57 protein-coding genes and 1 pseudogene (2 of these 58 only partly in view) are annotated in these 55851 nt (G+C 68.7%); 29 read left to right on the top strand and 29 right to left on the bottom strand.

What is annotated here, in order from left to right; genetic code table 11:
• From ACFQV6_RS31580 to ACFQV6_RS31610, 7 genes are all read right to left on the bottom strand, one after another.
• Positions 1–671 carry the 5' end (the start) of an NACHT domain-containing protein gene (locus ACFQV6_RS31580; protein WP_378031287.1) on the bottom strand. Its footprint begins 2332 nt before the window's first position, so 671 of the gene's 3003 nt are visible here — the first part of the coding sequence; the start codon lies at positions 669–671; its stop codon lies off the left edge, out of view.
• On the bottom strand, positions 668–1537 hold the full coding sequence (locus tag ACFQV6_RS31585; RefSeq protein WP_378031288.1) for a hypothetical protein: 870 nt from the start codon (positions 1535–1537) through the stop codon (positions 668–670). Before ACFQV6_RS31585 ends, ACFQV6_RS31580 begins: the two co-directional genes overlap by 4 nt.
• A 150-nt stretch (positions 1538–1687) precedes the next feature.
• Positions 1688–2308 (bottom strand): dihydrofolate reductase family protein, encoded by a 621-nt coding sequence (locus ACFQV6_RS31590; RefSeq protein ID WP_378031289.1) that lies wholly within the window; start codon positions 2306–2308, stop codon positions 1688–1690.
• The gene (locus ACFQV6_RS31595; RefSeq protein WP_378031290.1) at positions 2308–2835 is read right to left on the bottom strand and encodes an SRPBCC family protein; all 528 of its coding nucleotides are present in this window, start codon (positions 2833–2835) and stop codon (positions 2308–2310) included. The genes ACFQV6_RS31590 and ACFQV6_RS31595 overlap by 1 nt, the downstream gene beginning before the upstream one ends.
• 3 nt (positions 2836–2838) lie before the next feature.
• Positions 2839–3180 carry an ArsR/SmtB family transcription factor gene (locus ACFQV6_RS31600; RefSeq protein ID WP_378031291.1) on the bottom strand — a complete coding sequence of 114 codons (342 nt, stop codon included), beginning with the start codon at positions 3178–3180 and terminating at the stop codon, positions 2839–2841.
• A 426-nt stretch (positions 3181–3606) separates the two neighbouring features.
• Positions 3607–4002 (bottom strand): hypothetical protein, encoded by a 396-nt coding sequence (locus tag ACFQV6_RS31605; RefSeq protein ID WP_378031292.1) that lies wholly within the window; start codon positions 4000–4002, stop codon positions 3607–3609.
• 30 nt (positions 4003–4032) lie between these two features.
• Positions 4033–4425 (bottom strand): hypothetical protein, encoded by a 393-nt coding sequence (locus ACFQV6_RS31610; RefSeq protein WP_378031293.1) that lies wholly within the window; start codon positions 4423–4425, stop codon positions 4033–4035.
• Between the two features lie 224 nt (positions 4426–4649).
• Between ACFQV6_RS31610 and ACFQV6_RS31615 the strand changes: the two genes are divergently transcribed.
• Entirely contained in the window at positions 4650–5465 is an 816-nt protein-coding gene (locus ACFQV6_RS31615) for a DUF427 domain-containing protein (protein WP_378031294.1), read from the top strand.
• 104 nt (positions 5466–5569) lie between these two features.
• On the opposite strand, the gene ACFQV6_RS31620 is transcribed toward ACFQV6_RS31615, so the two are convergent.
• Positions 5570–6787, bottom strand: a complete 1218-nt coding sequence (locus tag ACFQV6_RS31620) for a chitosanase (protein WP_378031295.1) — start codon at positions 6785–6787, stop codon at positions 5570–5572.
• 176 nt (positions 6788–6963) lie between these two features.
• Here ACFQV6_RS31620 and ACFQV6_RS31625 point away from each other — a divergent pair, with 176 nt between their 5' ends.
• Positions 6964–8130, top strand: coding sequence for an ROK family protein (locus ACFQV6_RS31625; protein WP_378031296.1), 1167 nt, complete (start codon positions 6964–6966; stop codon positions 8128–8130).
• A 78-nt stretch (positions 8131–8208) separates the two neighbouring features.
• On the opposite strand, the gene ACFQV6_RS31630 is transcribed toward ACFQV6_RS31625, so the two are convergent.
• Entirely contained in the window at positions 8209–10197 is a 1989-nt protein-coding gene (locus tag ACFQV6_RS31630) for a cellulase family glycosylhydrolase (protein WP_378031297.1), read from the bottom strand.
• A 148-nt stretch (positions 10198–10345) separates the two neighbouring features.
• Between ACFQV6_RS31630 and ACFQV6_RS31635 the strand changes: the two genes are divergently transcribed.
• Together ACFQV6_RS31635 and ACFQV6_RS31640 are read left to right on the top strand one after the other, a co-directional pair.
• Positions 10346–10489 (top strand): hypothetical protein, encoded by a 144-nt coding sequence (locus ACFQV6_RS31635; RefSeq protein WP_378031298.1) that lies wholly within the window; start codon positions 10346–10348, stop codon positions 10487–10489.
• A gap of 244 nt (positions 10490–10733) precedes the next feature.
• The gene (locus ACFQV6_RS31640) at positions 10734–13814 is read left to right on the top strand and encodes a PAS domain S-box protein (RefSeq protein ID WP_378031299.1); all 3081 of its coding nucleotides are present in this window, start codon (positions 10734–10736) and stop codon (positions 13812–13814) included.
• A gap of 163 nt (positions 13815–13977) precedes the next feature.
• On the opposite strand, the gene ACFQV6_RS31645 is transcribed toward ACFQV6_RS31640, so the two are convergent.
• From ACFQV6_RS31645 to ACFQV6_RS31670, 6 genes and pseudogenes are all read right to left on the bottom strand, one after another.
• Positions 13978–14904, bottom strand: a complete 927-nt coding sequence (locus ACFQV6_RS31645; RefSeq protein WP_378031360.1) for a DUF5667 domain-containing protein — start codon at positions 14902–14904, stop codon at positions 13978–13980.
• Positions 14887–15366, bottom strand: a pseudogene (locus ACFQV6_RS31650) (sigma factor); the annotation flags it as partial. The gene ACFQV6_RS31645 and the pseudogene ACFQV6_RS31650, both read right to left, overlap by 18 nt.
• Before the next feature lie 242 nt (positions 15367–15608).
• Positions 15609–16232, bottom strand: a complete 624-nt coding sequence (locus ACFQV6_RS31655; protein ID WP_378031300.1) for an RNA polymerase sigma factor — start codon at positions 16230–16232, stop codon at positions 15609–15611.
• 96 nt (positions 16233–16328) lie between these two features.
• Positions 16329–16562, bottom strand: a complete 234-nt coding sequence (locus ACFQV6_RS31660) for a hypothetical protein (RefSeq protein ID WP_378031301.1) — start codon at positions 16560–16562, stop codon at positions 16329–16331.
• Positions 16563–16717: 155 nt separating this feature from the next.
• Positions 16718–17956, bottom strand: coding sequence for a PIG-L family deacetylase (locus ACFQV6_RS31665; RefSeq protein WP_378031302.1), 1239 nt, complete (start codon positions 17954–17956; stop codon positions 16718–16720).
• 82 nt (positions 17957–18038) lie between these two features.
• Positions 18039–18701 carry a GyrI-like domain-containing protein gene (locus tag ACFQV6_RS31670; RefSeq protein ID WP_378031303.1) on the bottom strand — a complete coding sequence of 221 codons (663 nt, stop codon included), beginning with the start codon at positions 18699–18701 and terminating at the stop codon, positions 18039–18041.
• A 344-nt stretch (positions 18702–19045) separates the two neighbouring features.
• On the opposite strand from ACFQV6_RS31670, the gene ACFQV6_RS31675 reads away from it, so the two are divergent.
• From ACFQV6_RS31675 to ACFQV6_RS31685, 3 genes are all read left to right on the top strand, one after another.
• Positions 19046–19450 carry a RidA family protein gene (locus tag ACFQV6_RS31675; protein WP_378031304.1) on the top strand — a complete coding sequence of 135 codons (405 nt, stop codon included), beginning with the start codon at positions 19046–19048 and terminating at the stop codon, positions 19448–19450.
• A gap of 244 nt (positions 19451–19694) precedes the next feature.
• Positions 19695–19874 (top strand): hypothetical protein, encoded by a 180-nt coding sequence (locus ACFQV6_RS31680; RefSeq protein WP_378031305.1) that lies wholly within the window; start codon positions 19695–19697, stop codon positions 19872–19874.
• A 214-nt stretch (positions 19875–20088) separates the two neighbouring features.
• Entirely contained in the window at positions 20089–20493 is a 405-nt protein-coding gene (locus ACFQV6_RS31685) for a hypothetical protein (protein WP_378031306.1), read from the top strand.
• A 341-nt stretch (positions 20494–20834) separates the two neighbouring features.
• Here the strand turns inward: ACFQV6_RS31685 and nudC are convergent, their stop codons facing one another.
• The 3 genes from nudC to ACFQV6_RS31700 all read right to left on the bottom strand — a co-directional run bounded on the left by nudC (position 20835) and on the right by ACFQV6_RS31700 (position 23083).
• The gene (nudC, locus tag ACFQV6_RS31690) at positions 20835–21833 is read right to left on the bottom strand and encodes an NAD(+) diphosphatase (RefSeq protein WP_378031307.1); all 999 of its coding nucleotides are present in this window, start codon (positions 21831–21833) and stop codon (positions 20835–20837) included.
• Positions 21830–22090, bottom strand: a complete 261-nt coding sequence (locus ACFQV6_RS31695) for a hypothetical protein (protein WP_378031308.1) — start codon at positions 22088–22090, stop codon at positions 21830–21832. Before ACFQV6_RS31695 ends, nudC begins: the two co-directional genes overlap by 4 nt.
• A gap of 213 nt (positions 22091–22303) precedes the next feature.
• Positions 22304–23083: a maleylpyruvate isomerase family mycothiol-dependent enzyme gene (locus ACFQV6_RS31700; RefSeq protein ID WP_378031309.1), complete on the bottom strand. Its 780-nt coding sequence runs from the start codon at positions 23081–23083 to the stop codon at positions 22304–22306.
• A 374-nt stretch (positions 23084–23457) separates the two neighbouring features.
• Here ACFQV6_RS31700 and ACFQV6_RS31705 point away from each other — a divergent pair, with 374 nt between their 5' ends.
• From ACFQV6_RS31705 to ACFQV6_RS31720, 4 genes are all read left to right on the top strand, one after another.
• Positions 23458–24120, top strand: a complete 663-nt coding sequence (locus ACFQV6_RS31705; protein WP_378031310.1) for a DUF1062 domain-containing protein — start codon at positions 23458–23460, stop codon at positions 24118–24120.
• 209 nt (positions 24121–24329) lie between these two features.
• On the top strand, positions 24330–25157 hold the full coding sequence (locus ACFQV6_RS31710) for a basic amino acid ABC transporter substrate-binding protein (RefSeq protein ID WP_378031311.1): 828 nt from the start codon (positions 24330–24332) through the stop codon (positions 25155–25157).
• Positions 25158–25177: 20 nt separating this feature from the next.
• Positions 25178–25972 carry an amino acid ABC transporter permease gene (locus ACFQV6_RS31715; protein WP_378031312.1) on the top strand — a complete coding sequence of 265 codons (795 nt, stop codon included), beginning with the start codon at positions 25178–25180 and terminating at the stop codon, positions 25970–25972.
• Positions 25973–25977: 5 nt separating this feature from the next.
• Positions 25978–26760, top strand: coding sequence for an amino acid ABC transporter ATP-binding protein (locus ACFQV6_RS31720; protein WP_378031313.1), 783 nt, complete (start codon positions 25978–25980; stop codon positions 26758–26760).
• On the opposite strand, the gene ACFQV6_RS31725 is transcribed toward ACFQV6_RS31720, so the two are convergent.
• On the bottom strand, positions 26728–27774 hold the full coding sequence (locus ACFQV6_RS31725) for an acyltransferase (RefSeq protein ID WP_378031314.1): 1047 nt from the start codon (positions 27772–27774) through the stop codon (positions 26728–26730). The two genes, ACFQV6_RS31720 and ACFQV6_RS31725, sit on opposite strands and share 33 nt — an antisense overlap.
• A 420-nt stretch (positions 27775–28194) precedes the next feature.
• Between ACFQV6_RS31725 and ACFQV6_RS31730 the strand changes: the two genes are divergently transcribed.
• The 5 genes from ACFQV6_RS31730 to ACFQV6_RS31750 all read left to right on the top strand — a co-directional run bounded on the left by ACFQV6_RS31730 (position 28195) and on the right by ACFQV6_RS31750 (position 31851).
• Complete coding sequence (locus ACFQV6_RS31730; RefSeq protein WP_378031315.1) at positions 28195–29805, top strand: methyl-accepting chemotaxis protein; 1611 nt, start codon at positions 28195–28197, stop codon at positions 29803–29805.
• Between the two features lie 90 nt (positions 29806–29895).
• Positions 29896–30621, top strand: a complete 726-nt coding sequence (locus ACFQV6_RS31735) for a glycosyltransferase family 2 protein (RefSeq protein ID WP_378031316.1) — start codon at positions 29896–29898, stop codon at positions 30619–30621.
• Between the two features lie 171 nt (positions 30622–30792).
• Complete coding sequence (locus ACFQV6_RS31740; RefSeq protein WP_378031317.1) at positions 30793–31164, top strand: phage holin family protein; 372 nt, start codon at positions 30793–30795, stop codon at positions 31162–31164.
• Entirely contained in the window at positions 31161–31424 is a 264-nt protein-coding gene (locus tag ACFQV6_RS31745; protein ID WP_378031318.1) for a DUF3618 domain-containing protein, read from the top strand. Before ACFQV6_RS31740 ends, ACFQV6_RS31745 begins: the two co-directional genes overlap by 4 nt.
• A 43-nt stretch (positions 31425–31467) precedes the next feature.
• A complete protein-coding gene (locus ACFQV6_RS31750) occupies positions 31468–31851 on the top strand; it encodes a hypothetical protein (RefSeq protein ID WP_378031319.1) in 384 nt (127 codons plus the stop codon).
• A 60-nt stretch (positions 31852–31911) separates the two neighbouring features.
• Here ACFQV6_RS31750 and ACFQV6_RS31755 read toward each other — a convergent pair whose 3' ends face one another.
• From ACFQV6_RS31755 to ACFQV6_RS31765, 3 genes are read right to left on the bottom strand one after another with little or no spacing between them, the layout of a single operon-like run.
• A complete protein-coding gene (locus tag ACFQV6_RS31755) occupies positions 31912–33294 on the bottom strand; it encodes a low temperature requirement protein A (protein ID WP_378031320.1) in 1383 nt (460 codons plus the stop codon).
• Between the two features lie 28 nt (positions 33295–33322).
• Positions 33323–33811: a hypothetical protein gene (locus tag ACFQV6_RS31760; protein WP_378031321.1), complete on the bottom strand. Its 489-nt coding sequence runs from the start codon at positions 33809–33811 to the stop codon at positions 33323–33325.
• A gap of 24 nt (positions 33812–33835) precedes the next feature.
• The gene (locus tag ACFQV6_RS31765) at positions 33836–34951 is read right to left on the bottom strand and encodes a M15 family metallopeptidase (protein WP_378031322.1); all 1116 of its coding nucleotides are present in this window, start codon (positions 34949–34951) and stop codon (positions 33836–33838) included.
• Between the two features lie 278 nt (positions 34952–35229).
• On the opposite strand from ACFQV6_RS31765, the gene ACFQV6_RS31770 reads away from it, so the two are divergent.
• The 4 genes from ACFQV6_RS31770 (at position 35230) to ACFQV6_RS31785 (ending at position 39054) form a co-directional block, all read left to right on the top strand.
• The gene (locus ACFQV6_RS31770; protein ID WP_378031323.1) at positions 35230–35766 is read left to right on the top strand and encodes a hypothetical protein; all 537 of its coding nucleotides are present in this window, start codon (positions 35230–35232) and stop codon (positions 35764–35766) included.
• Between the two features lie 268 nt (positions 35767–36034).
• Positions 36035–36880 carry a DUF4097 domain-containing protein gene (locus ACFQV6_RS31775; protein WP_378031324.1) on the top strand — a complete coding sequence of 282 codons (846 nt, stop codon included), beginning with the start codon at positions 36035–36037 and terminating at the stop codon, positions 36878–36880.
• Positions 36881–37300: 420 nt separating this feature from the next.
• A complete protein-coding gene (locus ACFQV6_RS31780; protein WP_378031325.1) occupies positions 37301–38272 on the top strand; it encodes an ATP-binding cassette domain-containing protein in 972 nt (323 codons plus the stop codon).
• Entirely contained in the window at positions 38272–39054 is a 783-nt protein-coding gene (locus tag ACFQV6_RS31785; RefSeq protein WP_378031326.1) for an ABC transporter permease, read from the top strand. The genes ACFQV6_RS31780 and ACFQV6_RS31785 overlap by 1 nt, the downstream gene beginning before the upstream one ends.
• Before the next feature lie 221 nt (positions 39055–39275).
• Here the strand turns inward: ACFQV6_RS31785 and ACFQV6_RS31790 are convergent, their stop codons facing one another.
• Positions 39276–40031, bottom strand: a complete 756-nt coding sequence (locus ACFQV6_RS31790; protein WP_378031327.1) for a class I SAM-dependent DNA methyltransferase — start codon at positions 40029–40031, stop codon at positions 39276–39278.
• Positions 40032–40143: 112 nt separating this feature from the next.
• Here ACFQV6_RS31790 and ACFQV6_RS31795 point away from each other — a divergent pair, with 112 nt between their 5' ends.
• The 3 genes from ACFQV6_RS31795 (at position 40144) to rraA (ending at position 42742) form a co-directional block, all read left to right on the top strand.
• Positions 40144–40440, top strand: coding sequence for a hypothetical protein (locus ACFQV6_RS31795; protein WP_378031328.1), 297 nt, complete (start codon positions 40144–40146; stop codon positions 40438–40440).
• Between the two features lie 32 nt (positions 40441–40472).
• Positions 40473–41870, top strand: a complete 1398-nt coding sequence (locus ACFQV6_RS31800) for a hypothetical protein (protein WP_378031329.1) — start codon at positions 40473–40475, stop codon at positions 41868–41870.
• 398 nt (positions 41871–42268) lie between these two features.
• On the top strand, positions 42269–42742 hold the full coding sequence (gene rraA, locus ACFQV6_RS31805) for a ribonuclease E activity regulator RraA (RefSeq protein WP_378031330.1): 474 nt from the start codon (positions 42269–42271) through the stop codon (positions 42740–42742).
• A 191-nt stretch (positions 42743–42933) separates the two neighbouring features.
• On the opposite strand, the gene ACFQV6_RS31810 is transcribed toward rraA, so the two are convergent.
• Positions 42934–43608, bottom strand: a complete 675-nt coding sequence (locus ACFQV6_RS31810) for a ZIP family metal transporter (RefSeq protein WP_378031331.1) — start codon at positions 43606–43608, stop codon at positions 42934–42936.
• A gap of 187 nt (positions 43609–43795) precedes the next feature.
• Positions 43796–43951: a hypothetical protein gene (locus ACFQV6_RS31815; RefSeq protein ID WP_378031332.1), complete on the bottom strand. Its 156-nt coding sequence runs from the start codon at positions 43949–43951 to the stop codon at positions 43796–43798.
• Positions 43952–44211: 260 nt separating this feature from the next.
• Between ACFQV6_RS31815 and ACFQV6_RS31820 the strand changes: the two genes are divergently transcribed.
• The 4 genes from ACFQV6_RS31820 (at position 44212) to ACFQV6_RS31835 (ending at position 48106) form a co-directional block, all read left to right on the top strand.
• On the top strand, positions 44212–44685 hold the full coding sequence (locus ACFQV6_RS31820; protein ID WP_378031333.1) for a hypothetical protein: 474 nt from the start codon (positions 44212–44214) through the stop codon (positions 44683–44685).
• 259 nt (positions 44686–44944) lie between these two features.
• The gene (rox, locus tag ACFQV6_RS31825) at positions 44945–46402 is read left to right on the top strand and encodes a rifampin monooxygenase (protein ID WP_378031334.1); all 1458 of its coding nucleotides are present in this window, start codon (positions 44945–44947) and stop codon (positions 46400–46402) included.
• A gap of 49 nt (positions 46403–46451) precedes the next feature.
• A complete protein-coding gene (locus tag ACFQV6_RS31830) occupies positions 46452–47261 on the top strand; it encodes a GNAT family N-acetyltransferase (protein ID WP_378031335.1) in 810 nt (269 codons plus the stop codon).
• Positions 47258–48106 (top strand): RCC1 domain-containing protein, encoded by an 849-nt coding sequence (locus ACFQV6_RS31835; RefSeq protein ID WP_378031336.1) that lies wholly within the window; start codon positions 47258–47260, stop codon positions 48104–48106. Before ACFQV6_RS31830 ends, ACFQV6_RS31835 begins: the two co-directional genes overlap by 4 nt.
• A gap of 11 nt (positions 48107–48117) precedes the next feature.
• Here the strand turns inward: ACFQV6_RS31835 and ACFQV6_RS31840 are convergent, their stop codons facing one another.
• From ACFQV6_RS31840 to ACFQV6_RS31850, 3 genes are all read right to left on the bottom strand, one after another.
• Entirely contained in the window at positions 48118–50742 is a 2625-nt protein-coding gene (locus tag ACFQV6_RS31840; RefSeq protein ID WP_378031337.1) for an Hsp70 family protein, read from the bottom strand.
• Complete coding sequence (locus tag ACFQV6_RS31845; protein WP_378031338.1) at positions 50743–51117, bottom strand: hypothetical protein; 375 nt, start codon at positions 51115–51117, stop codon at positions 50743–50745.
• A gap of 215 nt (positions 51118–51332) precedes the next feature.
• The gene (locus ACFQV6_RS31850) at positions 51333–52802 is read right to left on the bottom strand and encodes a methyl-accepting chemotaxis protein (RefSeq protein WP_378031339.1); all 1470 of its coding nucleotides are present in this window, start codon (positions 52800–52802) and stop codon (positions 51333–51335) included.
• Positions 52803–53093: 291 nt separating this feature from the next.
• Here ACFQV6_RS31850 and ACFQV6_RS31855 point away from each other — a divergent pair, with 291 nt between their 5' ends.
• The gene (locus ACFQV6_RS31855) at positions 53094–53711 is read left to right on the top strand and encodes an STAS domain-containing protein (protein WP_378031340.1); all 618 of its coding nucleotides are present in this window, start codon (positions 53094–53096) and stop codon (positions 53709–53711) included.
• A 97-nt stretch (positions 53712–53808) separates the two neighbouring features.
• On the opposite strand, the gene ACFQV6_RS31860 is transcribed toward ACFQV6_RS31855, so the two are convergent.
• A complete protein-coding gene (locus tag ACFQV6_RS31860; RefSeq protein WP_378031341.1) occupies positions 53809–54849 on the bottom strand; it encodes a LacI family DNA-binding transcriptional regulator in 1041 nt (346 codons plus the stop codon).
• 270 nt (positions 54850–55119) lie between these two features.
• On the opposite strand from ACFQV6_RS31860, the gene ACFQV6_RS31865 reads away from it, so the two are divergent.
• A protein-coding gene (locus ACFQV6_RS31865) for a carbohydrate ABC transporter permease (RefSeq protein WP_378031342.1) crosses the window boundary here: on the top strand, positions 55120–55851 show its 5' portion. It continues 198 nt past the right edge of the window; the window shows 732 of its 930 coding nt (coding positions 1–732); it begins with the start codon at positions 55120–55122; its stop codon lies beyond the right edge, outside the window.

The following is a 55851-nucleotide window of genomic DNA, read 5'->3' on the forward strand; positions in this document are numbered from 1 at the left end:
GCGAGAGCCAGCAGTTCGTCGCGATACAAGCGCACTTGTTGACGACGCACCTCATCGCGAAACGGTCCCCGACTGCCTCGAGGCAGCCGACCGTGAAGGTGCCGCATGGGGCCCGGATGTGTCTCGCCACTGAGTTCCAGTTCTTCCCCGAACAGCGACGCCAGAAGCTCGAAGGCCTGGCTGAGATACGCCCCCACAGCGGCGAAGAAGTCACTCCGGGTCTGGTCGGGGCGCGGCCGCGGCACGGGTAATGTCAACAATGCCTGCACAATCGTGTGCTCGTAGTCAGCAACGGACGTTTCCGCGCCCCTGGTCAGGTACCTCGTGTCAGACGGCAGTACCAGGAGCACCTGCGCCGGCTTCACGGCGTTGAAGGCGGTGAACGCGGCGATCAGCGGGCTCACTGTGCAATGAGCGTCAAGCCACGGGATCAGATGCTCTTCCGTCGGTGGATCAGCACACGCACTGCCCAGCCGGCGCAGCAGGTTGCTGAGGTGGTTCGCCGGCCGTATCAACAAGAACGCGGGCCAGGTGGTGTCCACCCAGCGCGGATCGGTGAGGTGGCCGTCGGCGACGACGTTGACCAGAGGCAGCAGCGCGGGCTCCGTGATCGCCGCCAAGCTTCGCGCGCCATCCAGAAAGGCGGCTCCCCACGGGTCGTGTGTGGTCATGAAGTCTCGTCGCTCGTGACAGGTGGAACGTTGCCGACGGCGAACTGGGCGTGTCTCGGCAGCCGCCGGTTCAGCTCGGTCAACAGAGAGAGGATCGCGGTGGATACCTCGATCGCCGCAGCACGGCATGTGTCCGGCGTCAGCAATGTACCGGCCGCCAGCGGCGCCGCCTCCGCGACCAGCTGCACCGAGTTGCCCTGCCGAATCCTGAAAACGGCATGCGGTGCGGACACCGCGCGATGGACGTCCGCCATGGCTGTGGCCGAGTAGGCACCGGGCAGGTGCGAATCGACCTCAAGGATCGCGCGACCGAGCTCGGCAAGGTGAGCCTCGGACGGCCAATTGTCAAGTTTGACCACGTTGAGGTCATCCTCCAGCGAGACGACTTGTTGTCGAATCGTCTGCGGTTCGTCGACGGTCCGGCGCAGGCGCTCCTCCAGGCGAGTGAAACGACCGGCGACGGCGTTCAGGTGAAGCTCTGGCCGTCTGAACACAGTGCGCGTAGCGTCGTTTGCGAGCATCGCCGGTGCCGGTGGTTTGCACACTGCCGACTCGATGGCTGTGAACACGTCATCGATGTGACGGCCGACCTTCCGCAACGCTGGAGCAGCGGCGGCCAGACGGCGCTGACCGGCAAGCCGCCGGGCGATGACGTCGGTCAGCAGAAGACCCGGTCCCAGTAGGGTGAGCGCGGCGAGGATGTTGACGGCGAAGTCGTCCGCCGCGATCCGGGCGATGACACACGCCGACTTCTCGTCCCGCGTGACCGCCAGCCCCGCGGAGATTGCGCTGATCGGCACCGCCAGGAGGATCCATTCGCGGGGGAGGGCTTCATCTCCGTCCTCGTCGAAGAGGCGCTTCCACACTCGCCGAACGAGGCGAAGCGGCGACGATCTCGTCATCAAGACAAAGTAGCTTCTCGCGGAGACTCCAACACACGTGGTCCACCGTCCGGTGTCAACGCGGCAAGTCTGTGTGCGCTACCGGGCCGGCCGTCTCCGGGAGGGGTGGCGCGGCTAACGCTGGTGCGCGGCGTAGGTCAGGTGTGTCGCCCGTGGCGACGGCTCGGAACGGATCAGCTCGAGGGCGACCCGGGACGCGTCCACGCCATCGAACAGGCGCGTGCCGGCGCCGAACAGCACGGGCGAGAGCGCGATCGAGAACTCGTCGACCAGGCCGGCGTTCAGGTACTGCAGGATCGTCGCGGCGCCGCCGGCGATGCGGACGTCGCGGTCGCCGGCGGCCTCGCGGGCCCGGTCGAGCGCGCTCTGGATGCCGTCGTTGACGAAGTGGAACGTGGTGCCGCCGGCCCGCTCCCAGGGGTCACGCTTCTCGTGCGTCACCACGAAGACCGGGGTGTGGAACGGTGCGTTCTCCGGCCACGACCGCTCACCGGCGTCGAACATGCGCTTGCCCATGACGCTCGCACCGGTGCGCTCGAACGTCTCCCGCACGATGTCGTTGTCGCGCCCCTCCTCACCGCCCTCGCCGATTCCCAGGTTCTCCCGCATGAACCGCTGCGGGAAGACCCATGCCTGCAACTCCATCCACTGCTTCCCCATCAGGTGCTCGGGGGGCGCGGGCGCGATGAACCCGTCCAGTGACATCGACACGCTGAAGAACACTTTCCCGGCCATCAGCCCTGCGCTCCCTTCCGGACGCTCCCGGCTTCCTTTCGGACGATCTCGGTTACGTAGGCAGCCAGGTTGCTCAGGGTTTGCCGGCCGCCCTCGATCGCGTGGTACTTCTCGACCGCGTCGTCGCGCAGTTCCTTGGTGGGGAACACCGTGCGCATCACGATCCGGGTCGCCGCACCGTCGGGTTCGAACGTCAGCACCGACGTGAAGGCGTTCGGGTCGTCGCGGGACTCACCGTGCAGCATCGCGATCCGCTCCGGCGGGACGATCCCGGTCCAGGTGATCCACTCCTGGTAGTCGGTCCCGTCCGGCCCGTGCATCACGAAATCCCAGATCCCGCCGACCTGGAACGCGAAGGACCGCGTGGTGGTGGTGAAACCCTCTGGACCCCACCACTGCGCCAGGTGCCGCACCTCGGTGAACGCCCGGAACACCAGCTCCCGCGGTGCGTCGACGACCCGCGAGATCACGATCTCCCGGTCGGCCGTGGCCGGCTCCGCCGCCGTTTCCTGCCCTGTCCCTGCCATCGGTCATTCCTCCTGCTGTGTCTGCTTCAGGTCCTGCACGTAGGCGTCCAGCCGGTCGAAGCTCTCGTTCCAGAATTGTTCGAACCCGCCGGTCCACTCGTGGATCGGCCGCAGCCCGCGGGCGTCCAGTCCGTAGAGGCGCTGCTTGCCCGCCTCGCGGACCCGGACCAGCCCCACCTCCCGCAGCACCCGCAGGTGCTTGGACGCACCGGGCTGGCTCATCCCCAGCTCCCGGGCCAGGTCGGTCACCGGCCACTCACCAGCCCGCAGCAGCGCCAGGATGTCCCGGCGCTGCGGCTCGGCGATCGCGTTGAACACGTCTGACGTCGTCGCTGCTCGTGCCACGACAGCCACCATATTCCAATAACGGTATGCGTCAAGCCGGCGACCGTTGACGCCCCTTCTGTCGAATCAAGGACGGCGTGGCCGCGGTCGCTGCCGGACACTCGGGCGAGCCGTTGCCGTGGGTTTCGGCGAAGCGAAGGGCGGGACAGCGCACGCCCGGGACAGAGGCCTCGTCGGGATCGGCGGCACGGAGATCGGCCGGGCCACGGGCACGCTGCGGCAGGGAGGCAAGGCAGTGCTTCGCGAACATGTCCGCTTCGACGCCGTCCTGGCCCTGGTCGCCGCCGTCACCCTGTGCGGGGCGATCGGGCTGATATATGCGGATCATGACTGGGCGGCGGCGGGCGCTGGGCGGTGCCGGGTGGTGCCGGGTGGTGGCCGGGCCGTCAGGCTGACGGACGCCGGGTGCTGCCGCCGGCGAACCATTCACCAGTCGCGCCAGGTGTCCGTCAACTCGGCCCGGCCGAGTTGACGGCGCGCGGTCAGCGCCGACACATCCACTCCGGCGGCGGTCAGCACGGCGTCGACATACTCGGCGAGTTCCTCGCGCTCCCCGGTCTCGATCGCCCCATGCGGCTCATCAGCGGCATTAAGGCCCTTCACGACGGTCTCGACCGCTGCCCAGATCGCCTCGTCGGACGTCGGGTCGACGGCCGCGACGTCCCGCTCGTAGTCGGCGAGGACGGTGTCGACCGCCACGGTGAACGCCGGCGGCCACAGGTGAATCGCATACGCCTTGTCCGGCGCCAGGGTGCCGCCGGTGACGGCAGCTTCCTGCGCCGCGACCTGGTCTCGCCAGCGCACGGTGGGTCTCTGCATCATGGCCGCAGAATACGAGTCGGCTACGACATTTCAGGTGCAGTTGCGGGTGCCCCGCTTGACCGCGCCGGGCCAGGCCGCCCGCACGCCCCCCGGCCCCGGGTACTTCGTGAACTTGATCTGCAGGCAGTCGCCCTGCTCGTAGTAGCGTGCGGCGGCGAGAGCGAGCAGGCCGGCGGCGGGTGCGACGGCTCCGCCGCAGACCACGGCGAGGGTTCCGGCCGAGAAGACGCCGCAGGCGCCGGCCGCGATGCCGATGACGGCGCCGGCGTCGCGTGCGTTCCGCGTCTGGGCGCGGTCGATGCGCACCGTGCAGGTCAGATGGCCGCAATCACCCTGAAACGGTGGCGACGCCTGGGCGGCCGGCGGCGAGATCACCACCATCGCACCGGTCGTCATCAGCGTGGTGATCGCTGAGGCCGCCATTCGCCGTAAGGAAAAGTTACGCATACCGCTGTCCCCCTCGATATTCCTTGCCCTACGGAAACAAACTGTGCTCTCCAGCGCATCCGAAGGAAAGGTCTCGATAAGGGGTCACCCGGCAAGGTGATTTCGGGCTGGCCCGGCCGCGCATCGATGCGTCATTGCGACAAGTCGAGAATCTGATGAAGAGGGTCCGAGCCCGGGTGGGGGCGGTAAGACTTGCCGGTATGAGTGTGAACGTCGGTGACGAGATGACGAGGCTGCTGGGCGTGCTTCGGCACGAGCCGACGGACAAATGGGTCCGTGGCAGGCTCGGCGGCCGGCTGGTGGCCGACAGCCGTGCCGCATTGCTGCTGTGGGAACCGCGCCGCATCGTGCCCACGTACGCCGTGCCGGAAAAGGATGTCCGGGCCGAACTCGTACCCTGTGTGCCCTCTCCGGACGTTGACGTGCCGGTGCTGCATCCCGGCATTCCGTTCGCTGTGCACTCGACACCCGGGCAGGCGTATGACGTGCGCCTGGGGGACGAGGTCCGCGAGCGCGCCGCGTTCCGCCCGGACGACGCTGACCTCGCCGGTCACGTCGTGTTCGATTTTGATGCGTTCGACTGGACGGAGGAGGACGAGCCCGTGTTCGCCCACCCACGGGACCCGTTCTCCCGCGTCGACGCGCGGCGCAGCAGCCGGCACGTGCGCATCGAGCGGGACGGTGTGCTGCTCGCCGAGTCGCACAGCCCGACACTCGTCTTCGAGACGAAGCTGCACCCGCGCTTCTACCTGCCTCGCAAGGACGTCAGAGCGGAGGTTCTGCCCAGCGAGATGGTGACGGCCTGTCCGTACAAGGGCCGCGCCACGTACCTGTCGTTTCCGGTCGGCGAGAATCTGGCCTGGACCTACCCGGACCCGCTGCCTGAGGCCTCGCCGCTCGCCGGTCTGGTCGCGTTCTTCGACGAGGTTGTCGACGTGACCGTCGACGGCGTGCCCCGGGAGCGGCCCGATTCGCCGGTCGCCAAGGTCATGAAGGACGAGTTCGGCCTCTCCTGAAGGCGCGGGAAGGGAGCCAGGAAGCTGCGACGGCGCCGGCGCGGCTGCCGGGCAGGGCCGCTCATCCTGATGGGGCCGGGCGGGTGAGCCCGGCCCCGTGAGGATCAGCCGATGTGGAACGAGTCGCCGTAGACCTTGAAGTCCAGCGGCGTGTTCAGGTTGAAGTTGCCGTTGTTCAGGAAGACCCGCTGGGCGGTGTCGATCCGGGTGACGTCCGAGTGGGCCGGCTCCTTCTTCATCTCGATGACCCGCTCGTCGAGGAACGCGTTCAGCCAGGTGCGCTCGTCGCCGCCCTGCGCCGGGGGCTTGGCCTTGGCCAGGGCCCGGCTGCGGATCGACCGCATGCCGCTGTAGCCGTGCACGACGGCGGCGTCGTAGTAAGCGAACTGCCCGAGGGCGCGGACGCCGTCGGACTTGCCGTCGCGGACCGACGGGTTGAAGTACACCCGGTCCCGCTCCGCCTCCTGTGCGGCCTGGAACACCGAGTCGGCAGCCGCGGTCTTCCAGTCCCTGGTGAAGTTCGGGTCGAGACCGGCGTGCGACGCGGTGCCGTTCACGTTGCGCAGCGCCGGGAGGTATTTCGCCAGCACGTTCGAGGGCTTGGTGGCGGTGTACGCCTCGACGAGCTCGAGCATGTCGCCGGTGCCCGAGCAGAAGCCGATGATGCCGGCGGTGTAACCGCGGCCGTCGTTGATGTCCTCGATGTAGGCGAACTGCGCCCGCCAGTTCAGTGACGAGTTCTCGGCCGCCGAGACGATCTGCATGGCGACGTCCTTCTTCGCCGGGTTGTCGAGGTTGGTGCCGGTTGTTGGCGGAGTGCTGGTGGGCGGTGTCGTCGGGGCCGAACCGCCGGGCAGTGTCCAGGTCTGGTTGGCCGTGGCGGAGCACGTCCAGATCTGCAGCCGGGTGCCGTTGGCGGTGCTCTTGTCCGTGACGTCGAGACACTTGCCGGACCCGGCGTTGACCAGTGCGCCGTTACTGGCGGTCCACTTCTGGGCGCCGGAGGCGTTGCAGTCGTACAGCTGGACCTTGGTGCCGTTGGCCGTGGCGGCGGCGGCCACGTCCAGGCACTTGCCCAGGGCGCGCAGGGTGCCGTCGCTGTTGCCGGTGGTCCAGTGCTGTGCGGCGGAGTTGTTGCAGTCGTAGAGCTGGATGGCGGTGCCGTTGGCGGTCGCCGCGGCGGCGACGTCGATGCATTTGCCACCCAGGCCGGTGATCGGGCCGGCCGCGGCGGCACTGGCCGGAAGCAATCCGTAGATCGCGGCCGTACCGGCGATGACCAGGCCTGAGGTGGCATACGCGACCGTCTTCACGCGAATCATGGCGCTCCTGGAGAGGGGGATGGTGGGGGGCTAGCGCGTACTGGGGGCGGACTCTACGACTGTTAAGTAGCTTTATCAATACCCGTCGATCAGGGGAGCGCGCCCTTGACGAAGGTCGATGAGATGCCTGAGGATGACGAACTGTTAAGCACTCTGCCCATGAGTCAGGAGCCCCGATGGCGCGTGTGGCCGGCTCCTCCAAGCTGCTGCGCGCGATCAACGAGAGTGCGGTGCTCGAGCTTCTGCTCGACCCCGGCCTGCTGACCCGGGCCGACCTGCGCAAGGTGACGGCACTGTCCACGCCGACGATCTCCGATACGCTGCGCCGCCTGACCGGGGCCGGCCTGATCAACGTCGTGGGGTATGCCAGCGGCCGGCCGGGGCCGAACGCCGAGATCTACGCGGCCAACCCGGATGCGGCCTTCGCCGTTGCCGTCTCCGTCCGCGACGTCGGTACGAGCGGGGCCCCGTCAGTGGCCGCCGCGCTCTGCGATCTGACCGGTAAGGTTCGCGCACGATTCGAGTCGCGCATCGACTTCCTCAGCGCCGACCCGGTGTCCACCGTGGCCGGTGTGGTCTCCCGGCTGCGCCACCAGGGTGGCATCCCGGGCGAGCGGATCCGGCACGTGCAGCTCGGCGTGCCGGGGTCGTACGACGCGAGGACGGAGGCGATTCGCCTTGTCGACGTGCCCGGCTTCGCGCGTCCCGGTCTGGTGCCGGAGATCGCCGCGGCACTCGGCACGCGCGTCGGCGTCGACAACGACGTCAACCTGGCCGCGGTGGCCGAGCGGCGGCGTGGCGCCGGCCACGGCGCGGAGAACTTCGCCCTGCTCTGGATCGGCGAGGACGGCCTCGGCCTGGCGATCGACATCAACGGGACGCTGCTGCGCGGCACCCGTGGCGGCGCCGGCGAGATCGGCTACGTGCCGCTCTACTCGCCGGACTCACCGCACCGCAAGCTGGACCTGCAGAACCTGTTCGGCGGCGCCGCGATCATGGAACTGGCCCGGGACAACGGCATCGCCGGTGACACCCCTGCCGCGGTGGTCGCCGCGGCCGGCTCCGGCGAGTTCCTCGCCACCCTGGCCGACCGCATCGTGATCGGCGTGGCCGCGGTGACCGCGGTCCTCGACCCCTACCTCGTGGTGCTCGCCGGCCCGATCGCCCAGGCCGGCGGCGACACCCTGCTGGCCGCGGTGACCAGCGCCTTCCAGCGCGCCGCGCCGCTGGAGAGCTCGATCACCATCACCGCTGTCGACGACGACGCGGTGCTGCTCGGTGCTCTCGACGCCGGCCTCGCCGCGATCCGGGAGGTCCTGATCACCGCGGCGCGCGACGGCTGAGAGCCGTCGGTTGTCACCGATGCGGCCGGCGGCCGGCTTCCACGCGTACCGGAAGAAGTCTTGTGGTGTGGTCTGAGGTCATTCGGCTCGCACGGTGTCGATGTCGACGACACCCGGGTTGATGTAGATCCACAGGATGCGGACGTCGGCGAGCGCGGCACTGTCGCACGACATCGCGGACAACAGGTCGATGGTCGCGGTGGTCGTCGAGTCCTGGTTGATCCAGGTGAAGTTCGACTGGCACCACGCCTGACCGGCGCCGGTCTGTACCGCGATCGCCGCGTTGGTGCCCGCCGCCGGGCTGGTCCGCAGGTCGTACTTCAGCGTCGCGTGGGTGGACAGATCGACCGGCTCGGCGAAGGTGACACCGAACCAGCCGCCGTCGGCCGCGGTGACGCGCAGGCCGTGGGAGCCCCCGGTGGCGAACTCCGTGGTCTGCTCGACCGTGCCGCCGTTGGCCTGCCAGGGCGCTGACGCCCAGCCCTCGGTGCCGGTCTCGAAGGAGGCGAGCACCGCCGCCGCGGCCGGGTCCGGCTTCACGGTGACTGTCACGGTGGCCACATTCGACAGCCGGCCGGCCTGATCCTTGACCGTGTAGGAGGCGACGGCGTGGCCGGTGAAGCCGCTGACCGGTGCGAAGGTGAGTGCGCCGGAGGCGGCCGCGGTGAAGGTGCCGCCGCTGACGGTCAGCGTCCGTTGCCGCTGCGGCGCGACCGGATCGAGGTCCAGGCCGGCCGGCTGAATCCTGCTGCGGTAGCCGATGTCGTTCGCGGTCGGCTGCAGGGTGACCGCGGTGTCGAACTCGGTCACCGCGGTGTCATGGTCGGCGACCGGCGGCAGTGAGCGCTGTCCTGACTCGATCTCGTGGGTGGCGTTGGTGATGGTCGTGCACACGGGGCTGGGGCAGTAGACGGTGAAGCCGTCGTAGTCCGGGTAGAGGGTGCCGTCGTCCTGCGATCCGGAGAGGATCCAGTAGAGGAAGCCGTTGCCGCCGGTGCGGGTGAACTCATCGAGCCACTGCTGGTAGACCGGGTTGCGGGTGTTCTTGTTCTTCCACCCGAACTCGCCCAGCATCACGGCCTTGCCGAGCTCCTTGGCCACCCGGTTGTGCCGGGCGATGTACTCCGCGCCCCACTGCGGGGTGCGGTTGCCCCAGCCGTCCGGGTAGAGGTGGTACGACATCACGTCGATCGCCGGCAGCTTGGCCAGGGCGATGCTGTCGACGCCTTCGCCGCAGTTGTCGATCCAGTCCGGTGCGTCCGGGCCGTCGCAGAAGAAGCCCTCGTCACCGACACTGACCAGGTGCTTGGCGTCGACGGACTTGATGTGCTGCGACATCTCGCCGGCCCACGCGGTGAGCGTCCCGGTGGTGCAGTTCGTGCTCTGCGGGTAGACGCCCGAGCCCTTGCACCGCGGCTCGTTGCCCAGCTCCCAGGTCATGATCGTGGGGTCGTCCTTGTACTTCACCCCGGTGATCGTGTTGGTGCGGTTCAGCATGTGGTCGATGTACTCCCGGTACCAGCCCTTGATCACCGGGTCGGTGTAGAAGTCGTCGTGGTACGCGCCGCCGCGCCAGCGTACGTATTGATCGATGCCGCCGAAGTCGGACCAGTTGTTGGTGAGCGGAAGCACGAGCTTCTGGCCGTGCCGCCGGGCCGAGTCGATGACGTAGTCGAGCCGCTCGAGACCGTTGGGGCCGTCGTTGAAAGCGGGCTTCTCGCCGTCCCAGTACTGGAAGTAGACGCCGTCGGGGGCCGGTGCCACCGAGTTCGTGCCGTCGGCGTTGCCGATCGCGCCGAACGCCCAGGTGCGCATCACGGTGAAGTCCGCGGCCTGGGCGTCGGCGAACACGTCGTCGACCATGGCCCGGCTCTTGTAGAACAGGTAGTAGTTGTTGGTTCCGCCGAAGCGGAACGTCTTCCCATTCAGCTTGAGCCGATGGCCGTCGCGCGTCACGAAGCCGGCCTGCGGGCTGTCCGGCGGTGTCCCCGGTGCCGCGGCGGCTGGTGCGGTTGCGGCGAACGAAGCGATCACGGCCGCCAGGACTGCGGCGATGCGACTCCTCATCCGAGGTCTCCTCGACGTCAACGGCATGCCGTATCGACTTTGGCCGATGTCAAGGTAGGCCCCGGCTGAGCGCCGGGTCAACGACCCGGGTACAGAAAGTTAGCGAATTTAAGATAGGGCACTCTCTGCGGCAGCAACCTCGTGGAGCGTGCTGAGCACACCCGGCCGCGGCACGATCGCCAACGAGGTGAACGGCAGCGCCGCACTGTCCGCCACCTCCGCGTGGGCGGTCGGCGCCCAGCAGGACGCCACCAGTGGGCGATCGACCTTCATCGCCTTCCAGGTGGTTTGACTCCAGCCGTCCGGCGGTCCGGTGGCGTGAAGCGGCCGGACCGCCGGAGGGGCACTGTTTCGAGCGGGGCGGCGATTGATTCCGGTGGTGTGGCGGCGCGGGCGTGCCGGTCCGGTGGCATCGCTGGCCCGGAACGCTCTCGTACGTCATTCGCGTTTCCGAACGAGCTCGCACGTTTGGGCATAGCCTGATCGGGATTGTAGCTGATTGCCGGACTCATCTGCCCGGCGGGACAGAGGATCCCATGGCGCTGATCTTGGTCACGTCACTGTTCGCCCTGGTCCTGTTGTGGGTGTCGTGGCGATACCTGCGACGCCGGGACCCGCTGCTGCGCGACGTGATGTGGATGTTCGCGTCGGTGGCCATGCTGTTCGTTCTGGGTGTGACCCGGGCGTTCGTCGGTTCGCTGTCGCGCGGGGTGATGGTCGTGGCGATAGCGATGTTGCTGGCGAAGCCGTTGTTGACGCTCCGGGTGGTGAGCCGGTTGCGCCCGGTGCCGTCGCGGTGGTGGCTGCTGGCGGTGGGTGCCTGGCTGATCACCACGCTGCCGGTCCTGGCGTCGTCACAGGGGCCGGTGTCGCGGCCCCAGGTGTGGCCGGCGGTGATCGTGTTCTTCACTGTGGAACTGCTGGCGGCGTGGCTGCTGGCCGGGCACGCGCGCCATCATGGCGGCGCCGCGCGGGTCCGGTTGTGGTGCGCGGCGGCGGCCACCGGCCTGTTCGGTGTCGCGTTGCTGCTGTCCACCGGCGGCGATGTGACCCGGCTGCAATCGCGCGGGCTGGCCATGATCTCCGGGGTGCTGTATCTACTGGCGTTCGTACCGCCTGGCTGGCTGCGTCACCGGTGGGCGCGGGAGGCCGCGTACACGGTGACGCGCCGGTTGCTGGCCACACCACCCGACGAGCCGGCCGCTCGCACGTGGCGGCGGTACTGCGACGGTGCCACCGAAGTGCTCGGGGCCGACGCCGTGGTGGTGGTGATGCCGGCCGGCGGGGAGGCGGTGCGGGTGGCCGGCAGCGGCAACGCGTCCTTCAGCGGTCTGGAATGCACCCGTGCCGGTCTCGACGAGGTGCTGGCCGTTCCGGACACCATCGACGCCCTGGCGGGATGGACCCATCCGCCGGCGGTGGCGGTCATGTTCGCGCAGGCCAGCGACACCCGGTATGTGACCGTCGCGCCGGTGCCGGGCGCGGACGGGCGCGGCGCGGTGCTGTTGCTCAGCCGCTATCGCAGCCTGTTCGCCGAGGACGACGTCGCGGCGTTCACCGAGCTGGCGGTACAGGCCGCGGCGCTGGCCGGACGGGCGCACGCCCTCGCGGAGCGCGAACGGCTGGCGGTGATCGTGGAGTCCTCACACGACGCGATCATCGGCAAGACCTTCGACGGTGTGATCACCAGCTGGAACGGCGGTGCCCAGCGGCTCTACGGCTACCACGCCGACGAGGTGGTCGGCCGGCACGCGTCCCTGCTGTTCCCGCCGGGGCAGCAGGACACCGAAGCGCGGTTCATGGCCCGCATCGCAGGCGGGGAGCGTATCGACCAGCTGCGGGTGAAACGCCGCCGCAAGGACGGCGCCGTGATCACCGTGTCGCTGACCCTGTCACCGATCACCGACGATGACGGGCGGGTCGCGGGCGTGGCGTCGGTGTCGCGGGACATCAGCGAACGCCAGCGCGCGGAGGCTATGTTCGAAGGCCTGCTGGAAGCCGCCCCGGACGCGATCATCGGGGTGACCCACGACGGCACCATCACGCTGATCAACGCCCAGGCCGAACGGCTGTTCGGCTATAAGCGCGAGGAACTCGTGGGCCAGAGCGTCGACATCCTCGTCCCCGAGCGGCTGCGCGGCGGGCATCCGCACCAGCGTGACGGCTACTTCGCCCATCCCCGCCGCCGGCCGATGGGCGCCGGCGCCGCACTGGCCGCCGTGCGTAAGGACGGCAGCGAGTTCCCCGCCGAGATCAGCCTCTCCTCGGTGACCACCGACCGGGGCATGATCGTGACCACGGCGATCCGCGACGTCACCGACCGGCTGATCGCCCAGGCCGAACGCGAACGCCTCATCACCCAGGCCGAACGCGACGCCGCCGAGCACCGCCTGCAGCACACCCGCCGATTGGAGAGCCTCGGCCAGCTCGCCGGCGGCGTGGCACACGACTTCAACAACATCCTCGCCGTGATCAGCAACTACGCCGAGATGATCTCCGAAACTCTCGACATGCCGGCTCCGGCTCCGGACGACCTGGCCGACGCGCGGAGAGACTGCGGTCAGATCAGCCGGGCGGCCGAGCGCGCCACCCGGCTGACCAAACAGTTGCTCGCCTTCGGCCGCCGCGACATCACCCAGGCCGAGGTCCTGAACCTCAACCACGTCATCGGTGACGTCGAACCCATGCTGCGGCGCAGCATCGGCGAACACATCCACCTGATCACCGCCCTGGACCGGGATCTGTGGCCGGTACACGCCGACCCCGGCCAGGTCGAGCAGATCCTGGTCAACCTCGCTGTCAACGCCCGCGACGCGATGCCCGGCGGCGGCACTCTGTCCATCGACACCAGCAACGCCGAGATCGGCGACGACGACCTGACCAGCTCGCCCCTGGCCGTGGGCCGCTACGTGCGCGTCCGGATCAGCGACACCGGCAGCGGCATGCCACCGGAAGTGATCGACCGCGCCTTCGAGCCGTTCTACACCACCAAGCCCAAAGGCTCCGGCACCGGCCTGGGCCTGGCCACCGTGTACGGCATCGCCACCGCCGCCGGCGGCGACGTGCACCTGTACTCCGAGAACGGCATCGGCACCACGGTCACTGTCATCCTGCCCGCCGTCGACGCCGACCTCGACCCCGCCGTCGACGCCGACGTCGTGACCGCCGCCCCGGTCGTCAGGGAAGCACCGCACGAGACGATCCTGATGGTCGAGGACGAGGACGATCTGCGCGTGATCACCGGCCGGATCCTGACCCGCGCCGGCTACCACGTTCTGGCCGCCAGCGGCGGCGAGCAGGCCCTGCACCTCGCCCAAACCCACCCGGACCGCATCCACCTGCTGCTCACCGACGTGATCATGCCGAAGATGACCGGCAACGAGGTCGCCGCTCGCATCCGCGCCATCCGGCCCGGCATCCCGGTGCTGTACATGTCCGGCTACGCCGAACCCGTCCTCACCGAGAACGGCACTCTGCCCGAAGGCATCACCATCGTCGAGAAACCCTTCACCAGCCGTGAGCTACTCAACCGGGTCCACGCTTTTGTGCACCCGCCGGCCGTCGCCACGCACACCACCGCCCAGCCCGCGCCGAAACAGAACACCCACACGAGTTGATCGAGCACACCGGTGGAATCCCGACGTCCACGATCGGGGCGCGAAGCAGATGCCGTGACGGTCCTACGGCCGGGTACACGTCGACTTACTCCGTGGACCCGGCCGTGGCGACACCCGTTACGGCCGCTATCGGATCGGCGCCGATTGCCGGGGCGCCGGCCGGTCAATCTCCAGGCGTACCCGGCGATGCGGCGGGCCGGGATTTCGTCTCGGCTGTGCAGTCGCCCAGCTTGGCTCCGAGTTCATCGGGCTCGGTGGGGGCGGCGGATTTGCAGGACAAGCCGGACTCCAGGTTCTCGATACGTTCTCTAATGGTGGTCAGCAGCTTCAGCGAGGTCGCTGCCCGGTGGCGATTGGTCTGCGCCAGGTCGGGGAGCGCGGGCTCCAGCTGCTGCTCCTGCGCCGTGACGAAGCTGTCGAGGGTGCCGAGCGGACGCGGGTCCCGCTTTTCGGCGACACTGCTGGTCAGCAGCCGTACACCCCTGCGGGTGTCGGCGTCCATGTCGTCGAGCACGGTGCCGAAACTGGAATCGGCGCCGTCCATGGCGACGGCCTCGGCCAGCCGGTTCTTCGCGAAGTCCAGTGACAGCTGGCCCCGGCTGACGTCGGATCCGGCGATCGCCAGCTGGGCTCGCTCGGTGGAACGCTTGACGCTGTACAGGGCGTCGCCGGGTGAGGCGTTCTCGCTTGCCGCGGAAATTCCGGAGACGGCCATCGCGCCGGCGGCGACGCCGATCACGATCGCTCCCCGGGCGCGGATCCGGCGGCCGAAGATCGGGCGCGGAGTTTTACCGTCCGCGGGATCCACGACCGGCTCGAGCCCGCCGCCGCCGTCGGCGGTCCGGCCGATGCCGTCTCGTTCGGCTGTAGCCGCCAGCATGGCGCGGAGTCCGTTCTTGAACTCCGCGTCGATGGAGATCGCGGGCGCTGAAGTGGCCAGATCGCGGGTGACTTCGACCAGTTGTTCGAGGTGGGGATCGTCGCCGTCAACCGAGTGGAGCAGGGGCGCGTCGCGGTCGGTCAAGGCCGCGAATCGGGTCGCCCGGCGACCCCTTCTGTGCCCGGAGAAGTTCGGCAGCTGGGGAGCCATCGCGACCACGGCCCGGTATTGCAGGGCCCTGATGGTGCCCTCACTCTTGCCCATGGTGTGTGCGGTCTCGGCAACCGAGAAGCCCTGCAGGAACCGGAGCACGACGCATTCCTGCTGCTCAGGGTTGAGCTGCTTCACCGCGGCGAGGAGGGCACCATCGGCGCCCGGGACGTCGCCGGTGGTGACCTCGAGGCGGTACCGGCCCGACTTGAAGTGGTCGGCGACCAGGCTGCGGGCGATGGTCACGAGCCGGGCGCCGAAATCACAGCCCTGCCAGGTGAAGCTGCCGATCCGCTTGAGCGCCCGCAGGAAGGTGTCCACGGTCAGGTCCTCGGCGAGCTGGCGGTTGCCGACCCGGAAGTAGACGAACCGGAAGACAGTGTCCACGTACCTGTCGTAGATCAGTACGAACGCCTCGGAATCGCCGGCCTGCGCGCGCTCGACCAGCGCCCACACCTCGGCGATCGCGTCCTCAGGATTCGGGTGCACGGCGCGGTGCCGAGCCCGGAATTCGTCGGCTGCGGCCTCGTCGGCGAGCGACTGGGCAGGCGTGCGGTGCTGCTCGTCCTGGATCAGGGCGACACGGCGTTCCACCCGCATGCGCCAGCGGTCGAGTGCGCCGTTGGCGACCATCTCGTCGACGGCCCGGTCGATCTCTTCGGGGATGTGCTGCTCTCGTGAGAGTTCAGTGTTGTCGTCCATGGTCACTGGCCGTCCTTTCCGGCCGTTCCGGAACCGGGTCGGCGAGGCATTCGGGACTTCAGCGTCTTTCGTGCCTGCGCGTGGTGCTGCCGGACGGTGTCTTTCGACTTGCTGAGGAAGCGCGCGGTCTCTTCGATGTTCAGGCCGTTCACGACGCGTAGATGCATCACGTCGTGCTGGGTCGGCGGCAGGGAGGCCAGGTGCTCGTTCACCCACTGCGTGCCCTGCTGGTCGTCGAAGTCACCGTCGGCGGCGGCGCCGGCAAGCTCCGCCATCACGTCCGGCGGATACGCGATGGTCCGGCCCGCCGCGGCGGACATCTTCTTGATCTCGTTCCGCAGAACCTGCCAGACGTACGCGCGTGGCTTGTCGATCTTGTCCCACCGCCGGGCCAGTTCGAACATGGCGTTGCAGGCGGCGTCCTCTCCGTCCTGTCTGGTGCCCAGACGCGCCCAGGCGAATTTGACCATGCCGGGCATCTCCTGCTTGAAGAAGGCAGTGAGCTCCGGGCCCATCCTCCAGGGCTCCGGCGCGGCGGCGGCGCCGTCCTGATGGTCGCCAGATGTGCCGACCGGCGCATCGGGTCTGGCACGAGGCGCACCCTCATTCGGTGAAGCCACCGGCACTCTCCGATCGCGTTGTTGTTGACCACTGCCAAGTAGTAGAGGCCGGAAGCCGCCGCGGCGTGAAAGGGTGTCCCCCGGCCGGGTGACCGGCCGCTTCTACGGCGCCGTCCTGCGCGCGGCCACGTACAGGCCGGCGAGCGCGATCTCCAACGTCAGGCAGGCTCCGAGGGTCGTCCCACCGACCGTGAAGATCGTCATCGCGTCGCCGCCGAGCACCGCCGTGATCAAGGCGGCGATCAGCGCGACGGACGCCGCGATCACGATGCCGCCGATCATCGCGATGAGTGCGATCGTGAGCCGCCGCGACTCGTGATTTCCGGTAGCCGACATTCCGTGGTTCCTCTCTCCATCCCGTCCGGCTGTGCGCCGTCATGAGAGAGAGCCGGTGACCACCAGAAATGTGAAGATCAACAGAAAGGGCGCGGGTACGGCGCACGGTTCTTCACTCGTACGAGTCTGACCCTTGACGGCCATCGGCGACGCCGTCAGGAGACAGTGATCGCCTTGAGCTCGGCCAGGCCGGTGTTCCTGGTTCGCGCCGACACCTTGGTGATGGTGAACCGCACGCTCGTGACGTCGCGGGCGCTGAAGTCGACGGTCAGTGGGGCTCCGTCGTTCGGCAGGGGGCCGACCTTGATCGAGGTGCCGTCGCTGAACGACAGCGTCCCGGCCAGAACCTGATCGCGGGGGTTGAGCCGGTCCTGGAGGGTGACCTGGCCGAGGCGCTGGGTGCCGGGCCAGGTCAGTGTGACCCAGCTGCCGGCCCTGCCGCCCTTGGTGGCCCACTCGCCGATACGCGTCGCGTCGAGTCGGCCGTCGGCGACCTTGCTCGCGGTCTGCGCCGTCTTCGTGTCCTGCGACGAGGCAGCCGGGGCGGCCCATCCGGCGACGTTGCGTCCCGGACCCTCCGGCGCGGCAACCGGCACGCTGTGCCTGAAGTAGCTGCTGTAGATGCCCGCGTCGCACTTCTCGGCGGTGTCACAGACGTGGAAGTCGTAGGCGGCGTAGGCCAGGAACGCGTCCATCTTGGCGTCGTGCTGCCCGGCCGTCAGGTTGTCCGGGTGCTCGGTGACGCCGTAGCCGAGGTAGCCGGTGACGGTGTGCTCGGTGGTGTACCGCTGCTGGGCGGCGTAGGCGAAGTAGGCGGCGGCATGGTGATCGTCGTGGTCGCCGTCGCCGTAGGTGCCGTGGAAATCGAGGGTCCGGACGGTCGCCGGTTGATAGGCGGTCATCACCTCGGTGAGCAGGTTGAGCAGCACCGTGTGCGAGTAGGCCTGCCTGGTGTCGAGGGCCTTGACGCTCGCCGACGGGTTGAGCCACAACTGCTGGACGGTCTGCAGCGGCCAGCCACCGACCCGGTCCGGCAGGCGCAGGAACAGCAGCGTGATGGGCGATCCAGCGAGCGTGGCCCGGTGCACCGAGCGCCGGTTGATGATCTCGGTGTCCTCGGTCCAGCGCTCGTCCACGCCGGCCATCCGCGCGTAGGCGGCCATCGCGCCGAGCTCGCGGCTGCGCCAGTACCGGCTGCCGCGCTTGGCGTCGCCCGCGGTGACAAAAACGGTGGTGACGCACTTGCCGGCGGTGATGTCGTCGCTGATGTCCGGGTTGATGAACAGCAGGTCGTCGTCCTGGTGCGCGACGACGTTCAGCGTGCTCGGGCAGGGCGTCATCGCTGTCGCCGGGGCAGGCGCGGCGGTGGAGCCGGTGACCGAGACGGCGGTCACGATGAGGCTCGCTGCGAGAAGTCGGAGGCGCACAGGTCTTTGATCGGCGACTACGGCGGGGGAGTGGCGATTTCGCCGGTTGCTATCCGGAGGCAGCTTCGGTGACCGGCTGGCGCAGGATGGTGCGCAGGCGGTCAGGCGTGACACGCCGGGCGTCGCTGAGGTAGATCTCGTGATGCCTTCCGGTCATCCGCAAGCCGTTGGCCGGGATGAACTCGTGGTGCATCCGGTCCAGCACCGGAGCCTCGTCGTCGTAGGAGCCGACGTGCAGCGTCTGCACGCACCGGCCCTCGGCCAGCGAACCCCATCGAACGCGGCTCTGCCCGGTCTTCTCGCGGGCGGCGGCGAACATGTCGCTGTCGATCCAGTCCGGGACCATGATCATGAGAGTCCAGTCCCAGCGCGCCTTATCACGCGACGACGTGAACGCATCCATGTCGTCGGCCCACCACAGGCCTTCCAAGGGCATCACAACATAGTCACGGCCCAGGGCCTTCTTACTGGCAAACTTCAATGTGTACGCCAGCGGGTACAACGCCGCGGCCGCCGCCGCGAACTCCGGCCCGGTATTGGGGTCCCCGTGCCCGTCGATCATCAGATATCGCAGCTCGGGCACGTCCACGATCCGGAACTGACCCTGCCGCGCCCGATAGGCGTCGATCTCCCGCTTGAAGTCGGTCTTCCCGTCGGCAACCACCGCGCGCCACGACCTCTCCGCCGCCTCGGGCTCGGGCGGCCCTGCCACGCTACCGGTACGTCGATCCGGGCGTGATCGGCACTCCCGCGGGCGGAGCGGCGTCCAGCGAGTCGGCGGCTCTCGGCCGTTGTGGCAACGCTGGGAGCCAGCCGCGGGAATCCAGCTGGTCGCCTCGCCGCCTCGCCGCCTCGCCGCCTCGCCCAGCTGATCAAGATCGGCCGAATTGACCCGGCCACTCCGTGCACCGACCACGGTCGCGGTCGTCGCCTACCGTAGCCAGGCCTCTGGTTGCTGGGGTCCGCTCCTGTCGATGAGGATGCATCCGATCACACTGAAACCGCCGCGACGAATAATCGATTTCCCGCGGTGCAGACCGTTGCGATAGTTGACCGATGATCGACAAGTTCAACCCACCGACCGTCCATGTGCCGGACGGCTACAGCCACGTGACGATTTCCGAAGCGGGTCGGCTGGCGCATCTCGCCGGGCAGTGCCCACTCGACCTCTCCGGCGAGGTGGTCGGCGAGGCCGGCGACTACGCCGCCCAGACCGAGCAGGTGACGACGAACTGCCTAGCGGTTCTCGAGGCCGCCGGTGCCACCCCGGCTGACGTCGTCCGGTCGGTCGTCTACGTGGTCAGCCCGGACAGTGCGGTTCTCTCCTCGGTGTGGCGACAACTCAACGCGTCGCCACTGGCCGAAGCATTCGCTACCGCCAGCACGCTGCTGGGTGTGGCGTCGCTCGGCTACCGCGGACAACTCGTCGAAATTGATCTCACTGCAGCGCTTCCAGACTGACCGTCGCTCGCTACCCCGGTCTTTTGCGTGGCTGAACTCGCCGGGCCGTGACGCTCGGTGAGCGGTCTCCGAGCGCCTGGCCGCTCGGAACACCGGCTTTGGTGCTCGTGGCGCGTTCTCGCGATGGCGACGTTGCCTCGGCCAATGGCGCTGCCGCGCACCGGTCAGCTTTCTGACCGCGATCGTCCTGTGGATAGCGCGCCGACGCGACACGCGCTCCTCCGTGCCAGCGATCGAGCTAGGTGTGGCTTTCCTGGCCGTGCTGCCGCTGCGCTCGGTGCTCGTGCCGTCCGGAATCACCGATCTGACCAAGGTCGACAAGCTGCTAGGCCTACAGATGGTCTTCGTCGTGGCCGGCGCGGCCTGCGCCGCGGCTGCCGCGGTCCTGCGCCGCCCGCCGCCGGACACCGACGCGCGCACATGAGGTACGAGGGCGGTGCCCTCAGGCGTCTTCCCGGGACAAACCTTTCACCTCTGAGCTGCTGCTAAAGGCCACTGCCGAAGTTTGCGCAGCCCAGTGCCGCCACGCATCCGGATTTGCCGCGAGTCGCACGATCGCACCCGATGAGCGATCATGGGGACGTGTTGACGGTCGCCTTTTCCCTCCAGCGTGCATCGGGCGAGATCGTCGACAGCTCATGCTGGAGGACAACGGTTTGAACGACTTGGATGTCATCTGGAACCAAGCCTGCGATTACGGCGCTGAGGGAGAAGTCCCTGAAGGCACGCCAACGGGCGTCGAGCACCTTGCGTCCTTGCTGCGCGTCTACAACTCCGCGATGGGTGGCGGCCTGGGCTTCGCGCTGGAGGTTAATGAGCCGTTCCGCGTCAGAAACGCAATCAACGCTTTGCGGTATTTCGAGCTCGCCGAGGCTGCGGACTTCCTGCAGGACGTCCTGGACCGCAGCCTGAATGGCGAATCCCCCGACTCCTTGCCGTCCGACGTCGACTTCTATGACCTCGTGGACGATGAAACAGGTCCCGTCCGCAGAGCATTCAAGGCGAAGGCGGCAGAGATTCCAACCGATTTCGGCTGTGACTAGGTGTTCTGCCCAGACAGGTTGGGAACACGGCTGGCGGGTGGGCCGCCGATGGCGGAGTGGGGCCGGTGGTGATTGTAGGTCGAACGGAACGGCTACGAGCGATCCGGGCCGCAGCGGTGGACGGCTGACCCGCAGGTCGCTCGACATCGGCTACCGGCTCTCGCCCCGCGGCGCTGCTGTCCTGGACCACGAGGGACATCCCCGGTCTTCCCTGGGCCGGCCGGGGCCCGAGCCGGGTATGCCGCTGCCCCGTAGCCGACATTCCGTGGTTCCTCTCTCCGAAGTCCCCGCAGCGCCATAGGCCACTACCACGGCGACCGGTCTTGAACCAGCCGGCTATGTCAGTGTTGTGTTGCGGCGCTGAGCCAGGAGTGCAGGAGCACCCGGTCGATCGAGTCGACGCGGCCGAGGGAGCCGGCCGCGGCCTTCTCGGCGAGTTCGCTTCGGGTGAACCAGCGGGCCTCGAGGATCTCGTCGCCGTCGGCAACCGGCGTGTCGTCGAGGGCTGTCGCGCGGAACGCCACCATCAGCCCGGCGGGGAACGGCCACGGCTGGGACCCGGCGTACTCCACCGCGCCGACCCGCAGGCCGACCTCCTCGGACACCTCCCGGCGCACGGCGTCCTCCAGGCTCTCGCCGGTTTCCACGAAGCCGGCCAGCGTGGAGAACTCACCGAGCACCGAAGCTCGATGACGGGCCAGTAGGCAGCGCTGCGCATCGGCTGCCGACTCGACCAGCATGATCACGGCCGGTTCGATGCGGGGGAAGAGCAGGCGCCCGCAGTCCGGGCAGGCGCGTACGTGCCCGCCGTCGCGGGGCTGGGTCGGCGACCCGCAGCGCCCGCAGTACCGCTGGTTGCGGATCGAGTGCAGGATCCCCCGGGCGTAGCCGAGCGTGGCCGCCTCCTGCGGGGTGTGTGCGGTGAAGACGGTGCGTACCGAGGCGGTCCCGTCACCACCGGCCAGGGCAACGGCGGCGGGCTGATCGAGATCGGACAGGTCCGCGGCGAAGACCGCTGCTCCGGCGTCCAGGCCGAGGAACACCGTTTCGCCGGCCGCGGCGATCAACTCCTGGGCGGGTGCCCCGGTCAACACGACAGCCCGGGCCGGATCGTGGCGCACGATGCAGTCGTCCTGCCAGAGGGGGAGCACGCGGGTGCCCGGCAGCGTCCGGGCCCGGGCCAGCCAGTCCGGATCGGTGCGATGGGTGCTCGCCCTGTCGAGCCCGCCTCCGGAATAGGGCGGGAGGTCCCTGGAATAGGGCGAGGGGTCGCTGGAATAGGGCGGGAGGTCCCTGGAATAGGGCGAGGGGTCGCTGGAATAGGGCGAGGGGTCGCTCACCCGAGGAGACTGCGCCACGGAACCTCCCGTATCCACTCAGCCGACAGTTCCGCGGACTCGGCGAGAAGGCCGGCCATGGCGGCCGAAACCGGGTCGGGCGTCGCGCACAACCAGGCCAGGGCGGCCGCGAACCGCACGTCCAGCGCGGCGTTCCCGTCCGCCCAGATCCCCGCTGTCCACGGCACCACATCCGCATCCTCGCACTCGATCGCCAACTGGGTGTGCCCAGGCACCAGGCTGATCCGAACCGCTGGCACCTCCTCCACCGCGAGCCGCTCCCACAGCGCTGCGCCCGGTGACAGCGCCCCGGCCAGCGCGTATCGGCCGCCCCACCAGCGGATTCATGGGGGACAGGACCGGCGGGGCGGGCCAGGCGCTGCTCAAGATAGGCGGGCTGGTGCGGCGGGCCCGCAGACTGCGCCAGACGCTCATCGTGTCGCGCGGCGCGGTACCTACACCTACACCTACATCTACATCTCAGGCTCCCAGGCGATGAGCTGGTCGAAGATGCCCGGATCGCCCTCGATCCGCAGCGACTTCGTCGTGATCCGGCCGTAGAAGAACATGACCAGCTCGCTGGCGGTGCCCCAGGCGGCGACGTCGGCCGGCTCCGGGCTCTCACCGGCGGCAGCGCTGCGCGGGAGCCGGGCGACGCGCGCGCCGTCGGCGGAGAGCCAGACGCGCCAGGAGTGGCCCTCGGCGGCGTGGTAGTCGACGACCGCCGGCTTGTGCGGCCACGGGGCCGTCGTCGCGCAGCAGGTGGTCAGGAACTCGTCGACCCCGTCGAGCGCCACCTCGACGGACAGCGGCTGCGGTGCGCCCACCGCGACCTGGGCGTCGTAGGTGTGCACTGCGAGCTGCTGGAGCTGGTGCCGGGCGACGGCACCGCTGGTCTGCGGCGACTGCGACGGGCCCCACCACGTCCAGCAGCCGCGGTCCGGTCCGGCCTCCCGCAGCGCGTCCAGCAGCTCCCGCACCGAGGCGGCGAACCAGGCCAGCAGGGCCTCGCGCTCGCGGGGCGCCACCGGGGCGGACACGGCCGCGGGAGCGTCGGCGGGCCCGGCGGCGACGGTGGCGGCCCACTTGTGCCGCCCATCCCCCAGGTGCTGCACGAGGTCGAACAGTGTCCACTCGGGGCACGTCGGCACCCGCACGTCGAGGCTGGACGCGGCGGCGACCGCGGCCTGGAAGGCGGTCGCCCGTTCGTCCATCAGGCGCAACAGGTCGGCGAACTCCAAAGTCTTCTCCACCGAGGCTTTGTATCACCGCACACCGGCAACCGAAAGCGGATTCAACCGCCGCCGCGGCCCGAGGCCGCCGAGAAAATCCGTTGCCCGGCGGCCCGCCGTTGACCATGCTGATCAACATGGGTCAGTAGGCAGTGGCGCACGCGCGGACCGAGGACGGGTGGGGTCACTCCCCGTCCCGCTCCGCCGTGCCACTCGAAGCCCGCACCCGGCGACCGTTGCGGGCTTCCTTCACGCGACCTGCAGCTTCCTTCACGCGATGTGCGGCTGCGACGTCGCGCCCGCCGGCGTGCTCGCGCTCAGGCGCCGGCCGTAAGCCACTGGATCCGGGAGGCGCTCCACCGCGCCTTCTCCTCACCTCTGGAATCGCCGAAGCCATGAACAGTTCTCGCAGCATCCGCGTGCCGGCCGACGGCCGCGGACCCGACATCGACCGCAAAGCCCTGTGGGTGGTCAGCGAGCTCGGACTGCCCACCATCCTCAGGGCCTGCGTGTCCTGCAGGTCAAAGCGTCACCGTCCCACCGGGAAGATCCGGGTGAACGCGAACCACAAACTCCTCGACGTGTGGCTGCTGATCTGCTGCGACCAGTGCGGCCGCACCTCGAAGATCCCCGTCCACGAGCGCGTCACCGTGCGGGCACTGGAACACGAACGGCTGGTGAGGTTCGAGAACAATGATCCGGCCATGGTGCGGCAACTCGCCATGGACGCCGCACTGGCCGGCAGGGCCGCCTACCGGCTCGACTGGACCGGCACCTGGCGGCTGGACACCGACATACCGTTCTACGACCTCGGAGCCGGCGACGCGGCGCCGCTCGAGGTCATCGTCAGGTTCGAGCTACCGGCGCCCGTGCGGGTCGAGAAGCTGCTCACCACCGGCTTCGGCCTGAGCCGCTCCGCCGTGCGGGGCCTGGTCGACTCCGGGCGTGTACGCCTGCCCCTGCCCGTCGACGCGAAGGCCCGCGAGGACTTCACCTTCCTCGTCCACGCCGCCGCGCCGAAGAGCCCGGGCGAACCCCGGGCCGGCCGCCCGGCATGAGGCGCCGCTGATCGTCCCCCTCCGGCCCACCGAGGCACTGGCGTCGGTGGGCCGGAGCACCACGCAGTGGCCGCCGGGCAGGGGTCGAGGTCCCGATCACCGGGGCCGCACGGCCTCGCCCTCCATCCCTACATGAAAGCTAGTGAACAGGGTGGATTAATCTGTTCTCGCCCCGCTGCCGGCGTGGGCCGGGACCCGGGGAGACATACATGAACGTCATGGGACATGGCCGTAAGGCCGCCTCGCTGGCGGCCGCCGCGATACTCGCGATCGGCGGCGTCGCGGGCTGCGCCAAGGAGGACACCGGCGGCACCACCGAGAGCGGTGTGAAGCTGGTGAAGACCGGCGCGCTGACCACCTGCACGCACCTTCCGTACGCGCCCTTCCAGTCGAAGGACCAGAGCGGCAAGGTCGTCGGCTTCGACGTCGCGCTCATCGACCTGGTCGCCACGAAGCTCGGTGTGACGCAGGAGATCGTGGACACGCCGTTCGAGGGCATCAAGTCGGGCTCGGACCTGAACGCCGGCAAGTGTGACGTGGCCGCGGCGGGCATGACGATCACCGACGAGCGCAAGAAGGTGCTGGACTTCTCCGACCCGTACTTCGACGCCACCCAGGCGCTCGCCGTGCTGACCGGCAAGGAGGTCAAGACGCTGGAGGAGCTCGTCGGCAAGCGCCTCGGCGTGCAGGGTGGCACCACCGGCGAGGAGTACATCAACACGCAGGTCAAGGAGAAGAACCTCAAGATCGAGGTGGTCTCCTACAAGGACCTTGCCGCGCTCCAGCAGGCGCTGGCCACCAACCAGGTTGTCGCCGCCGTCAACGACCTGCCGGTCTGGAACGAGTACATCAAGGCCAACCCCGGCAAGGTTGTCGTCGCGACCGGGTTCGACACCGGCGAGCAGTACGGTTTCGCCGTCAAGAAGGGCAACGCCGAGCTGCTGAAGAACGTCAACGAGGCGCTCGCGGCGTCACGCACCGACGGGACGTACGACAAGATCTACGCGACCTGGATCGGCGAGAAGCCGGCTGCCTGAACTATCAGCTGATCCTGCTCATGAAGCTGAGTCGCCGCCGGCGGCAGCGGATCTTCCGCGTCGCCGGCTACATCGTCTTCGTGCTGGCGATCCTGGCCGTGGTGGCTGCCGCGGACTGGGGTCGCCTGTCCGAGGCGTTCTTCCGGCTCGACGTCGCCGGGAGCATGTTCCCCGAGGCGATCACCGTCGCGCTGCGCAACACGATCATCTACACCCTGCTGGCGTTCGTGTTCGGCCTGACGCTCGGGCTCGTCCTCGCTCTGCTGCGGCTGTCGTCGATCCTGCCGTACCGCTGGTTCGCCACCGCGTACATCGAACTGTTCCGCGGGCTGCCGGCACTGCTCGTGCTGTTCATGGTCGGGTACGGCGTACCCCTCGCGTTTCCCGATCGTGAAATTCCCGGTGGTGTGTACGGATCGGTGACCGTGGGCCTCGGCCTGACCGCCGCGGCCTACATGGCGGAGACGATCCGGGCCGGCATCCAGGCTGTTCCGAAAGGCCAGCTCGAGGCCGCCCGTACGCTAGGCATGTCACACACCCGCGCGATGATCTCGATCGTGCTGCCGCAGGCGTTCCGGATCGTCATCCCGCCGCTCACCAACGAGATCATCCTGCTGACCAAGGACACCTCCCTGGTCTACGTCCTCGGCGTCACCGCGACGACGATCGAGCTGACCAAGTTCGCCGGGGACACGCTCAACACGCGCGTCAACCCGACACCGCTGGTGGTGGCCGGTCTGCTCTACCTGATGATCACCCTGCCGCTGTCACAGGTCGTCCGCGCCCTGGAGCGCCGGGCCGCGAGGGAGAGGTGACCGCGATGTCCACCATCGAGATCAGCGACCTGCACAAGTCCTTCGGCAAGCTGGAGGTGCTGCGCGGCATCAGCCTCTCGGTCGAGCCCGGCGAGGTGGTCTGCGTCATCGGCCCGTCCGGATCCGGCAAGTCGACGCTGCTGCGCTGCGTCAACCTCCTCGAGGAACCCACCTCCGGCTCCATCCGGGTGGCCGGTGTCGAGGTCACCGACCCGGACTGTGACATCGACGAGGTCCGGCGGGGCATCGGCATGGTCTTCCAGCAGTTCAACCTTTTCGGTCACCTGACCGTCCGGGACAACGTGACGATCGCCCAGCGCCGCGTCCTCAAGCGCAGCCGCGCCGAAGCCGGCCGGATCGCGGGGGAGAACCTCGACCGTGTCGGCCTCTCCGACAAGGCCGGCTCCTACCCCGCGCAGCTCTCCGGCGGCCAGCAGCAACGCGTCGCCATCGCCCGCGCGCTGGCGATGGACCCGAAGCTGATGCTCTTCGACGAGCCGACGAGCGCCCTGGACCCGGAACTGGTCGGCGAGGTGCTGGCGGTCATGCGCGGCCTCGCCGACGAGGGCATGACCATGCTGGTGGTCACCCACGAGATGGCCTTCGCCCGCGAGGTCGCCTCCCGGGTCGTCTTCATGGACGACGGCGTGATCGTCGAACAGGGCCCGCCGGCCGAGGTCTTCGGCAACCCTCGCGAGGAGCGCACTCGCGAGTTCCTGCACCGGGTGCTGGAACCCACCCATGTCACCGCGTTCTCAGACGAGCCGCGGTCGCTTGACGAACGGTGAGACGCGTGGCCGTCGTCTGGCGGCCACGTCCTCCACCCAGCCGAGCGTGAGCACCGCGGCGGCCAGCAGCACCATCGCGATCGTGAAGTCGGCCAGATACTGCAGCCCCTGCGTCGGGATCCGCCACAGCTGCAGCGGATCGAACAGCACCACCGCGATGGTGATCGCCACGTTGTGCCACAGATAGACGGTCACCGCGCGGTTGTTCACCATCGAGACGAAGCCGTTCACCGGCCGCACCCGCGCCAGCCAGTCCATCCGCGGAGCCCATCGCAGCAGCAGAAGCACAAATCCAATCGCATAGATCGTGTACGCCACCGGGATGCTCGTCAGATCCATGTGATTCTCGACCGGGTGCGTGTATGCCCAGGTCAACGCGCCCGCCACGCAGGCCGCCCCGAGCCCGAGAACCACCGCGGGACGCATCCGGGCCAGGTCACCCTCGCGGTGGGCCATGCCCAGGACCCAACAGGATGCGTACGCGAGAACGTTCTGCGCCACCCAGCCGACAGTGCCTCCGGAAGCGCCCGGGAACACGGACAGCGCCACCAGGCCGAGCAGGGGCAGCAGCACGGTCACCAGATGCGCCCGCCGGTAGAAGGCCAGCAGCAGCGGCGACAGCAGCACCAGCCACAGGTAGGTGACCAGATACCACAGCACGCCAGCCGCCGAGAACCCGAACTCGCTCGACGGGGGATCGGCGATCGGCACCACCCACAGCAGCAGTTTCGCCCAGGACGGGTGGTCCGGCCAGCCGTGATGCAGCATCAGCGGTACGAGGATGAGGCCCATCGCCCACAGCGCGGGGAGCAGGCGGCGGACCCGGTTGCGCAGGGCGGCGCCGGCGTTGCGGTCGAGCGACTTGACCATCAGCGAGCCGCCGAGCGCGAACATGACGCCCATCGAGGGGAAGACCAGCTCCAGCGCGGCGATCGGGAACGCGTGGAACAGCACGACCCGGACTATCGCCACGGCCCTGAGCGTGTCGAAGTACCTGTCCCGGTTGGGCTGCACCGTACCTCCGCCCGTCACACCGCTGGACCATCCGTCGCGGCGAACCACAACGTAGTGCTCAGCAGCCCCGCCGGCCGTACACCGAAGGTCCAGAAACGATCACCCGTTGATGGCCCGCTCGGCACCCTCCCGGCCACAACACGACCCGCAAAGGTCCAGCCCCACGGCGTCGGCTGGGATCAGCTCGAGTGGGCAGCTCAGCCCGGCGGTCGCGGCACAGGCTTGCGGTGCAGCAGGTCGCGGGCCGCTCGGGGCGGTGCGGGATCTGTCGTACCGAAAGCAGTTTTGAAAGACGCGGACTGCTCGGAGCGCGGCAGCCAGGGTGAGGCGCGCCTGGCGGCGGTTGGTGGCGAGAGCTGCTCAGTGTCTTGGTGGATCGGTCGAAAGGGGGACGTAGGGGTCGAGTCTTGAGGAGTGCTGATGGGCGACGCTCAGCGCGGAGTGGCGGGTCCGGCTGGTTGGTTCGCCAATCTGCGGGTGAACGCGAAGATCCAGTCGGCCATCGCGGTTGCTGCTGTGGCCGCCGTGGCGATCGGTATCACCGGTTTGATGGCGATTACGAACCTCGGTGAGCGCAATCATCTGCTGTACACCGACAACGTCGCCCCGCTCGCCCAGCTCGGTGCGGTGCAGCGCAGCCTCCAGGGGATCCGGGCCCGGTTCCTGGAGTACGGGGTGGCCACCCCGGCGACCCGCGAGAAGCTCGTGGAAGAGATCGACGCGCGCGAGGCCCGGGTCGACACGGCGCTGGAGGCTTATCTGCCGGGGGCCAAGGACAAGGGCACCGTGCAGGAGTTCACCGACGCGTACGCGAACCTCATCACCGTGGGTGAGCAGACGCTGATGCCGCTCGCGGCAAAGGGGCAGGTCAAGGCGTTCGGTGTCGCCTATCGCGAGCAGCTGATCCCGGTGATGGACGCTGCCTCGGACGCCATCGACAGCGAGACCGACGCCCAGATGGCGGAGGCGGCGCAGCGGGCGGCGGAGAGTGACGCGTCGGCGGCGACGGCCAAGCGGATGCAGATGATCGTCCTCGTGGTCGGACTGCTGGCGGCGATCGTTCTCGGTCTGCTGGTGGCTCGGCAGATCGTGCGCCGGCTGGAGAGGGTGAAGCGGTCGCTGAGCGCGATGGCCGACGGTGATCTGACCGTGGCTGCCGACGTCACCGGGCGTGACGAAGTGGGGCAGATGGCGGAGATGCTGGCGCGGGCGCAGACACAGACCCGTACGGTGGTCGCCTCGGTCAGCTCGGCAGCACAGAGCCTGGCAGCGGCCGCTGAGGAGACCTCGGCCATCGCCGACCAGATCAGCCGGGGCGCCGCGAACGCCTCGGAGGAGGCGGGAAAGGTGTCGGCGGCATCCGCTGAGGTGTCGCTGAGCGTGACTACCGTCGCTGCCGGTTCCGAGGAGATGGGTGCGGCCATCGCGGAGATCGCGCAGAGTGCCAATTCGGCCGCCGAGGTGGTCGGTCAGGCCGTCAACGTGGCGCAGAGCGCCAACCGGACGATCGCCACGCTCGGTGAGTCGAGCCGTGAGATCGGTGACGTCGTCCGGGTGATCACGGCGATCGCCGAGCAGACCAACCTGCTCGCGCTGAACGCCACGATCGAGGCGGCGCGGGCCGGTGAGACCGGCAAGGGGTTCGCCGTCGTGGCCGGTGAGGTCAAGGATCTCGCCCAGGAGACGGCCCGCGCCACCGAGGACATCGCCCGCCGGGTGGAGGCGATCCAGAACGACAGCGGCCAGGCGGTCACCGCGATCGCCGAGGTCAGCGAGATCATCGGGCACATCAGCGACTACACGACCACGATCGCGTCGGCGGTCGAGGAGCAGAGCGCCACCACCGCCGAGATGAATCGCAACGTCAACGAGGCGGCGACCGCGACCGGCCAGATCAACTCCGGTATCGGCAATGTGGCGGAGAACGCCCGCACGACAGCGGAGTCGGTGGGCGACGCGCAACGCTCGGCTGCGGAACTGTCCCGCATGTCGAGCGAGTTGCAGACCGCCGTCTCACACTTCGTCTATTGACCGGTCCGGATCATCCGACAGCCGGATTGGATGCCCCGCATGTCCGGGTATAGGGGGCGCACTCCCGTACCCGACATGTAAGGACATCAGGTGAGCGAGCAGCACCCACACCCGGAGACAGTAGTTCTGCTCCCGGTCTACCGCCCGGGCAAGGCACTGCACGATCTTGTCACGGAGTTGCTCGCCGAGGGATTCGAAGCGGCGCGGACCATCATCGTCGACGACGGCAGCGGCCCGGACGCCGAGTCCGAGCTGGCCGTGATGCGCCTGCTCGGCTGCACAGTGCTGCAGCATCCCTCCAATCAAGGAAAGGGCATCGCCCTCAAAACCGGATTTCGGTACGCCGTGACGGCACACCCCGGTCTGGACGTCGTCTGCGCCGATCCGGACGGGCAGCACCACGCCACCGACATCCGCCGGGTCGCCGAGCGGGCCGGGCAGGGGCACATCGTTCTCGGCGTACGCGCTTTCGACGGCATGCCGGCCCGGAGCCGCTTCGGCAACACGATCACCCGGGCCCTGTTCCGGGCCGCCACCGGACGCGGGGTCTCGGACACCCAGACCGGGCTGCGGGTCTACCCGTCCGCCCTGTTGGAGAGGCTCTGCGCCGTGCCGGGGGAGCGGTTCGAGTACGAGATGAACGTCCTGCTGGAGGCCGCCCGCACCGGACATCGGATCGAGGAGGTGCGGATCCCGACGATCTATGTGGACGGCAACAGCTCGTCACACTTCGGCAGCGTGGCCGACTCGGTCCGGATCTACCGCCCGCTGCTGCAGTATGCGGCCACCTCCCTGCTGAGCCGCCGAGCCGCTTGATCCGCCGGACCGCCTGGGTGACGCAGCTACCAGGTGACACTTGGCCCGGTTCGGGTTTTGGCCGGGGACGCGGTGGGCAGAAGCAGCACGAAAGCCAAGGAGGTGAGCACGGTGACAACAAACAATTCATCACCAACGGGTACGCCCGGAGCGGCGTCCACAGCTGATCTGGTGAGCCAGGCGGCTGCCCAGATCTCGACGCTCGTACGCGACGAACTGGCCCTGGCCAAGCTCGAACTGGCGGAAAAGGGCAAGCGGGCCGGGGTCGGTGGTGGCCTGTTCGGTGGCGCCGCCGTGCTGGCGTGGTTCGGGCTCGGCCTGCTGCTGACACTCGCGGTCGTCGCGCTGGACGCGGTCTGGCCGTTGTGGGTGGCCGTGCTGGTGGTCATGGTGGTGGTGTTCGCCGCCGCCGGCGTGATGGCCCTGCTGGGTAAGAAGCAGCTCAAGGCGGCCGCCCCGCCGGTGCCGTCGGACGCCATCGCCGGCGTCGAGGCCGACGTGCAGACCGTGAAGGTCGCCGCCAACCGGGGACGGCACGCATGAGCGAGAGTCCCTCGGATCCGCGGCAACTGCGCGACGAGATCGAGCAGACCCGTGCCGACCTGGGCACCACGGTCGAGGCCCTCGCCGCGAAGACCGACGTGAAGACCCGCGCCAAGCGGCGGGTCGCTACGGTGAAACAGCAGGTTGCCGACGCCGGCCAGCGGCCGGAGGTGCGCCAGGCGGCTCAGCCGGCCGTGATCGCTGTGGCCGCTCTCGTACTCATCGGCGTAGTCATCCTCGTGGTGCGCCGCCGGCGGTAGATCCGCCGTTCCATCTGTTGTCGAACGATCCGGAGAAGAACGCATGAGAATCGTCAAGTTGGCCGCCGGTCTCGCCGTCGGTTACGTGCTGGGCAGCCGGGCGGGCCGGGAGAAGTACGAGCAGATCGCCGCGACCGCGCGCAAGGTCAGCGCCCACCCGAGCGTCGTGCAGGCGCAGGAGAAGGCCAAGACCCTGATCAGCCCGAGCGGCAGCAGCGGCTCCAGCAGCACCGGGAGCACCGGCTCAAGCAGCAGTATCGGCACTGGGAGCACGAGCAGCATCGGCAGCACGAGCACCAGCAGCACCACTGCTGTTGACACTCCGGTTGTTGATGCGACACCGACGCCCGCCGCAGTTGGTGCGGCTCGGCGCAAGCGGGTCACGTCCCCCACCACGCCGGACGTTCCCGGCGAGACGCTTCCGTAACTGCTGCATCACCGCGGGCCCGGCCGGAACTCTCCCGGCCGGGCCCTCGTGTGCGGCCCGTCATACCTTGGCGACGTGAATCTCGCCGTGCCGGTGCTGATATATGCCGGTCATCACGCCACCGATCATGACCGCCGCGCAAATTCCGACCAGCACCGGCGGTGCCAGGTCCAGCACCATGATCACGACGATCGCCGGGACGCCGAGCCCCGGCCACACCAGGACGGCCCGGTGGTGGCCGGCGAGCACGCCCTGGATCAGGGCGGCGCTGAGCAGATAGCCCGCCAGCCCCGCGCCGAGAACACCGCGGGTGCCGGCGCTGAGGTGCTCCTCCGATCCGTGGGCGATGGCATGCTCCAGCCCGACTGCCACGGCGGCCAGGCTGATGGCGACCGGCAGGTGGGCGTACACATAGAAGTCATGCACTCCCTCGCGCGTGCGTTCTCCGCCCTCCTTGACCAGGCGCCGTTTCGCGGCGCCGCCGGAGAGGTCGAAGTAGGACCACCACAGCGCCGCCGCGACCAGGAACGCCGCCAGGGCGGTGGTGACGACGCCGGCCGTCCACTTGCCCTCGTGCAGGCCGTGCACGGTGCCGCCGATGGATTCGCCGAGCACCAGGATGACGAAAAGACCGAATCGTTCCGGCAGGTGCTCCATGTGCAGCGGCGGCGCGTCCGGCAGCCGGGCGGCCAGCGCCGGGCCGATAAGATCCACGAGCACACCGACACCCCACAGGACATACCTGCCGGGCGCCGCCACCATCAGCGAGACCAGCCAGAAGGCGGCACCGGCCGCGTGACCGATAAGGTACGGCCGAATGCCCACCCGGGTCTCCGGCAGCGTCCGCCAGACCCGCAGGTAGCCGACGACCAGCACGATGCGCAGCACCGCATAGCCGAGGGCGAACCAGGTGCCCGCCGAGCCGGTGACCTGGTCGGCTGACGCGGCCATCACGATCACTCCGGCCATCCCGGTAAGGGTGAGCAGCCGGAAGATCGCGTCGTCGGTGTCGAACCGGTTGGCGTACAGCGTGGTGCTGGCCCAGGCCCACCATCCGACGGCGAGGAGGGCCGCGAACTTCAGCCCGCCGGCGGCTGTCTCGTTCTTCGCCAGCACATCGGCGCAGCCGGCCACGAAGAGCACGAACGCCAGGTCGAAGAATAGCTCCAGGCGAGTGGAGGAGCGGTCCGATTCCTGGTTGAGGTCCGGCTCGCGAACGAGTTCCCGCTCTTCCCTGTCCTCCCTCTCGAGCCGAGCGCGCTCGTCCTCGTCGTCCCGATCTCGGCGGGTGCGCTCGTCCTCGTCGTCCCGATCTGGGCGGGTGCGCTCGTCTTCGTCGTCCCGATCTGGGCGGGTGCGCTCGTCCTCGTCGTCCCGATCTCGGCGGGTGCGCTGGGCCTGGGGCGGACCACTTGCGGGCTCGGGTTTCTGGTCTGCTGACACGCCCCCGGGCTACCCGGACAGCGCCCCGCTACACCGGATCCGGGTCGGACGGAGCTATGGAGTCGAAGAACGCGGATTTCTGTCGCTCGTATTCATCGGGTTCACCGAGATGCCGGAGCTTGATGGCGTTGTAGGTCTCGACGAGCGCGGGATCAGCCGCCATCCGCTGCCAGGTGCGGGTGAAGCGCAGGTCGTGTTCGGAACCGGCCGGGGTGACCGCCACCCCGGCCGGCAGCGGCGCCTCCACCGTGAACGTCGCCAGCGTCGCCTGCCAGATCTGCGGGTGCACCACCTCGTAGACCGATCGCAAGATGGTCACCACCCGCGTAAAGGTGGAGGCGGGCACCCGCAGGTGCAGGTCGACGTCACCCTTCGTGAGGGCGGCGGGCAGGGAGCTGCCACCGACCAGGACCAGGTCGAACGGCCCGGGCAGCAGGGCGGCCAGCCGTTCGCGTTCGTGCCGCACGATCGAGTGTGCCGCGTCGAGGAAGTCGGCGCCGGGTCGCAGATCGGGCATCGTCCATGGTGGCACGTCGCCGGGTCAGTGGCCGGTGATCGACCAGTGCCACGGCTCGGAGGGCAGGTTGACGAGGCCGTATTTGCCCGCGTTGGCGGCCAGCCACTTGAACGCGGGACTCTTGCGGCTGTTGACGGTCTTGCCGCCGGACGTGATGTCGATGGCCAGGCCGAGCTCGTGCAGGGACCGGCCGGGAATCGCGGTCGGTACGCGGCACGAGGACGAGGGCGCGGTCCAGACGTCGGGGCAGCCGTTCGACTTGCGGAGCGCGATCTGCTGCTCCTTGGTGCGGAAACCGCCGCCGGACAGTGGGACGCCGGCCTTTGCGGCGTCGTCGAGCATGCGCTGGAAAGGGAACGCGACGATTTTGTTGACGGTTACGCCGTACACTTTGGTGGTTTGCTTGATGGTGAATCCCGCCCGCGTCTGGGTGACAACCGGCCCGCTCAACGTCGTGGCCTGCACAGCCAAAGATGCCCGCTTTTGCGGCATGACGGCGATCTTCGTCTGTGCGATGGTCACGGTCGTGATCGCGGCCTGATGAGCGGTGGTCGCCGCGGTGACCTGGGAGGTTGCTGACGCGTACGTGGATCTGGTGGTCTTGAGCGTCGTCGCGGTCTGCCGCACAGTCGCTGCCCGGGTCTTGACCGTCACATTGGCGGCAATCAATTTCTGAGTTGCTTTGGCGATCCGGGTCTTGCTGCGCGGGTGCCTCTTCTTCGTCGCAGTCAGCGCTTTCTTTGCCGCGATTGCTGCCGTTTTCGCCGCGGCGTGCCTCGTCCGGGCTGTCTGGTCAGCGGCGGTCGCGATGGTGACGGTCTTGGCGGCGGACGCCTGGACCCGTTGCGCCTTGATGATCTCCGTATTGCGGACGATCACTGTGGTGCGGAGTGCGGGCAACTGCGTGGCGAGGCGGGTCGCTTCCGTCTCGAGGTCGAGCTTGAGACGCATCACCCGCACCCATGTCGTGCCGGCCGCCGCTGTTGCCGCGGGAGCTTCCGCCGGTTTTGCGGCGGCGGCTTGCGCCGGTTTTGCGGCGGGAGCTTCCGCCGGTTTTGCGGCGGCGGCTTGCGCCGGAGACGCTGTCGCGCTGACGATCAGAAGAGCAGGAGCGGCGATGTGTACGGCGGCACGACTCATTCGCGTAAGCCGATGTCTCGTCGAGTTCACAGCCCGCTGACTCCTCCCCGGCCGAGCGTGTCCCGGCGCCGGTGGGAGAAATCGGTGGCACCAGCGGTCACTTGAGAAGTCCTCAGCAACGAACTCGTGCTGCAACGCGGCTGATCCCCTATGAGCAGGCAACTCACCTGCTTCTTCCGCCCAGCAAGACGGACCTCGATGGCGCCACCGGGACGGCTTGGCATCACAATGGCGCCATAGGGTTGCGCGTGGCATCACGGTGATGCCATAGTGGTGTCATGGAATTGCAGCCCTACATCGACGCTCTGCGACACGAGCTGGCACTCGCCGCCGCAGCCGGCGGTGACGACGCTCGCGAGCTTGCCGAGCGGCTCACCGCGCCGCTCGAATCGGGAGTCCGGCTCGCCCTGCTCGACGCCCTCTCCGAGGCGGCCGCCGAGATCACCCGCGATCTCGCGCCCGGCTCGGTCGACCTGCGGCTGCGTGACCGTGAACCCAGCTTCGTCGTGACGCCGGCCCCCGCAGACCCGTGGAGCGACCAGCCGGTCGTCCCGCCCCCGCCCGACCCGGCGCCGCCGCTCGCACCGGCTCCCGCCGCGGGCGAGGACGAGGCAACCGTGCGAATCAGCCTGCGACTGCCGGAGCACCTGAAAACCCGCGTCGAGCAGGCCGCCGCCCGCTCCGGCGTCTCCATCAACACCTGGCTGATCCGAGCCGCATACGCCGCAGCCGACGGAGACACGGTGCGACCCCCGACCGTGAGCACACCCAGCACCACCAGCGGCGCCCAGCACTACACAGGCTGGGTCCGCTGACCGGCTGACCGGCTGACCGGCCGGCCCGCTGGCCCGCTGACCCGGCTGGCCCGCTGGTCCGCTGGCCCGCTGGTCCGCTGGTCCGGCCGACCCGCTGGCCCGCTGGTCCGCTGGCCCGGCCGACCCGCTGGCCCGCCGGCCCGGCCGACCCGCTGGCCCGCCGGCCTGCGGGCCCCGCTGGCCCGGTCGGTTGGCCGGGGTGGCTCGCTGGCCTGTTGATCCTCTGACCTACAGATCCGCTGACCCTCAAGGAGAACGGAGAACCACCATGAAGACCTTCGACACCCCCGGACCCATCAGTGCCTCCGTCGAGTTCGCTGCCGCTGACGTGCGAGTGGTCGCCAGCGACCGGGTAGACACGGTCGTGCACGTCACCCCCGCGGACGCCACCCGGGACCGCGACGTACGCGCCGCCGAGCAGACCCGCGTCGAGTTCCTGTCCGGCACTCTGACTGTGCGCGGTCCCCGCCTGCCCGGCCTCGGCATGTTCGGCAGGGTGGGCACCGTCGACGTGCTCGTCGAGCTGCCGACCGGCTCGGACATCACGGCCAAACTGGGTGTCGGCGGAGCCCGCTGCACCGGGGCGCTGGGTGATTGCCGGTTGCGCAGCGGTGCCGGGGATCTGCAGGTCGAACAGGCCGAAAGCCTGATCCTGACGACCGGGATGGGACTGGCGGCCGCCGAGAACGTGACCGGCGACGCGAAGCTCACCACCGGTTCCGGCAAGCTGCAGCTGCGTTCGGTCGCCGGGCCGGCCAACCTCAAGAACGGCAACGGTGAAACCTGGGTCGGCCACGCCGGCAACGATCTGCGGATCAACTCCGCGAACGGCGACATCTCGGCTGACCACCCCACCGGCTCGTTGACCGCGAACACCGCCAACGGCGACATCCGCATCCGCGAGCTGGTCCGCGGCTCGGCGACTCTGCGCAGTGCGGCCGGCCGCATCGAGGTCGGTATCCGCGAGGGCACCGCTGCCCGCCTGGACGTGCACACCTCGTACGGCAGGATCCGCAACGAGATGACGGCAACCGAAGGTCCCGCCGGGACGGACGAACAGGCCGAACTACGCGCCCGCACCTCGTTCGGCGACATCCTGATCCGCCGCTCCTGACCCCTCCCGCTCGACTGCCGCTCCGGAGCCTTTCCTGATCCGCTCCTGAGCTGCCGCCCTTCCCTCCTCACCCCACCGTTCCCGACCGTGACACTCACATCCGCCGGCGGTGCTCCCTGCCCGGGCGTGACACTCACATCCCACCGCGGTGGTCCCTGCCCGGGCGTGACAGCCACATTCCACGGCGATGGTTCCTGCCCGGGCGTCACACTCACATCCCACCGCGGTGGTCCCTGCCCCGAGCCGTGGCGCTCAGACCCGCCCGGCTGTGGTCTCCGCCCCGGAACCGGCAAGAGTCGCAGACAGCCGTGCCCAGCCGCACCCGGCCGGCGACGGTTCTCCCCAATTACCAGCAAGAGGCGAAACGGCCGTGCCCCCGGCCGGTGATGCCCCCTGCCCGCAAACCGCCAGGAGGCGTAGATGACAACGACAGTCACCACCCGGCCCGCCATTTCGGTGTCCGGACTGCGCAAGACGTTCGGCACCAACGTGGTCCTCGACAACATCGACCTGAGCGTCACCGAGGGCACCGTCTTCGCCCTACTCGGCCCCAACGGCGCCGGGAAGACGACCATGGTGCGAATCCTCGCCACGCTGCTGCCGCCCGACGCCGGCTCCATCCGTGTCGCCGGGCACGACCTGATCCGCGACCCGGACGGTGTCCGTGGTGCGATCGGGCTCACCGGCCAGTTCGCGGCCACTGACCGGCTGATCACCGTCCAGGAGAACATGCGGCTGATGGCCGACCTGAACCGGCTCGGCCGCACCGAGGGCAAGCGGCGGGTGGACCGGCTGATCGAACGTTTCGATCTGGGGGAGTCGGCACGAAAACCGGTTTCACTGCTCTCCGGCGGCCAGCAGCGCCGCCTGGACCTGGCGATGACCCTGGTCGGCAACCCGCAACTGATCTTCCTGGACGAGCCCACCACCGGACTCGACCCGCGCAGCCGGCACGCGATGTGGCAGATCGTCCGCGAGCTGGTCGCTGACGGTGTCTCGGTTTTCCTGACCACCCAGTACCTCGACGAGGCCGACGAGCTCGCCGCCCGGATCGCCGTGCTGGACCACGGCCGCATCGTCGCCGAGGGCACCCCCGACGAGCTCAAGCGCCGGATCCCCGGCGGGCATCTGCTGCTGCGTTTCAGCGACCCGAACAGCTGGCGCACGGCCGCCGCGATCCTCACCACCGCGCAGCGCGACGACACGGCGCTGACATTGCAGGTACCCAGTGACGGGGACGTCGCCTCGTTGCGGGCGGTGCTCGCCACGCTCGACAGCGTGCATGTCGAGCCCGACCACCTGGCGATCCACACCCCCGACCTGGACGACGTGTTCTTCGCCTTCACCGGTGCCCCCGCCACCCCCGCCACCCCCGCTTCCGAGGAGTCCTGATGACGACGCTGGCCCACACCCTCACGGATTCCCGGACCATGCTGCGCCGGCAGCTGCTTCATCTGAAGCGATACCCGTCGCTGACCTTCTTCCTGGTCGGCCTGCCGGTGATCTTCCTGCTGCTGTTCGTCTACGTCTTCGGCGGCACCCTCGGCGCCGGGCTCGGCGGTGACCGCTCCGATTACCTGAACTACCTGACCCCGGGCATCCTGCTGTTCACCGTGGCCGGAGCCGCCGCCGGCCCCGCCATCTCGGTGGCCACGGACATGACCGAGGGCATCGTCGACCGGTTCCGCAGCATGGCCATCGCCCGGGGCGCGCTGCTGACCGGACATGTTCTCGGCAGCATGGTGCAGAACGTCCTGGCGATCCTCGCCGTGCTCGGTGTCGCGCTGCTCATCGGCTTCCGCCCGAACGCGACCCCGGTCGAGTGGCTGGCCACCTTCGGCGTACTCATGGCCACTGCTTTTGCTCTGACCTGGTTCGCCGTGGCCCTCGGCATGGTCGCGGACAGCGTCGAGACGGCCAGCAACACGCCCATGTTTCTGAGCCTGCTGCCGTTTCTGGGCAGCGGATTCGTGCCCACCGAGACGATGCCCGCCGGGCTGCGCTTCTTCGCGGAGCACCAGCCCTTCACCCCCATCATCGAGACCCTGCGGGGGCTGCTGCTCGGCACCGGCATCGGCAACAGCGCCGTCGTCGCACTCGCCTGGTGCGCCGGGATCGCGCTGCTGTCTTACCTCTGGGCCAAGCGAAAGTACAACCAGCGGGCCACCCGCTAGTTCACCCGCTTCCCAGGCTGAGCGGCTGCTCAGCCTGGGAAGTCGCCTGTCCGGGACAGGCATCGTCTCCAGCGTTACGACGACCGCGGTTCTCATGGACCCAATATGGAGTCTCCCCCAAGGGACGGGTCAAGACTGGTTGGTCGTGCGAGCGACACCGCCCACGAGCTGACCTGCCTCCATCGCGGCCCGGTCGGCCGGCAGGATCGGCCGCACCCGGCTCAGCGACGGGTCTCCGCTGACTCGGCATGGCCAAGGCCGGCGATCATCCATCGGCTGTCGGGCTGGAAGGGTTTGCCTTCCCAGTCCGCCCATGTGAATCGCGGTTCGAGGCCGGCCGCGGACGCCATGGTGAGCAATTGTTCCGGCAGCAGGAAGCGCAGGTGGACGTCTCGCAGCGAGGGCGACACCGTCTCCTCGAACTGGTATCGGTGGAGTACACGCTGGGTGGTGGGATCCCACGTGGTCTCCACGTGGCAGCTGCCCTGGCCATTGGTGAACTGGCGGGGCTGACCGAGACGAGTGGTGTCCACGATGCCCATCTCGATCAGCAGCAGGCCGTCAGGTCGCAGGTGGGCGGCGGCGTTGCGAAGGAATGTGGCCTGCTCCTCGGCACTCTGCATCACCCAGATCGAGTTGCAGAGGATGTAGATGAGCCCGTACTGATCGTCGCCGCGAATGCCGGGGAGGACGTCGAGCCGGGCGTCGACGAGATCGCCGCCGGGCTTGGCCCGTAGCTGGTCGAGCATCTCTGGCGATGCGTCCGTGGCTGTCACGTGGAGGCCACCGCGGGCCAGTGGGATGGCCACTCGGCCGGTACCAGCGGCCACTTCGAGCACCGGGCCACTCCCGGCGAGGTGCCGCAAGGCGGCGACGGTGGGCGCGGTCTCGTCGTCGTGACCGGACGGCAGGTCGTAGTCGGCCGCCCATTGCCGTCCGTACAGCCCTGGGTCGACTTGAGGAAAGGAATCACCCATTGCCGTCCTCCTCGATCTAGCTCTGGCCGACCGTATCAGGGGGTCATATACTCACGTCGATCGATTCGGCCGCAAGGTACGAACCGGCAAACACTCACGAGGGGATACTGCGATGGACGTCCTGAAGGAACTGGAACCGCGCGACGCCGGCAACGAAACCGTGGAGCCGGCGGCTGGTCTGACGACCGCCTCCGCCCGGGACCTCAGTGGTGACACGGACCGGAACCAGGAGTGGACCAGGTTCGGCTCCATGGACGCCGGCCAGCGGAACAAGGAGTGGACCAGGTTCGGCACGATGGCCGCCGGCGAGCGCGACTTCGAGTGGACCAGGTTCGGCACGATGGACGCCGGCGAGCGAAGTGCCGACTGGACCAGGTTCGGCATCATCGACTCCGCGTCGGTCAGCTGACTTTCGGCCTGCCGCAGCCGGAGGTGGGTTCTTTGGGCCGCCGCGTCGACGTCGTCGAGCGTTTCGTCCGGGATAGCGCCGCCTCCGGCTATCGCGTTGATACGACCCCGACGTGGGTCCGGGTTTGCCCGCCGGCTGTCGAACTGCCCGAGCATGGGTGGAAGTTGCACCTCTCCGCGCGCGCCGTGGCTTATCTCGATGTGGTGCGCCTGGTTGTTCCGGTACTGCTGGCTGAGCGGTGTCCGTTCAAGCTGGCCGCGTCCGAGGAGGTTCTGCGCCAACTCAATGACGGAGTCTCCGCGCCGGCCCTCGTCGGTAAGGCCATCACCGTCTACCCGGACCATCACCGTACTCGTGATCTTGGCCTGCGCCTGGCCGCGTTGCTGAATGGCGTCGGCGGCCCCCGAGTGCTCAGTGACCGCCGAGTGGATCCGTCCGCTCCGGTCTACTACCGCTACGGCCCGTTTCAGGGGCCGGATGCTCAGGCCGATGGCCGTCTGGTCGCACCTATGCGGGGACCGGACGGCACGGAGATCGATGGCGCGGCCACCCTGGTGTACCGGCAGCCGCCGTGGACGATCGACCCGTTCACCGGTCAAGACGCGTCCGAAGCCAACCGGGTTCCGGAACCGGTCCTGTTCGGTGGGCGATACCGCGTGTGTGATGTCATTCAGGCGTCTGCCCGGGGTGACGTGCTGCGGGCAGTCGACACCGTCAGCGGCGCCCCGGTGGTGATCAAGCAAGCGCGGGCCTACGTCGCGGAAGAGGACGGAAGCCTCGACACGCGGCTGCGGCTGCGCAATGAACGCCGAGTCCTGCACGCCCTCGACGGAATGACAGGGGTGCCGAGACTTCTGGACCACTTCCGGCACGGTGCGGACGAGTTCCTGGCTCTCAGCGATGAAGGCCCGTGCAACCTCCGCGACGCTGTGCGGCAGGCGGGCGGCTACATGAGTGCCGGAAGCGGGCCGGACGGTGTCCAGGCACTGCGCCGGCTGGCCGCGGATCTGGCCTCGATCGTGCTCGACCTGCACCGGAGAGGCGTGGTGATGCGCGACCTGGCGCCGAAGAACGTGACTCTCCATGGGATGCGGGTGAGCTTGGTCGATTTCGGCCTCGCGAGCTACGACGGTGTGCATTTCCAGGGCGGCACGCCGGGTTTCGCTCCCGCCCGGCAGTGCCGTGGTGGGCCTCCCGAGGAGGGCGATGACCTTCACGCGCTGGGTATGACCATCTGGTTCGCTATGACCGGCCGAGACCCGGTCTGGCTCGATACCGACGTGGAGGCATCTCGCGCTGAGGCGCTGCGGGATATCCACGAGCAGTACGGCGTACGGCCGGAGGGTCTGCCCGGCGGCGTGGTGGCGCTTCTCAGCGGCGATGCGGATGTTGCGCGAAGCGCGGCGGCCAGGATCGCGTCCCAACTCTGATGTCGTGGCCCTCACGAAGGCATCAGCGACAACCGGTGCTCGACCTTCACCGACGAAACGAACTGGTGCTGTGCCAACGCGTTCCGCGTCGACTGTGGGGCTTGACTCTGCCCCTGGGGCAGACCCGACCCTTGAGGCATGGAATTGACCGACACGTTGGCGATCGCGATTGCTGCCCACCTGACCACGCACCGCACTGGCGACGTGGAATTTTCGTCAGCGCCTTCACCGCCGAGGCCAGCGTTATCGACGAGGTTCGCATCCGGAGGGCGACTTCCCTGGCGGGGCAGCTGACCTGCACTACCGGTTCGCCTTCAACGGCGCTGCGATCGCCCGGCTCACGATCGAACGCTGAGTAGGCTCGCCCTCACCGCCGCCCGGCTGATCAACTGAGGGGTATGACGATGAAGAGCACCGCTGATCTGTACGACGAGCACGGCGAGGCTCTCGGCTCGTGCGACACCCAGTTCCGGCAGTTCGGTGGCGCCGCCGTCTTCAGCGGTTCCGCTGTCACCGTGTCCTGCTTCGAGGACAACGCCCTGCTCAAGTCGGTGCTCAGCGAGCCGGGTGAGGGGCGCGTGCTCGTGGTTGACGGCGGCGGCTCCGTGCATCGCGCGCTGATGGGGGACATCATCGGCGGCCTAGCGGTGGACAACGGCTGGGCCGGGGTGATCATCAACGGGGCGGTCCGGGATGTAGCCGCGCTGCGGGAACTGCCGGTCGGCATCAAGGCGCTCGGTTCCAACCCCCGCAAGAGCGGCAAGACCGGCAGCGGCGAACGTGACGTCGTCCTTGAGTTCGGCGGCTGCCGATTCACGCCCGGCGCCCGGGTGGTCAGCGACGACGACGGCATCGTGGTCCTCGCACCCTGAGTGCAGCGTCCGCGCTGTGGCGTCCGCGCTGTGGCGGCGGCGCTGTGGCGGCGGCGCGGTGGCGGCGGCGCGGTGTGGGCAGCGGTGGCGGCAATGCAGCGGGGGCACCACAGCCGAAGACACCGGGAGGCGCGGTCTGATTGCCGGCGAGACTGACCCATGGGCCGGCGCCGAACTCGGTGCCGGCGTCGTCAGCCGCCCATCGTGGACAGGGTGAACGCGGCGAGGAAGCCGAGGAGGGTGATCAGGCCGATCGTGAGGTGGGCGTTCTCGAACGCCTCCGGAATCATGGTGTCCGCGACCATCGTCAGGATCGCTCCGGCGGCCAGGGCGGTGATTGCGGCCAGAGCGGTGGGGGCGGCGCCGGCCAGGAGGGTGTTGCCCGCGACGGCCGCCAGACCGCTGATGACGGCGATGCCACCCCATAGGCCGAAGACGTACGACCGTGGGCGCCCCGCCTGTCGCATACCGGCCGCGCTGGACAGTCCTTCCGGGACGTTGCTGATGAACACGGCGGCCACCGTTGCGGCACTCACCGCACCACCGCCGAGCAGGCTGGTGCCGATGACTACCGACTCCGGTATGCCGTCGAGGAGGGCGCCGAGTGCCAGCGCCGTACCGGAGCCGCCCTGCTGTTCCTCCGACGGCTGCCGGCCGCCGGAGCGCTTACGGTGTCGCGCGCCCCGGCGAGCCAGCACCACGTTGCACCCGGTGTAGAGCACCGCGCCGGTGATCGCACCGGCAGCGGTGGGCCAGAGTCCGGCCTGGTCGTACGCCTCGGAGATCAGCTCGAACGAGACCGCCGACAGCAGCACGCCCGCGCCGAACGCCATGATCGAGGCGACGACCTTTTGGGGGATTCTCACCAGATATCCGACGGCGGCGCCCACCAGCAGCGCTGAGCCGGCCAGCAGCCCCCACCCACCCGCTTGCAACCATTCCGGCACGGGCGCGTGGTTTCCCGCAGCGCCCGTACCGAAACCCGCCACCCGGCCGACGTCACCCGGCCGACGTCACCCGGCCGGCCTCACCCGAAGCCAGCCGGCGGCAGCCTCACCCGGCCGACGGCAACATCGGGCGGCCGGTGTCGCTGTCGGCCGTTGGTTGCGGGTCCACATGGCTCACCACCCGGCCGGGTGGGGGAATGGTCGCGACGATCCGGTCGCCTGTCCCGGCCTGGGGAAAGCTCAGGGGTACGAAACGAGTCATGCAGCGGTCTTCGGCATCCGGCCCGCCTCCGGCCAAGACAAACGCCGGAGCGCTCCCGTCCCGCAACCAAGCGCGACCCGTGCGGCGGAAACGGATCGCGCTGATCCGGGTCTTGGCGGAACGCCCCGGTCTCACGAGATTGACAGGATGTCGCGGCCAGGTCGTGCTTCGATGTTCTTGACCCTCACCCTTGTCGAGGGCGCACGCTTTCCCTGGCGTTACTCGGCGTCACCGCGGCGACGAACGAAGGGGAGCGGAAGATGTCGGACGACACCATGATCGCTATCGGCCAGGCTGTCGAACGGGGGAGGGCGGGGGATCAGGCTGGTGCCCGCCTGGCTCTTGCCGAACTGTGGGAGACGGTGGGCGATCACGGTGATGCGCTGCATCGGTGCAGCATCGCGCACTACCTGGCTGACCTGCAGGAATCCGTCGCCGATGAGCTGCTGTGGGACCAGCGGGCGCTCGGCGCCGTCACCGATCTCAGCGACGAGCGGGCGCAGCAATTCAACACCTCCCTTCAGGTACGGGCATTCCTGCCCTCCCTGCGCCTCAACCTGGCCGATGCCCACCGCCGGGCCGGTGACTTCGCCGAGGCCCGGCACCATCTGGCGGCGGCGGTTGAAGATCTTGATGCGCTGCCGCAGGACGACTACGGAGCGATGATCCGCGCGGGTGTCGACAAGGCGCGGGCGGCGCTCGAGGCGCGGTCGAAGGAGCCTTTGAAACCCTGAGGGGATCTGGGACGACGTGATCGCCCGCATGCCCGCGCTCCGCAGCTGTCGCCTGAACGCCCGGTTGTGGCGGAAAAATGACTGGACGCGGAGATGCCCAGGCTTGTAGCTTGCAGTTCGCCGTGACACTGCCCGAGGAGGTGAGACCCATGAACGCTGTTTCGATGTGGGTGCTCCCTCTGCCGGTCACGGCCGGGCGATTGATGTAGGTGTCGCCGGGAGCGCCTCGCCACCAAGGCACTCCCGAAAGGCAACACCTATGCATGCTGCGCAATCCAACACCGTTCCCGTTCCGTTCGATGTGATCATCGCCGGGTGCGGGCCGACCGGTGCGATGCTGGCCGCCGAGCTACGGCTGCACGATGTGCGGGTACTCGTCCTGGAGAAGGAAACCGAGCCCGTGTCGTACGTCCGCATCGTCGGTCTGCACATCCGCAGTATCGAGTTGATGGCCATGCGCGGGCTGCTGGACCGCATCGCCGCCCGCGCAAGGAAGCGCCCGGCGGCCGGCTTCTTCGCCGCGATCAACAAACCCGTGCCGGAGGGCCTGGATTCCGCGCACACCTATCTGCTGGGCATCCCGCAGCCGGTCATCGTCGACCTGCTCGAGGAACACGCGATCGCCCTGGGTGCGCAGGTCCGGCACGGTTGTGCGGTGGCCGGCCTCGAACAGGACGACGACGGTGTGACGGTCCGGCTGGCCGATGGGCAGTTTCTGCGTACCCGATATCTTGTCGGTTGTGACGGCGCGCGCAGCACGGTGCGCAAGTTGCTCGGTGTCGGCTTTCCCGGCGAGCCCTCGCGGAGCGAGACGCTGATGGGCGAGATGGCAGTGGGCGTGCCGCAGGAGGAGATCGCCGCCAAGGTGGCCGAGTTCGGCGAAACCAATCGGCGGTTCGACTTCCGGCCCGCGGGCGCCGGGGTCTATCGCGTCGTGGTCCCCGGCGCGGAAGTCAGCGATCGCGCCGAACCGCCCACCCTCAATGATTTCAAACAGCAGCTGTACGCCATCGCCGGCACCGATTTCGGCGTGCACTCGCCACGCTGGCTGTCCCGGTTCGGGGATGCCACGCGGGTGGCCGAACGGTATCGCGCCGGGCGGGTGCTGCTGGCCGGCGATGCGGCACACATCCATCCACCCATCGGCGGGCAGGGCCTCAACCTGGGTGTCCAGGACGCGGTCAACCTGGGCTGGAAACTGGCCGCGCAGGTCCGGGGCTGGGCGCCGGAAAATCTGCTGGACACGTACGAGGCCGAACGTCATCCGGTTGCCGAGGACGTGGTGGACAACACCCGTGCCCAGATGGAGTTGCTGTCCACCGAACCGGGCGCGCAGGCCGTGCGCAGGCTTCTCACCGAGCTGATGGACTTCAACGAGGTGAACCGCCATCTGCTGGAGAAGATCACCGCAATCGGCATCCGGTACGACTTCGGCGCGGGCCCCGACCTGCTCGGCCGCCGCCTGCGCGACATCGACGTGAAACAGGGCCGCCTCTACGATCTGCTGCATCGCGGCCGGGGCCTGCTGCTGGACCGTACGGAATGCCTGACGGTGGGCGGGTGGGCCGACCGGGTCGATCACCTTGCGGACTCCACCGTGGTTATCGATGCCCCGGGCGTCCTGCTGCGCCCGGACGGCCACGTCGCCTGGATCGGCGACGACCAGCAGGACCTGGACGCCCACCTCGCCCGCTGGTTCGGCGAACCCACCGGCTGATCCACCGCATGGGTGCCCGTCGGCAGGCTGCTTCGGGCACCATGTGGTCATGGTCGACACCGCCGCCCTCCTGGCCGTCTACGACGCGCAGATACGTATGCCGACCGGCGCCGTCCCGTCCGGTGTGACCCATGAGCACGACGGCCCACTCCTGCGGATCGTGGGCGAGCATGTGGGACGAATCCGGCCGCCGCGCGACGTCGGCGTCACCGGCGCCGAACTCGACCGCCTGATCGCTCGGCAGCGGGACTACTTCAAGGCCCGTGGCCAGGGCGTCGAGTGGAAGGTTCGGGCACACGACCTGCCCACCGACCTTCCCGAGCGGCTGATCGCGGCGGGCTTCGTACCGGAGAGTCCGTCGTCGGTGCTGGTCGGCTTCGCCGACGAGGTGGCCGCCGAGCCGGTCCTGCCCGACGGAGTCCTGCTGCGGCAGGTCAGCGAGGCGGAGGACCTGCGCCGTATCGCCGACCTTCAGACCGAGGTGTTCGGCGTCGACGTCTCCTGGGCCGCGGACCACCTTCTCGCCCACGTGTCGGCCGATCCCGGCCAGATCACCATCCTGGTCGCCGAAGCCGATGAGCGGGTCCTCTGCACCGCGTGGTCGATCTACAGCCCCGGTACCGACTTCGTCGCGTTCCTCGGCGGCGCGACGCTGCCGGACTGGCGGGGGCGCGGCCTCTACCGCGCCATGATCGCCGCCCGGGCCCGGGAGGCGGCCGCCCGTGGCTTCCGGCTGCTGCACGTCGACGCGTCGCCCCACAGTGCGCCCATCCTGCGCCGGTGCGGCTTCCACGAGATCACCACATCGAGGCACTACCAGTGGACGCCGCCGAATCAGCCGGATGCGCCAGTCACATGAACAGTCCTCTCATCGCCGCTGGGCGCCGGCATTCGCTGGGGTTGCGCGCCGACGGCACCGTGGTTGCGGCCGGCACCGGAACATCGGGGGAGTGCCGCGTCGAAGACTGGGCACAGGTGATCGCCGTGGCGGCCGGCAACGTGCACACGGCGCCGAACACCGGAAGGTCCCACAGCGTCGGCCTCCGCGCGGACGGCACGGTGATGGCCACGGGCTGGAACGGTGACGGGCAGGGTGACGTCGGGCATTGGCGCGACATCGCACTCGTCGCCGCGGGCTGGCGCCGCACCCTGGGGCTGGTCCGTGACGGCACAGTGCTGGCCGCGGGACGGCGCCGCGAGGGGGCATGCGACGTCGGCCAATGGCGGGAGGTTGTCGCGCTGGCCTGCGGCGACTGGCATTCGGTGGGCTCGCGAGCCGACGGCACCACGGTCGCTGTGGGCAACGATCGCCGCGGTCAGTGCGCGGTCGACTCCTGGCGTGACGTGGGCGCCGTCGCCGCCGGTTACCTTCACACGGTCGGTCTCACCAACGACGGACGCGTCCTCGCGGTCGGGGATCGATCGGCGGGCGCCGGTGAAGTCAGTGCATGGGGCGACGTCGTGGCGGTGGCGGCGGGGAGCTACCACACCGTCGGGGTCACCGGCGACGGCCGAGTCATGGCCGCGGGCAGCAACGAAGCCGGCCAGTGCGACGTGACCGGCTGGCGCGAGATCGTCGCGGTGGCGGCCGGTTCCACCCACACTCTCGGACTACGCGCGGACGGAACAGTCGTGGCCACCGGCAATAACGAGCACGGCCAATGCGACGTCACCGGCTGGAACGCGATCCGGTCGCCCGACTAGCCGGCTGCAGATCAACCTTGCGGCTGACCTGGAACCTTGGCTCGGCCTCTGGCTTTGCCAGAAGGTTCCGGCGAGGAAGCCGGTGGCGGCAACGGCGAGGGCGCGGGCCGCTCCAAAGCTGCGATTGCCGGCAGCAGTTGGACCTCGGACTCCGGACCTGCCAGCTTGGCTCTGCTGATGGACTCCAGGTCTACCGTCATCTGTTGCTCCTTGCCCGTGCCCAGGTCCTTGGCGGATACGCGCACGATGCCGTTCGCGTCGATGTCGAAGGAGACCTCGATCTGCGGGACGCCCCGCGGGGCGGGCGCGATGCCGCTCAGTTCGAAACTGCCGAGCAGCTTGTTGTACGACGCCATCTCGCGCTCACCCTGGTAAACCCGGATCACCATGGAGGGTTGGTTGTCGTCCGCCGTGGTGAAGCCCTCGGAGCGGTGCGCCGGGATGGTGGTGTTGCGCTCCACCAGCTTGTGCATGATGCCGCCCTTGGTCTCGACGCCCAGCGACAACGAGATCACATCGAGCAGGAGCTTTTCCTGAATGACACCGGACATGATCGCCGCCTGCACTGCGGCGCCGGAGGCGACACCCTCCGGAATGATCGCTCGGCTCGGCTCGCGCCCGCCACCCAGCTGGCGGGCCAGGTCGACGATCGCCGGCATCCGGGTGGCGCCACCGACAAGGACAACGTGGTCAATCGTGCCGGCCCGGTAGTCGTCCTTGGCAGCCTTCTCAAAGATCCGACGGCAGCGTCCCACGAGGTCTTTTGTCATTTCCTCAAATTCGGACCGCGTCAGGGTGACATTCAAATGCAGTGGGCCGTCTGGTCCTGAGGTCAGATACGGAAGTCGGATCACCGCGGTGCTCATTGCCGACAATTCGATCTTCGCTGTCTCGGCGGCCTCACGCAATCGCTGCCTCGCCGCACGATCAGCCTCAAGATCGATGCGGTATTCCTCCCGGAACTGCTTGATCAAACGGGATATTATACGTTCGTCCCAATCGTTGCCACCGAGACGCGGATCGCCCCTGGTGGCGAGAACCTCCAACACGTTCTTGCCGAGTTCGAGAATGGAGACGTCGCAGGTGCCGCCTCCAAGATCGAAGACCCCGATCGTCTCGTCCTCGTCGATCCTGTCGAGCCCGTAGGAGACCGCTGCCGCCGTGGGTTCATTCATGATTCGTACCAGCGGCAGTTCGGCCATCGCGGCCGCCTGAGCCAGAGCGGCACGATGCGCGTGATTGAAATACGCCGGGACGGTCACGATCGCGCCGGCGATCCGCCCCCCGAGGTACTCCTCGGCGTCGACCCGCAGCTTGCGCAGGATCATCGAGGCGATCTGTTCGGCGGAGTAGGTCACCCCGTACGCGTCGAATCTCCAGTCCGTTCCGAGGTTGAGCTTCACCGCGTGGACGGTGGAATCAGGATGGAGAACAGCTTGCCGCTCAGCTGCGTCACCCACGAGTGTGCCGCCATCCGGCGTGAACGCGACGCACGACGGCGTCGACCGGTGGCCCTCGTGATTGGGCACGATCCGCACATCGGTGTCGACGTACGCCGCCATCACCGAGTTGGTGGTGCCGAAGTCGATGCCCAAAGTGAACTTCTTCGCCGGATCGGCGCGATGTCCGCTCGATCTCTGCGCGGGTGCGGGAATCAGGTCGGCCAGCCCGCGCTCTGTCAGCAGGGTCCGCGCGGACTCCGCGACCTCGACGTCGGCATCCGAGGCCAGGAGAAGGGTCAGATCCAGCGCGGTCGTCCTGGTGCTTTCCCGAACACTGCTGAGTCGTCTGCCGATCTCGTGCAGCGCCCCGATCCGCTGCCATGCATGGGGGCTCGACACAGCGGCCTGGACCTCCGCCGGTACGCCCGGCTCCGCCGGCGGAGGCGCACGATGGACCGGATTGCGGGCCAGAATGAGCGAGCCTTCGACCCGGTCGAAGGAACATGTCGGCGTCTGGGACCGCACCTTCCGCCGCACTTCGTCATGCACGTGGTCGTACAGCTCCTGAACGCTGATCAGGCCGTCGCCGTCGATGTCGGCCGCACCGCTTCGAAGACCTTCAATGACCGCTTGGGTGAAGACGCTCGGCTCGGCATCCTTGCGGCTGTAAGCCTCTTTCTCGTGGCTGTACTGCAGAGCTGTGGAGGCCGTTATCACGATGCGGCCGCGGCCGTCGAGCTCGGTCAACTCGACCTTGTCCTCGGCACTGCGGGTCCGCAGGCCGCTTGCGAATGCTCCGCTGTAACAGCAGTCCAGCATGACCACGATCTTGCGGGAAAGACTGTCGCTGATCTGCTCGCCGACGAAGGACGCCGGGATGGCCGAGCTGAAGTAAGCGAGCTTGGAGTTGGTGGCGATGAAGTGCAATCGACCCTTCGGGTCCTTCCGGCCGTGCGAAGAAATGTGCAGAAGGAGCATGTCGTCGCGGCCGGCGCTGCTGAAATGGTCCTCGATCGCCAGTCTGATCTCGTCCGTTCGCCCGTTCAGGATGACCTGCACTGCGAACTCGCCGATCAGCGGGTCGGCCAGAACCTCACGGAGCCCACTCGCGTCCGCCCCCGCACCCGGCAGCTCGGGGAACCGCGAATCCTCATACGTCTCGTTCGCGATGATCAGAGCACGTTTGGCCGCCACTTAACGTCCGAACGCCCGCTCGATGAAGGCGTCCACAATCTTGTCCTGCTGCTCGGGGGAGGCGTTGTCCAGGATCAGGACGTCGGAACCGACCGTGACCTCGACGCGCCCTCGCCGGCGATCGGACACCCACTGCCGCAATCCACCAAGCACGGCGCTGATCACCTCTGGACTTGACGCCAGTGCCACCACGATGGCGCCCACTTCGAGTGCCTCCGTGGCCCTGGTGCCCGGTGGCGCGACTGCGCCGGCGGGTCGTTTCATCGTGTCGATGGGCAGCTCGGCCAACACCTCGCCGAGGGCGATCGTCGCCTCTTCGGTGTCTTCGTCGTCAATGCCAGTCACGGCTATCCGGAGGGCGGCACGGTCGGTCATCGGCACAAAATAGCAGCGGCTTCGAGATGCCTAATTGATCAGTCAGCAAGACGACTGGCCGTCCGTCGCGCTGAGATGATGAGGCTGTTCACCAGCGCACCCCCGCACCGGCTACCGATTGAGCCTTTTTTCAACGTGGCGAGGGCCTCGGCCGCCGGCGCCGGCGCCGGCCCGGCAGCTTCAGGCCCGATGCCAGGTTGAAAATTGCTCATCGTTCACCGCTGGCCGGCGCCGACCAGTCGCTGGAGGTCGCTGGAGAGGGTGGACAGGTGGGCGGCGGTCTGTTTGGTCTGCAGGGCGCTGTGCTCGGTCTCCTGGGTGACCCGGGCGGTGTCGGAGGCCGCCATGTTGACCTGCTCGACGGCTGTGGTCTGCTGCTTGGTCGTCAGTTCGATCTCGCGGGTCGCGTCGGTGGTGGTGGACACCAGGTGGGCGATGCGGCGGAAGGAGTTCGTGGCGTCGTCGAATTGGTGTACGCCGGCGTCGACGGCCCGGGCGCCGATCTCGGTGGCCATGACGGTGGTGTTCACGGCGGAGCGGATGTCCTCGATCAGGGCGCGGATCTCCCTGGCCGACCCGGCGGTACGGTCGGCGAGCTTGCGGATCTCCTCGGCCACCACCGCGAACCGGCGGCCCCACTCGCCGGCGCCGCTGGCCTCGATCGTCGCGTTGATGGCCAGGATGTTCGTTTGTTCGGCAAGTTCGCTGACCAGGTCGACGACCCCGCCGATCTGCTGTGACTTCTCGCCCAGCGAGAGCATGTGCTGCACGATCTGATCAACCTGGGTCCGGATCGCGGCGATCGACTGCCGGGTCTGGTCGATCGTCGCGTCGCCGTTCTGGGCGGCGTCCGCGGTCTCCTCGGCGATCTTCGCGACCCGCTGGGCGCTGTCGGCGATCTGCCGCGAGGTGATCAGCAGTTCGCTGATTGTCGTGGTGATCTCGTTGATGGCGCCGGCCTGGTCGCGGCCGCCGGTGGCCTGCTGGGTGGCCGCCGCCTCCAGCTGCGCCGACGAGCTCTGGATGTGCCCGATGGCCGAGCCGACCTGGCGCCGCAGCCGCCGGTTGAGCCGCAGCGCGATCACGCCGGCCGAGACGATGGACAGCAGACCCAGTCCGCAGACGACGGCGATGGCCTGCACGGACTGCCGCGACGCCGCCTTGTTGGCCTTCGCCGCGTCGGCCTGCACCCGGGAGATGAGGTCGGCGATGGCCTGTTGCAGAGCGCGCCGGGCCGGGCCGACCTCGGTCGCGTTGAGTTGCGAGATGTTCTGCAGGTTCGTGATCGTCTTGCGCCGCTGCAGCGTGGGTTCGAGGACGGCGGCGTACGCGGTCTCGGCCTGGGCGACCTTGTCGAGCATGGCGAGCCGGCCGGGATCGGTGAACACGTCGCGCAGATTGCTGATCTTGCTGAGGAAGAGCTCCCGGTTGCTGGTGACGGCGGCCAGGTTGGTCTCCGCTCCGGTGAGCAGGTAGGCCCGGTAGTCACCGATGCGCTGTTCGGCGATCGTGCTCAGCTGCTGGGTGTCGAACAGTTCGCGGCTCGTCGAGGCGATGACGTCGTCCTTGCTGTTCGTCACCGTTGTCAACGCGCCCGCGGACGCCGCACCCATGAGCACGGTCAGGCCGACGGTCAGCACGAAGCCGCCGACGAGCTTGCTGCTGAAGGTGCTCCCGGACTTCATCACTGCTACTCCCCAGCGTTTTGTCATACCGGCTGCCGTTCGTGCCTGCTGGTCCTTTTCGAGAGCTAAACCTCGTCGGGATCAGCATCCCGGAGACGCGGGTCCGCCGTGGCGGATTGGGGGCAGTGACGGCGCTCCATACGGTTCGCGATTTCGTCATCCAACTGTCATGTGACAGCGGATCAGCCGCGGCACGGTGGGGTAAGGCTGAGATCAGTTGAGCGTCCCGGATCAGCGATCGTTCGAGCGGGGGAGACCTCCGATGACACTTTTCGCCCTTGAGGACCGCCCGTGACCGCCCTCTCCGTCGCCGGTGGCGCGGGCGTTCACCTGATCTGTGACGACTGCGGCCTGATGGCGGCCGCCGGTGGCTGCGGCCTGCAGGACACCAACGTCGTCTATGTCGCCGCGTCCGCGATCGGCTGGACCGGACCGGCGTTCGCCCGCGGCCCGCACCGATGCCCGTCCTGCGCCACCGTTCCGTCGCCGCGCCGGCACCCGGAATCCGCCACGGCGGGCGGTGAGTCCGCCGCGGCGGACGGTGAGGTGTCGCTCGAGGTCCGCGCCTCGGTGGCGCTGGTCCGCGTGTCGGGCAACCTCGGCGAGGAGACCGCCGCGCACCTTCAGGCGGTGCTGGAACGCGCGGTCGCGGCACGACGGGCGGTCGTTGTCGACCTCACGATGGCCGGCCGGGTCGATCAGGCCGGGCTGAGGCCTTTGGTACGGGCTGGGAGCGCTGCCCGTCACCGTGGCGGTGAGGTGCTTCTCGCCGCTCCGCCGAGGCTGTTGCGCGGTGCCCTGCGCCTGATGGGCCTGCACCGGTCCCTGCGGGTGTTCGGCAGCGTTCAGCAGGCGATCACCGCGGCCGGCGCCTGGCCGGTGGCCCAGCGAAGGCGAGACATCGCGTAACCAAGCAGCCGCAGCGGGACATCGCATAACCAAGCAGCCGCGATGAGCCGGTCTGATGATCCGCCGCGGTGAAGAGCCGCCACGGTGAGAGGGCAGATCAGGCCGGCGGTGCCGCCGAGGTGCGCCGGGTGACAAGGCTGGGGGAGAGCTTCACCTGAACGGCGGCCCGATCGGTGTCGGCGATGCGGTCGAGCAGCAGCCGGGCGGCGTTCGCGCCGATCTGATGCCCGGCCTGGTCGACAGTGGTCAGGGAGATCGGGCCGAACGCCGCGAACGTGGTGTTGTCGTAACCCGCGACGGAGATGTCGCCCGGCACGGACAGGCCGGCTTCGGTGAGGGCGTCCAGCACCCCCATGGCCACGATGTCCGCGCCGGCGAAGATGGCCGTCGGCCGGACCGGCCGCTCCAGCAGCTGTTTCGCGCCGAGATAGCCACCCTGCTGGGTGTAGGTGGTGGAGGCGATGTCGATGTGCCCGGCGAGGCCGTGTTGGTGCATCGCGTGGCGGTACCCGTCGGCGCGGACGGCGTTGGGCATCTCGGTGAGGCGTACCGGATCGGTTTCCAGGTGTTCGATATGGGCGATGTGGCGGTGACCGAGCGCGGCGAAGTGCGCCACGATCAGGCCGGCACCGGTGAAGTCGTCGTCGGCGACGGTGTCGTAGGCGGGTGAGTTGCCGTGCCGGCCGACGACGACGGTCGGCACCGTGTGGGCGATGCGCTCGAGGCGCTGCCGGGAGCTGAGCGGGGCGATGAGGATGACGCCGTCCATGTTGCGGTCGATCATCGCGTCGGTGACGTGGGCCTCGGCGGGCTCGTCGTTGCAGGCGGAGGCGATCAGCACCTGGTAGTCGGTGCCGCCGAGCTGAGCGTTGACGCCGTCGAGGATGTCGGCGAAGAACGGGTTGCGCAGGTCGGGCAGCATCACACCGATGGTGTAGGTCTGGCCGCGCAGCCCGCGCGCGGACGCCGAGGGACGGTATCCGAGTTCGTCGATCGCGGCGCGTACCTTGGTCTGCATCTCCGGACTGGCGCCGTAGGCGTTGCGCAGCACCTTGGACACGGCGGTGGTCGAGACCCCCGCGTGCCTGGCCACGTCGACGATGGTGACCCGGCGCGTCGGCGCTGAACCTCTCGGCATGCGAACTCCTTGACCTGGGGAACGTTACCCAGTCTAAGGACCCCACCGGCTTGTGATCAAGGCATGCGGCTGGCTGCGGTGATCCAGATCGCCTCTTGACGCTCGTTGGCATCTGCTCTTAGTGTCGGCGAAACATCTTGGAAAACGTTACCCACATCTCACATCGCCATCCCGATGCCGCTGTGGGTCGCGGCCCCTCACCGTTCGCATCTTCGCTGCCGGCACTGCTGGCCCTGCGCTATGAAACGATTCAACGAAGTGGGTTCCCCCGTGACACTCGACGTGAAAGAGCGGCTCTCGCCACCGGTGGCGGCCGCACCGAGGCGCCGGCAGTACGGTGCGCCACCCTGGTGGTTCGTCGTCCCCGCGCTGCTCTTGTTCGCCTTCGTCGTGCTGGTGCCCAGCGCGCGGGGCGTGTACTACGCCTTCACCGACTGGGACGGACTCGACCCCGCGTTCGCGTTCATCGGCCTGGACAACTTCGCCGCCATGGCCGACGACCCGGATGCCCTTCAGGCCGTCTGGCACACGCTGCTCATCGCGGTCGCGATCACCGTCATCCAGAACGGCATCGGCCTGCTGCTCGCCCTCGGCGTCAATTCGGTGATCAAGAGCCGGAACTTCCTGCGGGTGCTGCTGTTCGCCCCCGCGGTGGTCACGCCGATCGTCACCGCCTATCTGTGGCGCAACCTGCTCGGTCCGGACGGCGCCGTGAACAGCCTGTTCAGCGCCGTCGGGCTGGACTCCTGGCGGCAGGACTGGCTCGGTGACCCGGACCTGGCGCTGTGGATGGTCGTCCTGGTCGTGGTCTGGCAGTTCGCCGGCTACTCCATGGTCATCTTCCTGGCCGGACTGCAAGCGGTGCCCCGTGAGATCTACGAGGCCGCCGCCATCGACGGCAGCGGGCCGTTCCGCCGCTTCTGGTCGATCGTCCGGCCGCTGCTCGCCCCCGCGATCACGATCAACCTGATGCTGTCGATCATCGGCGGGATCAAGCTGTTC

It is taken from the genome of Actinoplanes sp. GCM10030250 (assembly GCF_042666575.1).
In the GTDB taxonomy this organism is placed as follows: Bacteria; Actinomycetota; Actinomycetes; order Mycobacteriales; family Micromonosporaceae; genus Actinoplanes.

Coding starts and splice junctions, on each gene's coding strand:
- ACFQV6_RS31590 (WP_378031289.1), bottom strand. CDS start 2,308: ATGGCCGGGAAAGTGTTCTTCAGCGTGTCGATGTCACTGGACGGGTTC.
- ACFQV6_RS31595 (WP_378031290.1), bottom strand. CDS start 2,835: ATGGCAGGGACAGGGCAGGAAACGGCGGCGGAGCCGGCCACGGCCGAC.
- ACFQV6_RS31605 (WP_378031292.1), bottom strand. CDS start 4,002: ATGATGCAGAGACCCACCGTGCGCTGGCGAGACCAGGTCGCGGCGCAG.
- ACFQV6_RS31610 (WP_378031293.1), bottom strand. CDS start 4,425: ATGGCGGCCTCAGCGATCACCACGCTGATGACGACCGGTGCGATGGTG.
- ACFQV6_RS31615 (WP_378031294.1), top strand. CDS start 4,650: ATGAGTGTGAACGTCGGTGACGAGATGACGAGGCTGCTGGGCGTGCTT.
- ACFQV6_RS31620 (WP_378031295.1), bottom strand. CDS start 6,787: ATGATTCGCGTGAAGACGGTCGCGTATGCCACCTCAGGCCTGGTCATC.
- ACFQV6_RS31625 (WP_378031296.1), top strand. CDS start 6,964: ATGGCGCGTGTGGCCGGCTCCTCCAAGCTGCTGCGCGCGATCAACGAG.
- ACFQV6_RS31630 (WP_378031297.1), bottom strand. CDS start 10,197: ATGAGGAGTCGCATCGCCGCAGTCCTGGCGGCCGTGATCGCTTCGTTC.
- ACFQV6_RS31640 (WP_378031299.1), top strand. CDS start 10,734: ATGGCGCTGATCTTGGTCACGTCACTGTTCGCCCTGGTCCTGTTGTGG.
- ACFQV6_RS31645 (WP_378031360.1), bottom strand. CDS start 14,904: ATGGCTCCCCAGCTGCCGAACTTCTCCGGGCACAGAAGGGGTCGCCGG.
- ACFQV6_RS31660 (WP_378031301.1), bottom strand. CDS start 16,562: ATGTCGGCTACCGGAAATCACGAGTCGCGGCGGCTCACGATCGCACTC.
- ACFQV6_RS31675 (WP_378031304.1), top strand. CDS start 19,046: ATGATCGACAAGTTCAACCCACCGACCGTCCATGTGCCGGACGGCTAC.
- ACFQV6_RS31685 (WP_378031306.1), top strand. CDS start 20,089: ATGCTGGAGGACAACGGTTTGAACGACTTGGATGTCATCTGGAACCAA.
- ACFQV6_RS31705 (WP_378031310.1), top strand. CDS start 23,458: ATGAACAGTTCTCGCAGCATCCGCGTGCCGGCCGACGGCCGCGGACCC.
- ACFQV6_RS31710 (WP_378031311.1), top strand. CDS start 24,330: ATGAACGTCATGGGACATGGCCGTAAGGCCGCCTCGCTGGCGGCCGCC.
- ACFQV6_RS31715 (WP_378031312.1), top strand. CDS start 25,178: ATGAAGCTGAGTCGCCGCCGGCGGCAGCGGATCTTCCGCGTCGCCGGC.
- ACFQV6_RS31720 (WP_378031313.1), top strand. CDS start 25,978: ATGTCCACCATCGAGATCAGCGACCTGCACAAGTCCTTCGGCAAGCTG.
- ACFQV6_RS31730 (WP_378031315.1), top strand. CDS start 28,195: ATGGGCGACGCTCAGCGCGGAGTGGCGGGTCCGGCTGGTTGGTTCGCC.
- ACFQV6_RS31745 (WP_378031318.1), top strand. CDS start 31,161: ATGAGCGAGAGTCCCTCGGATCCGCGGCAACTGCGCGACGAGATCGAG.
- ACFQV6_RS31750 (WP_378031319.1), top strand. CDS start 31,468: ATGAGAATCGTCAAGTTGGCCGCCGGTCTCGCCGTCGGTTACGTGCTG.
- ACFQV6_RS31760 (WP_378031321.1), bottom strand. CDS start 33,811: ATGCCCGATCTGCGACCCGGCGCCGACTTCCTCGACGCGGCACACTCG.
- ACFQV6_RS31765 (WP_378031322.1), bottom strand. CDS start 34,951: ATGAGTCGTGCCGCCGTACACATCGCCGCTCCTGCTCTTCTGATCGTC.
- ACFQV6_RS31770 (WP_378031323.1), top strand. CDS start 35,230: ATGGAATTGCAGCCCTACATCGACGCTCTGCGACACGAGCTGGCACTC.
- ACFQV6_RS31775 (WP_378031324.1), top strand. CDS start 36,035: ATGAAGACCTTCGACACCCCCGGACCCATCAGTGCCTCCGTCGAGTTC.
- ACFQV6_RS31780 (WP_378031325.1), top strand. CDS start 37,301: ATGACAACGACAGTCACCACCCGGCCCGCCATTTCGGTGTCCGGACTG.
- ACFQV6_RS31785 (WP_378031326.1), top strand. CDS start 38,272: ATGACGACGCTGGCCCACACCCTCACGGATTCCCGGACCATGCTGCGC.
- ACFQV6_RS31790 (WP_378031327.1), bottom strand. CDS start 40,031: ATGGGTGATTCCTTTCCTCAAGTCGACCCAGGGCTGTACGGACGGCAA.
- ACFQV6_RS31795 (WP_378031328.1), top strand. CDS start 40,144: ATGGACGTCCTGAAGGAACTGGAACCGCGCGACGCCGGCAACGAAACC.
- rraA (WP_378031330.1), top strand. CDS start 42,269: ATGACGATGAAGAGCACCGCTGATCTGTACGACGAGCACGGCGAGGCT.
- ACFQV6_RS31815 (WP_378031332.1), bottom strand. CDS start 43,951: ATGACTCGTTTCGTACCCCTGAGCTTTCCCCAGGCCGGGACAGGCGAC.
- ACFQV6_RS31820 (WP_378031333.1), top strand. CDS start 44,212: ATGTCGGACGACACCATGATCGCTATCGGCCAGGCTGTCGAACGGGGG.
- rox (WP_378031334.1), top strand. CDS start 44,945: ATGCATGCTGCGCAATCCAACACCGTTCCCGTTCCGTTCGATGTGATC.
- ACFQV6_RS31830 (WP_378031335.1), top strand. CDS start 46,452: ATGGTCGACACCGCCGCCCTCCTGGCCGTCTACGACGCGCAGATACGT.
- ACFQV6_RS31835 (WP_378031336.1), top strand. CDS start 47,258: ATGAACAGTCCTCTCATCGCCGCTGGGCGCCGGCATTCGCTGGGGTTG.
- ACFQV6_RS31845 (WP_378031338.1), bottom strand. CDS start 51,117: ATGACCGACCGTGCCGCCCTCCGGATAGCCGTGACTGGCATTGACGAC.
- ACFQV6_RS31850 (WP_378031339.1), bottom strand. CDS start 52,802: ATGAAGTCCGGGAGCACCTTCAGCAGCAAGCTCGTCGGCGGCTTCGTG.
- ACFQV6_RS31860 (WP_378031341.1), bottom strand. CDS start 54,849: ATGCCGAGAGGTTCAGCGCCGACGCGCCGGGTCACCATCGTCGACGTG.